The sequence below is a fragment of the Methanosarcina spelaei genome (assembly GCF_002287235.1).
GTDB classification, from domain to species: domain Archaea; phylum Halobacteriota; class Methanosarcinia; order Methanosarcinales; family Methanosarcinaceae; genus Methanosarcina; species Methanosarcina spelaei.
The window spans coordinates 1-57,671 of record NZ_LMVP01000001.1 but is presented as its reverse complement, the minus strand read 5'-3'; the positions used below and the strand labels follow the sequence as shown (position 1 = coordinate 57,671).

Here is a 57,671-nt window from a genome sequence, read left to right as displayed (position 1 = left end):
GGAAACTGCAGAGGTACTGGCAATAGAGACTGTCAGTTTCTTACCGTTCAGGAAAAGGTCATCTCCTTCTCGGGTTGTGTGCACTTCGAGATCTGAAAGGTACTCTCTGACAAGAGCTGTGAAAAAACGCTGCCGTGCATATATAAGTTTCAGGTCTGTAGAGTCAAAATGTTCGATAATGAAACTTACCATATCTTCAGACCAGATCGATTCATTTGCCCGTCGGTCTTCCAGGTCGATCATGTGCTCAATTTTTACGTCGCAGGCCCCTCTGAAAACTACAACCGAGTCTTCCTGAACTCCAAAACTATTGTAGGCCCAGAGAGAGGAAATCTGGCTTCCATCATAATCAAATTTTTCAGGTAAAACAATGCATTTCATAGAACTATCTCTGCAAGTTTTTCTGCAAGTTTTTCTGCAGGCTTCTTCTTAATTCTTTCTTAATGTACTTTGTCGGCCGACATCCCGTCTAATATTACTGATTCCGACATCCTGTCTAATATTACTGATTATTACTTATACTGATTCCAGGTGTCTCGGCTCAAATTCCAAGTCTCTCCAGAAGAGGATCTTTTACACCTGCATTTTTAAATGCACGTGCCCTGCGCACGCAGCTTTCGCATTCTCCACAGGGAATATCTCCTCCGTGATAACAGCTCCAGCTATACTCAAGAGGAGCTTTTGCTTCCAGAGCTCTTCTGACGATTTCGGTTTTTCCAAGTTCAATTAGAGGAGCGAGTATCTTTACCCCATTCTGGGTGGAGTAGGAAAAAGCCCTGTCCATTGCCTGTACGTATGCAAGGGAATTGTCAGGGAAAGTGCCTGCCTCTTCTCCGTTAAAGCCCACTACAATGTAATCACATTTCCTGCTTTCGGCAAAGCTCCCTGAGATATTGAGCATTACTCCGTTTCTATTAGGGACCCAGACAGCTTTTGCTGAAGCGGCTGTAATTTCTGCAGGAGCCGTTTCGCCAATGTCCTCAAACGATAAAGCTGGGACTTCAACATCCCTGTTAACGAGAGACGTAGATGTTATTTCTGAAAGCCAGTCCAGTTTTATAACCCTGTGCTCAATTTCGAAATATTCACATACCTTTCGTGAGTACTCAATTTCTCTCTCTCTGGCTCTCTGCCCATAATCAAAGGTAATAGCCATCTCAATGCCAAAATCTTCCGCTGCGATTGCGAGCGCCGCAACTGAATCAAGCCCGCTGCTCAGGAGGGTTATAGCTTTCATTTTCACTCACTAATTAACTTTATTTTAACTCAAGACTCTAAATATCTGATTAAACCCACTTTTTAAACTCAATAGGAAATTTAACTAATTATTTTAAACTCAATAGGAACTAAAATCATCTTTTAAACTTAAGAGGGAATTTCTTGAACTTGTAATTGCAAGATTATCCAGGTTCATTGAATCAGGAGTATAAAGAAGTATTCTTCCAGGGTTCCCAAGATATTCTTCAGGGATTATTTCAATAATATCAGTAACTCGTATTTAAAAGTAGCTGTCCTCTTGATGAGAGTTAAGACTCAACCTATGGATTTGTACTGATTCAGACCCATTCCAGGTGCAAGTGGGAAAGTGTTTTGAGTGCAGGTATAAAAGCAGTTTCCGTTAAAGTTTAATCTTAAGTTCCGTTCTCAACTTCGATAAAGAATCTTATTATAAATCCTATTTTAAAATTTAAACTCTTGAATAAGGCTCCAAAAAACCTTTTTTACCTAATTCTTTTTAGCAAACCGAACTATATATTGAATAAGGAAAGTTAATCGAAGAGGTGGGAATACTTGATTGGAATTATTTCGGACTCACACGATAACATAAACGCTATCCGGAAAGCGGTAGAGTTGTTCAATGGAAAAAATGTAAAAGCCGTGCTGCACGCTGGAGATCTCGTTTCTCCGTTTACTGCTAGAGCCTTTAAGGAACTGGAGTCAAAACTTTATTTTGTGTTCGGAAATAACGATGGCGATAAAGTAACACTTACTAAGCGGTTTGAAGAAATCGGAGCTACTTCCTGCGGGGATTTTGGAGATCTGACAATTGACGGACTGCATATTGCCCTTCTCCATGGGACAAATGAGACCCTTGTCAAAGCGCTTGCCAAATCAGGTGAGTTTGATGTGGTAGTCCGAGGCCATACCCATGAACCAGGTGTCAAAATCATTGAAGGAGTTCCTGTGATAAATCCAGGAGAAGCCTCAGGCGTGCTTTCAGAAAAATCAACGGTTGCCATTCTTGAGATATCAAACCTTAACATTGAAATAATGCAGCTTGAACTTGACTGATTTTGTTCCTCTCTTATTTTTTAGCATAATGAGTTTTATTGATATCATTTGGCATTTTTTTGGTGTTCTTTAGTATTTTCCAGGCAAACTGAAGACTCTGTTCCAAAATCCAGTGATTTTCGTATTTTTTAATTGAAGACCTGAGTTAGCAAGAAGAGTCCAGTTATCATCAAAATCAATATTCGACATCTAAAGACTTCAATTTTTAAGTTATGTCACAAGGATCATGACTAATTACAAAACCTAGTGATTTTGAACTTTAAATTCATCACTAGGTTTTGGTACTGAGTCAAACTGAACCCGATTCTTTGGAAATAATATCGGAAATTATATCAGCTTTCTTAACGTTTCCATTTCAACAAGTTTTGAAGCAGCTTCTCATTAAAAATTGTAAACTCATAAAGATTGTATCTCTTACTAATGATTAGATCTCTCATTTAAGGTTGTAATAGCCATGGAAGCAACAGGAAAGAAACCTACAAACTATTTATCCGGCAAGGCAGATAAAATGAAAAAAGCTTCCGGAAAGAGGAAAAGTACTCTCATTTTTGCCTGCTCTGGCCTTTCGAACACAGGAAAACTTACAATGCAAGCAGCGTCAGCTCTTGCTTTCAGGAGGCCTGACCTGTACAGGGCTGCAGCTGCTCACAAAGGGGTTGATGCAGTTGAAGATGCCTTATCAGACGGGGTTAATATTCTTGTCCTGGACGGCTGCTCGGACCGCTGCGCCACAAAAAAACTCGAAGAAGGCGGGTTGAAAGCCGATGTATATATGATGGTCACTGAACTCGGGATTGAAAAAACAATGCCTTCGGATGTGAAGCTAGAATATGTAGAGAAAATTGTCAGAGCTATAAAAGAAGCCTGACTCCAACCTCCCAATATTACTTTTAACTCCTTGTTTAGAGTATTAGTATCCACGCCTGAGAATTGCTATCAATTCCTCTGCATGAGGCATTCTTTCTTTAATTTTTGCGCAGACCGAATTGATATCGTAATCGAGGCGCAGGTACTTTACTTCTCCATTTTCGGTATCAAAAACTGCACAGCTTGTTCGGGGATCTCCGTCTCTAGGCTGTCCGACTGAACCCGGATTTATAATTGTCAGGTTTCCGAGCTTCCTGTTCATGGGGATATGAGAGTGCCCGACAACAAGAAATTCCGTTTCTACAGGCTCTGTTGCTTCATTTATCATATTTTGAATTTCGTCATCCGGGGTTTCAGGTTTTATGTATTCGAACATAGAGCGAGGGCTTGCATGAGTCAGGTAGAGACTTTTTCCATCAATTTCTTCTCTTATCAGAAGTGGCAATTTCTGAAGGTATTCTATTTCGGATCTGTTAAGGATTTTCCAGGTATATTCCCTGGTTGAAGTTGAGAGATGTTTATATTTGTACCCGCACTGGCAGTCTACCTTGAAAGCAACTGCATTATCGTGGTTTCCTCTTATTACAGGAATTCCTTTCATACGCATAAGGTCAATACATTTGTCTGGATCAGGTCCATAGTCAACAATATCTCCGAGACAGATGACTCTATCATGAGAAATTTCCAGAACAGTCTCTAAAGCTTCATAATTTGCATGGATGTCGGCAATCAGCAGAAGTCTCATACTTTTCCTTTTTTCCCTTCGATTTCCGTACTTATTTTCTTTGTTCCGTAGATTCCATACCTTTTTCCTTTATTCCCTTAAATTTCCGTACTTTTTTTCTTTTTTCCCTTAAATTTCCGTACTTGTTTCCTTTATTCCATTGTTTACTTTTATCTCCCTTTGTTTTTATTTCCCTTTGTTTTTATTTCCCTTTGTTTTTTATTTTGTCTATTTTTCTCTTTAGATTCTCCGTTTTATCCCTCAAACATGTAGTCCACGTATGCCTATTCCCATTACCAGTAAATTGGTTTCCATAGGCGGATGATTCCACCCATCAGGTAAAATCGTCCTTTTATCAATGGAAATCTCGACCTGATTTTCACTAAGGCCGCAGCCTTGCATGTAATCCGCAACAAGCTTTTTCCCAAGTGTGGTTGCAGTATCAAGGGCTTCCGAATATGTATCAAATTTCAGCCTGCTGCCAGGGGCAAAGACAAGGAAATCCTTATCAGGAGACATGAGACTAGCTGGCCGTATTAGAATTTCAACTCTTTTAATGCCTTTTCCCACAAGGGCTCCAACTGCATTTCCTACCTCTGCGTGTTCGGGAACGAGAATTTCCGCATCAATAATTTTCGTTAATTCTTCCCTATATGCCCGGACAGGTCCTCCAAGCAACACAACCGGAATGTCCAGTTTGAATTTGGCAAGATAGTTTCCATCCAGGATTTTTGCAATGGATGTGTATGGAACGCCTGCAAGAATATAAGACAACAGATGAAGTGCCATATTCCTTGCAACCCGCTTTTTTACGGCAGTGCAAAACTCTCCTAGAGTCATACGCATGAGTCTTGCAAGCCTTTCTGCACCTATCCTGGAAGCTTCGGCGTTCCAGGCTGTATACTCTCCCAGTACATGCAAAGCATCAGTAGGGGTAAAGCCAATTGCCTGTACGAGACGTTTTCTGGTAAGGGAATCTAATGTCTGAGGATAGACATCTTTTCGGATAAGTGCGTTGATTTCAGTTACCGAAACAGGCTCTTCTCCGATTACCTCCAGTACCTCGGCTTCAGCCCTGCTCAATTCTCCTGTAGGGTAGCCGGATCTTACAAAAAACTTTGTTGGCTGAATGTTTTCTCCAAGATCTTCTCTAGCATGCATAGGCGTTCTTTTGAGGTTATTTAAGAAATCAGGATACTTTACCGCAGCTACTGCCAGGGGAATGACTCGCCTGGGACCAAGGAAGAGTTCCCTGTTAACGGTCCAGATATGGCTGTCCCCACCTGTAGCTGTCGTCTCCATCCTTATTGCTCTGACACGGGTTTTCCAGCCTCCTACAACGGCTCCTTCGTCGCTCAGGTCGGGAACGCCCATACAGATTGAGGAGATGTCCGTGCTTGTGCCTCCTACGTCCACAACTGCACAGGTCTTGAGCCCTGAAAGGTAAGAAGCCCCTACAAGGCTTGCTGCAGGGCCTGAAAAGATAGTTTCAATGGGTTTTTTCAGGGCATCTTTTATTCCCACTACAGAACCATCGCATTTGAGCATAAGTAGCCGTGCGTTAATCCCACGCTTTGTGATATCTGAAATAATGGACTTCACAAACTGCCTTGTTATAGGGATGAGCTGGGCATTGAGAAAAGCCGTTACAGCCCTTTCGTAAGCTCCCAATTCCTGGGAAAGCTCATGGCCGCAGACCGCAGGCAACCCCGTAAGTTCAAGAATCAGGTCTCTTGCCCTTATTTCATGTTCAGGATTTCTTGTGCTAAAATAGGACGATATTGCAAAAGCTGAAACCTTATCCTTGACCTGCAGAGCAAACTTCTCGATAGCTTCAAGGTCAAGGGCAGCAACCTCTTCTCCGTTATGGTTATGCCCGCCTGCAGCAAAAAGCACGTGTTCTGCCGGCAATTCTTTTTCAACCGGATGGTCTCCTATAAGGATAAGGGCTACAGGAAAACCTGTGCCTTCAAGAATTGTATTGGTTGAAAGGGTCGTTGAGACCGAAACCAGCTTTACGTTTTCAAGATATTCAGGATTGAGTCCATCAATCACGTTTTTGATGCCTTCAAGGGGGTCGGGATAGGTAGTAAGCGCTTTATTTGAGTCTACAATTTCTCCATCCGAATCCCTTACAAGTGCTGCATCGGTATAAGTACCTCCGGCATCAATCCCAAGGCTGTAATGCATGTTGAAAATTGCTCCTTTTTTCTTTTTCTTGAAGTGTCTTAACAAATGTTTTATTATTTTTACGCTTGCTCGCAAAATAAAAGAGTTTAGAAATTAAAAATTGATATAATAAAGCAGTGTAATCTTAGAACAATAATATTTGAAATCAATGAATATATATAGTTATTTCAGGTTAATTTGAAATAACTAAAAATGAAAACTTTCTTTACAAACATAAAATGATAGCTTTTTAACTAGATAACAAATAAAAAGGACCCTGGTAATATGACTTCTGCAAAATCTACCAAAGGACCCTGGTAATATGACTTCTGCAAAATCTACCCAAAATGCTACTCCTCATCTTCCTGAGGACTATGATTCTCGGATTTCCGGAGTTCTTCCTTATTACTCCTTTTTTCACCAGGAAATTATGAATTTCATCAAGTCCCTGCCATACAGCCCAAAAATCTGGCTAGATACCGGATGCGGAACAGGATCTCTTGTTAATAAGGCAATTGAGGAATTTCCGGCAACAAAATTTCTTTTACTTGATCCCTCAGAAGGTATGCTAAATCAGGCAAGGAAAAAACTATCATCCTGCCCTGCTGACAGGCTGGAATTCCTGAAAGCTTCCTCTTCCCAGGAGTTTTCTCAAGAATTGGAAGAAAAGCCGGATATTATAACTGCAATACAGTGTCATCATTATCTTACCCGCGAAGGCAGGATCAGGGCGACTGGTGTGTGTTATAATCTTCTAAAAGAAGGTGGGATTTATATCACATTTGAAAATATCAGGCCGCTAACCGAAGAAGGCATTACTTTAGGAAAACGATACTGGCGTAATTTCCAGTTAGCCCACGGCAGGACTGAAGAAGAAATAAATGAACATCTGGAGCGTTTTGATACCGAATATTTTCCAATAACTGTTGAAGAACACCTTGAGCTTTTAAGAGAAACAGGATTCAGAACCGTAGAACTATTCTGGTATTCTTACATGCAGGCTGGTTTTTACTGCACCAAATAAGTTGGTGAGTTCTCATTGTCCTTATTTTGTTTCTTATTCTTTGATTACAGGATTTAAAATCACATAAATTAGCTGACAAATTCAATCTTACTTATAGACAGAATAATTTTTTTATTAATGAAATGATATTAATATTGATTCTACATCTGTTTTTCATCACAAAAATAGAATAAATGGAATATTCATATCAAACATATTTTGGCGGTAAATTATATGGAAGATTTAATAATATATTTACTGATTGGTGCTGCAGCAGGTATTTTAAGCGGATTATTTGGGATTGGTGGTGGGGTTATAATTATCCCTGCATTAGTTGTTTTACAGGGATTTTCTCAAATAAAAGCCCAGGGAACCTCTCTAGTCGCACTGCTTCCGCCTGTTGGCATACTTGCATTTCTTGAGTATTATAAAAGAGGAAACACCGATTTATATGCTGGTATAATTATTTGTGTTGCTATGGTTATTGGTGCTAAATTCGGAGCACAATTCGCAAATATGCTCCCAGTGGATGTACTAAGAAAAGCTTTTGGTATATTTGTTATTTTAATAGGAATAAAGACCTTTTTGGGAAAATAAGACTTTGATGTTAATGAAGAATATCAGAGAATATCAGTAACCACTCAGCCTGTGAAAAGTAGGTCTATTGATGTTAATTTTAACGCAAATCCAAACAGGAAGTAAAAGATCTAATAAAAAATTCAGGTAAATTATGATGCTCTCAGAATTTGCCGGAATCTCTGAAGCTTTGAAGCCCAGAACTCTATAAAAAAGAAATGAGATTAGTACGAAGAATCTTTTCTTTTCGTACTTCTAGTATTTCTCGTATAACCTGTGCTGCGAGAGCCGCTGCGAGAGTCACTTCGAGTGCCACCGCGAGAGTCACCAGTACTCTTTGAACTTCTCCCTTTTGATTTCTGGGCAAGTTCTACAAAGGGTTTTCGCCCTCTCATTCTGTTTTTGAAGATTTCAAGCAGGGCTTCAGCCTGGGCAAAAGGTACGGTTACGAAGGAGAAGTGGGGGAAAATTTCTGCGTCCCTTATTTTCAGTTCGCTATCTCCTGTTTCCTCCTGAATGAACTCACTCAACTTGTCAGGAGTCATGCCGTCAACTTTTCCCATAGCTATGAACAGCCTTGTTTTGCCTTTTCTATCGACATAAGAACTGCTGGAAATCTCTGCGTACATGCTTTCGTCGAACTGTTCTTTGAAAGCGTACTTAAGAAGTGCAGCCAGGATTTTTTCTGCCGGATATTCATTTAGGAGTTTTTCGCTCATCTCAAGGCAGTCGCCATATTCTTCCATCTTTATAGTAGAGTCAAGTTCGGCTTTTATTCTAGTCCTTTTGGCTTTGATCACATCTTTTATTTCAGGCAGTTTTCCTTTCTTCATCTCTGACTTTGAAGTCTTTTTTATGTAAGTGAGTCGCCTGTATTCATTGGATGTAACAAAGGTAATCGCAGTTCCCTGCTTTCCGGCCCTTCCTGTCCTTCCGATCCTGTGCACGTAGGATTCGGGATCCTGGGGAAGAGCATAGTTGATAACATGGGTCAGGTCCATGATATCAATACCTCGCGCTGCAACGTCAGTTGCTACGAGGATATTTATCTTCTGTTTCCTGAACTTATTCAGGATTTTTTCCCTTTCATTCTGGGAGAGGTCTCCATGCAGTGCATCGGCTGAGTAACCTCTGTCTCCAAGCTTCTGAGCAAGCTGGCCGGTATCTGTTTTTGTCCTGCAGAAAATAAGCCCGTAGAACTCGTCTTCGATATCTATAATCCTGCACAGAGCTTCGAACTTGTCGTTTTCCTGTACCTCAAAGTAGATCTGTTCCGTCAGTTCTGCGACAATTTCTTCTTTTTCTATAGCAATGTGCTCATAGTTTTTCATATACTTCTTGACGATTCCAAGGATTGCTTTTGGCATTGTAGCTGAAAAGAAAAGCATTCGCTTATGAGGCCCAGTTGCCTTTAGAATTTCCTTAATATCGTCAATGAAGCCCATATTGAGCATTTCATCGGCTTCGTCCAGCACAAAGTACATGATGTCCTCAAGGTTCAAGCTCTTCCGCTCAAGGTGATCGATGACCCTTCCTGGGGTTCCCACGACAATATCAACTCCACTTTTCAGCACTCTGAGCTGCTGGGTCATGGACTGTCCCCCATAAATCGGGACGATATGCAGCTTTTTGTCCCCTTTCAGGGAGTTGAGCTCTTCTGAGACCTGGATTGCCAGTTCTCGAGTAGGGGTCAGGACTATAGCCTGCACCTTTCCTGATTTTTCCGGAATTTTTTCTATAATGGGAGCTCCGAAAGCCGTTGTTTTCCCGGTTCCGGTCTGAGCCTGCCCTATGATATCACATTCTCCTTTCAAAAAAAGCGGGATAACCTTTTCCTGAATTGGGGTTGGTTCTTCAAACCCTTTCTTTTTAAGAGCTTTTAATGTACTGTCTGAAAGCCCTAATGCCTTAAATTTTGCTAATTTTTCCATGTACTCACTCTAATGTTAATATTTTTTTACAGATCGCTCAACTTGCAGGTCTGCTGCTGACATACTCTGCCGCATACCCGGCAGTATCCTTTGCGGAAGAGGCCATTTATTGAAACCAGTACATGATACCAGCTAAAAACAGGTAAACACGCCGAATAAATGGTTGATATTTCCCGGGAATGCGAGAAGGTGCCTAGGACCAGGGAAATTCACAACCGAGATACATAAAACTTATACAGCAAAAGTTCGATTTTCTTGGATAAGTTCCGGACGCTTTTTTGAGTTCTTCCCTGTGATACAGGCAGACGGAGTTATTAGATTAAATAATACCAGGTTAGATAACCTTTGACTTGAATAATTACAGTTACCCTGTAACCAATTCCTGTATATAACCCTTTGCAACTCCTCTAATGGAGTCTTTAATGATAAAGCTTTCTATCATCCGGAAAAGCCCTTAAGCCAGATGGCAGCGATTTCCAGGAAACCCAATTATAAGCCAATAATTACAATACAAGCATATGCAGCAATTAAAATGAGTATATGCAGCAATTAAAATGAGTATATGCAGCAATTACAATATAGGCATATGAAGCAATTACAATACAGGCATATGAAGCAATTACAATACAGGCATATGAAGCAATTGCAATATAGACAGGAGTTACAGACTCAATAGAGTGCTTAGAATCGCAATCAATGCTTGGAAATTATATCCGGTGCTTAGAGGTTATAAAATGAGGCTTTAGATAGGGCTTTTCAGATAGGACTAAGAAAACGTTGAGAAAATACCTGCCTGTTCAATAATACCGTCCATGAAAACAAATTTCATCGGTCAACATTTCTTTAAGGAGGTTCAGCCTGTCTATTGAGTTCCGGATCTGTTCGGGCTTGTCAAGTACTTCTTCACATCCGGTTTCCTCCTGTATTGTTGTGATCCTCAGAAGTTCGGCAAAATTAACGCACTCGTCCAGAAAGCTATTGAACAGCTTGCGGGCTTTTATAAGGTCATCCGAGGTTCTGAAGTCGGGCTGAACGGTTTTTTCGTACTCTGCCCTATGTTTCATCTCAGATACCAGAAAACGTGACTCAACATAATTTCTTGCATTTAGAAGATCACCGAGCTTCCTGAGATCAGTCCCTATATGCTGAGTAAAGTAAGCAATCTCAAAAGCCCACTGCTTATCAAAGTTAGTTTCCGGGCCTAGACTGGAAAACGGAATTTTACTGGTCAGCCAGTTCATCTCCTGTTCATTTTTGCCTTTTTTCATTATTAATTAAGAGGAAAGAATAAAAGCTTAACTAAATTCTCTGGCTCTACAATGTGTTTTCTGGACTTTTCTTTGGGAGTACTCCAGAGAGCACATATATTACTGAGTTTGTCCTCAGTAAGCTCAGGGCTTCTTTCTCAATCAACTTATCCGCTGCTCTCTCATTCTCTATTCTTTTTCCAGAAAAAGATTTCTTTTTTACTTTCTCGTAACATCTTTTGACAAGTTTGGTACTGCTTTCCATTCCCGAAATTTAGTTCCTGGCACATATAGGGATATGTTTTAATATTGTCATGTTGATTTTTTTCTTGAAAATGGGGATGGGTAAAATGCAACTGGAATACAGTGTAAGAGGAGCCGAACTTTCGGATCTTCATAAAATCATGGTGCTTTATAAGGCTGTTGCAGCCCGATCGGGTGGAATTGCAAGGCAAGCCGATGAGGTCACTGAAGCTTATGTCCGAAATTTCATCGAGAGATGCCATGAAACAGGAATTATTCTGACAATTGAAAATCCTTTAAATCCTGAAACCTTGATAGCTGAAGTTCATACCTGCAGCCCTGGTATAAAGGTTTTTTCACATCTTTTCAGCGACCTTACAATAGCTGTGCATCCGGACTATCAAGGTAAAGGGATAGGGTCATTGCTCTTTCGAGCCCTGTTTAAGGAAATAGAATCAAAATATCCTGAGATCATCAGAGTTGAACTCATCGCAAAGGAAAGCAATCAAAAAGCCATAAGGTTTTACAAGAAATTTAGTTTCAGGGCTGAAGGCAGGCTTGAAAAAAGGATTTCAGGCAAAACTGGAGAACTGGAAGCAGACATTCCTATGGCCTGGATCAGGCAGGAATGAGAACAGCTTAAAGGGAAACAAAAGAAACTAAGCTTTTATAAGAGTTGTTTATCATTTTTCTCTATTTAAAAACTAACTGGGATAACATTTTTGAGAATATCATCCTGACAGCAAGAGCAAGGAATTGGTTGCAGTCGCTTCTTCAGTCCTTATGAGCTGCAAGTTTTGTATCAATGTCCACTCGTAAAGAGGCCTTTTACCCACGGGGCCAGTAAACAGAAAATTGCCAAGTCCATTGACACAGCTCCATTCATAGCAGCTAGTTATCAGATGAAATAAAGAGAGAACAGAAAGCAAGAGAGAACAGAAAGCAAGAGAAAAATACCTTTTCTGCTAGAATGGCTTTTGGGGAATTCCTTGGAAGGATTCCCTTAACTGCCAAATTTAGACCGGAGAACATTCAGTATTGTTTTTCAGGTAAAAAGTTTAAAAAATTGAAAAGCAGTATCAAAAAAGAATTAATTTAAAAATTAAGTTCTCATTTTGAAGGCGCTGCTTTTGGAGCTTTTGTAGTGTCTGCTTTTGGAGTTTCTGCTTTTGGCTTGTCCACTATTGGAACCGCTACCTTAATGAACTCCTTAGCACCAGTCTTTGCTCTTTCGTTAGAGATTGATATACAATCTTTTGGGCATCCATTAACGCATTCAGTGCACATAATGCATCTAAATACATTGAGTTCCCATGTTTTGTCGGCCTTAATAACTGTTATTGCGTCAGGTGGACATTTCTTTTGGCATAGTCCGCATAAAATACAGTTATCAGGATTGAAAACGATTCTTCCTTTGAACTCCTTAAAAGGTGCCCTTACCTCGAAGGGGTAAAGTCTGGTAGCAGGTTTCCGAGAAATATTTCCTAGTACAAGGTTTAACATGCCCATTGATATCACCCTTCTTTTATCTTTCAGTGCAGCTAATGCAGGGATCTATAGTAAGTACAACTATAGGCACGTCAGCTAGTTTGACGCCTGGCAGCATAAGTAACAGTGAAGGTATGTTTGCAAAGGTTGGAGTCCTTACTTTAAGTCTCTCCAGATTTTTGGTACCATTACCTTTCACATAGTATACAACTTCACCTCTGGGCTGCTCTGCTCTTATAATCGCTTCGCCAGTAGGAAAGCCCTTTACACGCGTTGCAATTTCACCTTCAGGCAGCTTGGAGATCGCATTTCTTATCAGCTTAATAGCCTCGTATATCTCATCGATTCTTACTTTAGTTCTACCGTAACAATCTCCTTCTTTTGCGACGGCTGTCTTAAAACCAAGATCCTTATAGATATCATAGTCTGAGGTATTTCTCACATCAATGGCGTTCCCACTACCTCTAAGTGTAGGTCCAGCAGTTCCGGCCTCATATGCGAGTTGCTTTGACATTACACCTAATCCCACAAGTCTTTTCTTAACAGTGTAATTGTTTACAAACACCTTTTCTATATTTTTGACTTTGGGTTCCAGGTCATCAAGAGTTTTCAGAATCTGATCAATCTGTTCTTTAGTCAAATCTCTGGAAGCTCCTCCAACTTTGGACATTGAGTGTATAACTCTGTTTCCAGTAAATCTCTCCAATACATCCAGTACATCTTCTCTGTACTTCCAGCATTCATAAAAGAGACTTTCAAATCCGAAACCATCTGCGAACAGGCCGAGCCAGAGAAGGTGACTGTGAATTCTGCAGAGTTCACTATTTATCACTCTTAAATACTGAGCTCTTTCAGGGACTTCGATATCGAAGAGCTTTTCGACTGCCCGTGAATAAGTTATACCATGGATGCCACTGCAAATTCCACAGATTCTTTCACAAATATACATCGTTTGATTGAAGTCCTTTGTGTCTATGAATTTTTCAAGCCCTCTATGAACGTAGCCCAGTGAGGGAAGTACTCCAACAACGACATCATTGTCAATCTCGAGTTTTAACGATACCGGTTCAGGTAAAACGGGATGCTGAGGACCAAAAGGTATTACGGTTGTCATTTGATTCACCTCTCAAACTGCTTTAAGCCAAAGGAGTTTTTGGACTGTTTGGCGTTAAGTAAAGGTGGCCCTTATAGTCGATTGCTAAACCTTCGAAGGTCAATCCGAAAAGATCCTGGTACTCATTCTCGATTAAAAGTGCACATAGGTAAATGCCTGACATACTCTTGGGTTTTTCACCTGGCTTTACAAAGTACCTCAGGTTCTTTAGTTTATTATCTTTCTCGAAGATATATATCAACTCGTGGCCTTCGTTAGCCTTCAGACATATCATAGTAACGTATCGATAGCCATCACTTTTAAAACCTTCAACAGCTTTTAGCACTTCTGGCATGCTTTTAATTTCTGTTATATTTTGAATCACATTATCAAGCATTTGATGGCACCTCTTTTCCTTTCAGTTTTACTTCTTTTCCTTTGATGTTCCCTTTCTTCTTATTTTCAAGTATTGAAAGTGCTGCTACTACGCCGTCAAGTATGGCTTCAGGCCTTGGGCAGCATCCGGGAACATATGCGTCTACAGGTATAACCTGGTCTACTCCGCCTACTACATTATAGCAGTCGTGGAATATCCCACCTGTAGATGCACAGGCGCCTACAGCTAGAACAACTTTTGGATCAGGAATCTGGTTATAAATATTTTTAAGCACATTTACGTTCTTATAATTCACCGAGCCTGTAACCACCATTATATCAGCTTGCTTAGGAGTACCGATGTTCAAAACACCGAATCTTTCAGCATCATATAGAGGAGTAAGACAGGCCACTACTTCAATATCACAGCCATTGCAACTGTTCACGTTTACATGTATAATCCATGGGGATTTTGCCAAACTCATAAGTGTCCCTCTTTTAAGCTAATTGGACTCCGCTAACGTACAGGAATGCTATGTTCACGATCGAAATAATTAGCAGGACTGACCAACTCAGTTTGAGCATCCACTGCCAGTATACTCTTGCGGTAATATTGTCTATGACAATTATAAGCAAGTAAGCAATGATACCTAAAAGCACACCTATTATTGGGTTTGATGCCCAGAATAAGAATATGAGTCCTGTTAAAAACACGTATTCATAGAAGTGTGCAATCTCAATAGTGGCAAACCCTGGCCCTCCATATTCTGTCGTCATACCTTTAACCAGCTCCTGGTGACCATGGTGAGAGGTTGAATAGTCAAAGGGTGACTTTTTCAGTTTGATATTCAGAACAACTATCATTGCTATGAATATAAGAGGCGTATACATCAGCATAGGAGATGATGCATCTAACACCGCAGTTAATTTGAAAGTACCGGTAAGTAGGTAGATTGCAAGAGCATATAAAATCAAAACTGGCTCATAGGACAGTATAGCCATTATTTCCCTTGAACTTCCCACTCTAGCGTACGGAGAACCGGTGCTCATTCCTCCTACAATTAAAGCTAACGAAGCTACTGTGTAGACGAATATTATCATCAAGAAGTCTTGTTTGAAAACCAACATTAAGAGGCTCAGAACTATAAATACCAGGTACACGATTACATAAAAATTTTGAGTTGGATTTACAACCATGTTGTCCTTGCTGAGGAGTTTCTTAACATCGTAGTATGGCTGCAAAAGAGGAGGGCCTACTCTACCCTGCAATCTTGCAGTAATTTTTCGGTCAATTCCTGAAGCTATACAGCCGATAATAGGAGCACCAATTAAAACAAGAACAGCTAATAGAATGTCGTTCGTATTCATAATCCTACTCCCCCTGCTAATGCAATTACAATAAGAATTATGGATATTGCGTATCCGAGTGTTGTAAGTTTACTTTCTCCAAAAGTATTCTGGAGATAGATGTTGGAAACGCTGCTTTTTTCGTAACTGCAAAGTCCATTTCTGAACATTAATCTATCCTTTTCAAGGTTGTTTTCCCCACACATGTAATAGCTGGATGTACGAGGAGTAAACATATTTTTGGTAGCTAGATAGATCAGAACTGCCAGAGCAAGCACTACGAATATTGCTGCATAAGCAAATGCCCCTATTTCAGAGGTAAATTGTCCAGCCTGTCCTGAGATAACAGGAGCGGTTTTGAGCAGAATTTCGACCTGAGGTTTAATGAAGTAGTTGTATATTGAGAATACAAAAATACTTGTAACTACAATGGCTAATCCAAGGAAGGACAATGGGAAATAAGTCTCCGGTTTTTTATGCGGAACTGCATTTTTGTCCATGCTGGATGACAGAATTGTTCCAAGCCACTTAGCGTAATAAACTGTAGTGAGTGCACTTCCAAGGACAAGGAACACTATTACAACAGGGTTGCTTGAAGCAGCTTCCATTGACACCCACTTTGTGAGCAGTACTCCGAAAGGAGGCAAGAGCATGGAAACCATTCCCAGAGCTGCAAGAGTAGTGAGAAGAGGAGCCTTGTTTATTAATCCTGACATGTCCTCGATATCTCTACTTCCTATGGTGTGCTCAATTTCACCTGTGCACAGGAAGAGAAGAGCCTTTGATATGGCGTGGAACAGGATAAGCATAATCGCAGCAGCTACAGCTAGAGGTGTGCCTATTCCAGCGCTTGCGATAATTAGTCCCAGGTTTGCAATAGTTGAATACGCTAGCACTCTTTTAGCATTTCTTTGAGATAAGGCTAAAGCTGAACACATAACGAAAGTAAAGCTACCATAAACTGCAATAGCTGTTCCGAGGCTCGAACCCGCAAAAGCTGGTACAAGTTTGACAACTAAAAACACACCTGCATTCACCATTGTGCTTGAGTGCAGTAAGGCAGAAACCGGGGTTGGAGCTACCATTGCGCCTAAGAGCCAGCTCTGGAAAGGCATCTGAGCAGATTTTGCAAAGCCTCCTATACAGAGTAAAGCAACAGGAAGAGCTACAGTGGCCATTGCTGCTGCATCAGTTCCAGCATAAGTTCCAATCCCAGAAAGAGTACTTATTTCATATTTAGTAGCGAGAAGAATTATGCCTATGGATAAAGCAATTCCACCAACCAGGTTTAAAGCAAGAGCCCTGAAACCGTTATTTATTCCTTCCTCATCCATGTTATATGAAATCAACACGAATGAACACAGAGTTGTTAGCTCCCAGAAAAGGAACAGCCATCCCAGTGTGTCAGCCATTACCAGACCATTCATGGCTCCAAGGAAGAAGCTCATTGTAAAATAGAAAATTTTTTGTCTATTTAGGTGTCTGTGTTCTTCATATTCATCCATATAACCGGTTGCAAATAATATAATCGCAGTACCGACTATATTGACAATTAATATCATTATCTGAGAAAATTGGTCAATATTAAGAGAAGCACCTTCAACACCTGGAACGTTGGTAAAAGTGTAAGCAAATAAAGCTGCCGAAACAATTCCTAGTCCGAGTGTAGGCCAGTTTTTGTATTTTGCTGACACCGCAAGAATAAATAGTATTATCAGTACTTCAAGTATGAGAACAATATTTTCAAACATTGCGAAATTTGGTTCACCAATCTGAACTACTCCAGTACCATCCAATACTAAATTAACTGATAAAGCTACTCCTATTATGAAAAAAGCCCAAGCCAGGTACTTATATAGCGATTTAGGAAGGGCTACAAATAATAACGAAAACAGTATGGGTACTATAATTAATAGCATAACGGTGTTTTCTATCATACAGCGTATCCTCCGATCTATTAATCCTCCGATCTGTTTATTGTCTGACTATAATACTGGAATTTACGCAACTGAAAAAACAGAATCCAATATCAGGACGTTTTATAACCTGAATGTTATTGTAACCTGGTTTTTATACTGCCAAATGACTTATTATATTGATTTCCCAGTCCAACTGCGCAATTCCTGAGTGTATAAGAATATGGACTAATATTCCACAAATATTATAGTATTCTTATATCAAAATCACAAGAAATAATAATATGTGAATAATGTCGATATAAATTCGACATGTTGCCAATTCTTAATATTACAAAGGCATATTTAAAGATAGTGATTTTCTTTTTACTTTTATATTACTAACAAGAATAATGGACAAAATAGCCCCCAAGTATTGTTTATTCTTGTTTACATTTCTCGTTATGTAATACTACTGAGTAACAATAGGTACTATTAAATGATTTGAGTACTACTAAGTAGTACAAATTAGCATGAACAAAGCTATATTTAAACATACTGATTTTAGTTTACTTTTATATTGCTCCTGAAACTCATTTATTAAATAGCCTGTGAAAGTTACAGTTTTAAATAAAAATGTAAAAATAAATGGTAAATAATATTATTAAATTACTACAATAATTAATATAACAAGGTGGTATTTAAAGAAAGTGATTTTAACTTTATATTTATAATAATAGTGATGATATGAATATTATAGCAAATTTGTTATACATTTATAATATTTTGAATAGACCCGAAGATCATGAATTTCCCCAAGAAATAAAAAAATTGATTTTGGAATCGAAGCACTAGTTAACAAATAGAGTAAAAAGACAAGAAGAAGGAAAAGTTTCGGTTTTGTACAGCTTATCCCTACTTCTCTCAATGTTTGATTGGGGCTCATACTGGTTATAAAAGGATATTGAATAGATATCCTGTAAAGATTATCGAAATTGCCACAATTGAGACAAAAATCGCTATTAGCTCATTTTTAAGCACTTTTTTAAGGATGATCATTTCGGGCAGGGAAACAGCTGTAACGGACATAAGGAACGCAAGAGAAGTTCCTATAGGAAGCCCTTTCCCAATTAGGCTTTCTACGATAGGAATCATTGCCATAACATTTGAGTACAATGGAACTCCGATCAGGACGGCAATCGGAACTGCAAACAGGTTGTCCTTGCCTGCATATTTCTCTAAAATACCTTCAGGTGCATATCCGTGAAAAATGCCTCCTATGCTAACGCCTATAATTACATAGACCCATACCCTTCCCATAATGTCTTTTACGTTTTCAAATGCAATATTTACTCGTTCCTTTACAGTAAGCTCATCGGGTTTTGTAGTTTGCTGCCCTACTTTTATCTTATAAACAAAGTCCTCCACGTACCTTTCCAGCTTCATAATACCAATCAGATAACCCCCAATAACTCCCAGTATAACTCCTGATACAATATAGATCACTGTTGCTTTAAGGCCGAGAGTTGCCCAGAGAGCAGCAACTGCGGCTTCATTTACGAGAGGGGAAGTTATCAGAAAGGAAAAAGTAACTCCAAGAGGTACGCCTGCCTCTACAAACCCGATAAAAATCGGAACTGAAGAACACGAACAAAAAGGAGTTACTGTTCCGATCAGAGACGCAAGAAAGTAATACTTAATCCCTTTTTTGTTTCCAAGCACCTTCCGGGTTCTTTCAGGAGTAATATAGGTCCTGAGATAAGAAATGAAAAAAATCATCAATGCAAGCAGCAAGAAAATTTTCATCACATCGTAAATAACAAAGTTAACGCTAGCTGCAAGGCGCGTGTCAGGTGCAATCCCGAAAACCTCGTATGTTAGCTTGTCTGCAATCCATTGAAGAGGATAAAATATATCTACCATTTTGAGTTCCTTCTTCCAGTTATTTGCACTCTTTTTGTAATTTTTACTTCACGTTATATCAATATATATTTATATGATCCTTAAAAGATATAAAGTTGCCGCTCTAAGTAAATATGTATAATAATAGACTCTGTTCCAAAATCCAGTGATTTTTGCATTTTTGATAGAAAGTCTTAATTAGCAAGAAGAATCCAGTTTTTATCAAAATCGATATTCGCTATCTAAAGACTTGAATCACTAAGTTGTATTACATGGATGGGACTCAGTATCAAAATCCAGTGACGAACATAAAATAAAAAATCACTAGATTTTGTAATTGGTCACCATCCCTGAGATACAACTTTGGGATTGAAGTCTTTAGATGTCGAATATTGATTTTGATGAAAACGGGATTCTTCTTTCGAATTCAGATTTTCAATCAAGAAATGAAAAAATCACTAGATTTTGGAACAGAGTCATGGATGGTGACCATTTATAAAATCTAGTGATTTTGAGTTTTACATTCATCACTAGATTTTGGTACTGAGTCTAATAATAATAATAATAATAATAATAATAATAATAATAATACCTGAATTAGAGTGAAATTAGATTGAGACACTTTAACACCGATATTCAAAGCCAGTGTAATTAAAGGTTTAATTATACATCTAATAAACCAGCAAGGGAATCTTTATGAACATACTGTCACGAAAACACCAATAGAGAGTTCAAGTGTGCTTAAACAATGCTTTCTGAAACATGACTGAAGGCTCAAATCTCATCAAAGCTGAATTTAAATTCACTAATTGAGGGCTTCAAGTATGGTCAAATGCTCTATCTGTGGGAAGGATGAAAGTTCACTGCTTAGAGTAAAGCATAGGAAACTTGGCACTGTAAAGCTCTGTTTCGAATGCTGGGAAGTCGAAAACAGCAACAAGAATCTTCATCCTTCTTGTGGTAGATGCGATTGCTGAAAATGAATCTATTCTTACATCCTGTAGTTTACTCCCACTTTTCTTCACTCTATTTTTCCCTTCGGAGTCTTACTTGCTCTTTTCCTTCTATAAGAAGTCAGCCACTAAAACCGATTAAGAATTGACATCAAAAAGTTTTAGTGACAAAGTCAGCCGTAAAAAGCTAAAAACCCTGTAAACAAGCTTAAATATCTGTTAACGGTTTTGTGCAGAGCGGTTTTGTATAAATTTAAAGGGAAGAGATTCAAATTAAAAGATAAAAGACTAAAATGGAAGATCACTTTGATTGAAGGATCTCCATGACTTTCCTGAGAGTATCTGCTACTTCCTGGTCTTCAAGACCTCTTTCTTTGCTTTTCTTGATTCCAAATTCGGAAATTACGATCTGTCTATCAGGTTTAAACCCTGCAAGCTCAAGTGTCTTGCTGGCACAGTTCAAAGGACAACCGTCAATTGTAATAATACGATCAGAAGTTTCTGCAGACTTCATAAGTCCTGGCGCTCGTGCACCTATTCCGGCAGTACACATCAGGTTCCCTATACCCTGCTTTTCGAGTTTGATTGCGATTCTGTTTGAGAGCTGGCCTATATTGACTGCTCCAGCACACGTGAAAATTGCCACATTTGCCGAACCGCATGCACATTTTGGTTCTTCTGGCATATTTTTCACACTGACCTCGGATTTATCATAAAGTGACTGTAATCTTGAGTTTATCTTAAATTAACTATAATTTTGCTTTCTAGTTCCGAGCTAACACTTCAATCATTTTAACAGATTTATTTTTTAATCCACTTTTTGATTTCATCGACACTTGGAACTTTACCTGCGACTTTAACCTCTCCGTCAACCACAAGAGCAGGAGTGACCATGACTCCATATCCCAGAATTTTATCGAAATCTTCTACCTTGATGATTTCAGCATTTACACCTGTTTCCTTTACAGCTTTCTCAACAATTTCTTTTGTTTTGTTGCACTTTGAACATCCTGTACCAAGTATTTCGATTTTCATCGTATTCACCTCAACATTCTCTATTTAAAATAACATTCTCTATTTCAAACAACATTCTCTATTTCAAATATATTTGAAATAACCTATATAAAATTTCCTATTTCAAAATAATTTGAATCAAGTTTCAACCGGATCAACGTTTAAATTAAATCCAAGAAGAGTCAAAATCAATGTATTTATATATATATCTGGCAATCTTTGAAGAACATGGTTGAAACAGAACCCGAATGCATTTCCATGAAAAGGTGCTTTATGTATACTATCTTCCTGTTTATCTTTGCAGGTATTTTCGAGACAGGAGGAGGATACCTTATGTGGTTGTGGCTACGTGAAGACAGAAGACTGATTTTTGCATTTTCAGGGGCAATTGTCCTGTTTTGATATGGAATCGTGCCCACTTTTCAGCGCTCTTACTTCCGTAGAATATATACAACTTATGGTGGTATTTTTGTTGTTATATCCCTCTTATGGGGCTGGATTTTTGACAAAATCCCTCCCGATACCCATATTTATCCTCTATTTATCTTTATACTGACCTGTCAACGAGGAATGTAGAACATTATCAGCACACCTGCAAGTGCGATCAATGCCCCTATTATTTCATATTTGTCTGGGTTTTTCTTGTCTATCAGAGCTCCCCAGATCAGGGATGAAACAATAAAGATTCCTCCATAGGCAGCATAAACCCTACCGAAATGCGCCGGATGAAAAGTTGGAATTATCCCGTAAACTGCTAACGTCAGTCCTCCGAGAAGCCCGAGTACTGCTCCTTTCTTTTCCCTTAACCATAACCAAACAAGATAGCCTCCTCCTATTTCAAAAAGGGCAGCCAGAAAAAACAGAACAAGAGATACTACAGAGTCAATCATTTATATCATCCTCTCTTGGCCAGTAGTAAATGATTGATACTCCAATAAGAATAACCAGGGAGCCTATAAGATCAAGGAAAGAAGAGAATTATAGAAAGTTGCAGGAAAAGAAAAGGAATTTTAGGAAAAAAAATAGAGAAAAACAAAGAGAAGAAAGTTTAATAAATAATTAAACCTGGCAGAAATATTTGTTATGAAAATATATTTATAGATAAGCGTTCTGCTTGAAGCCCTGTATAATTCTATTCTCATTTTGAGTATGTAACTTCTATACTATATAGGGAGAGAAATATCCATGCTTCAAATATTCAAATCAACAGATTCCGGACTGGTAACTCTTGATCAGGTTGAAGACGGTACATGGATTAATCTTACAAATCCGATAGAGCAGGAAATTCTCTCTATATCAGAAAATCTGAATATTCCTGTTGAACACCTCAAAGCTGCACTCGATGAAGAAGAACGTTCCAGAATTGAAGTGGATGAAGGCTGTACTGTCGTATTAATAGATATACCCGTACCGAACGCGAACTTGCAAGATGGAGGAATTTATTATACAATCCCCCTTGGGATTATAATTACCGACAGAAACATCGTTACCGTTTCCCTTCAGGAAAATTATGTTATTAGTAGCTTTATTGAAAGGAGAATAAAATCCTTTTATACATTTAAAAAAACACGGTTTCTTTTACAGATCCTGTATAAAAACTCAAAGTTATATCTTCAGTATCTCAGGCGCATTGATAAAGCAAGCGATAAAATTGAGTCCAAATTGCATAAGTCCCTGAAGAACGAAGAATTAATTCAGCTTCTTGAACTGGAAAAAAGCCTGGTATATTTCTCTACATCTTTAAAAAGCAATGAAATAGTCCTTGAGAAAATTCTTAGGTCTACTCCTGTCAAAATGTATCCTGAAGATACGGATCTTCTTGAGGATGTTATTGTCGAAAACAAGCAAGCAATTGAAATGGCAAATATCTATAGCAATATCCTGACCGGAACAATGGATGCATATGCTTCGGTTATTTCCAATAACTTAAATATTGTTATGAAATTCCTTACTTCAGCTACAATCGTCTTATCAGTCCCAACAATGGTTGCCAGTTTCTTTGGAATGAACGTTGACGTCCCCTTCGAGTATAATCCTCATGCATTTGTAATTATTTTCATAATATCGTTAGTTTTCTCAACGATCCTAGCTTTCACAATGGTAAGAAAACAACTATTCTAAAGCAACTGCTTTAAGAAAACAACTATTCTAAGAAAAAAAGGTTCTAAAAAAACACTGAAAACAAACATGATATTCCTTGAATAACATGCACAACTATATGAAAATGAATGCTGATAGCAGCATTTTCATGTTAAATATCAATTTTAAAATAAATCTCGCCTAAGTACCCGAATTTTAAGATGTTTTCTTCAGAACTTTTTATTTGTTAATTTCGTACTTGAAAATCCCTGAGTGCAGCTTCCTGTGAAAGGAAGACAATCCGAAAAACTGAAATAGAAAAGATAAAAGAGTTAGGGAAGCTCCCTAACTTTTTAGGTTAATTGGATATCTAAGTTTTTAGGTTAACTGAAAGATATATTTTCTCAGTGAATTGTGTCGTAGGCACATTCTCCATGCATAGAGATATCCAGGCCTATAAGCTGATCTTCATCTGTAACCCTGACCGGAGTTACCAAGTTTATTAACATCAGCATAATGTAGGTAAACACAAATGCATAGACTGAAGTAGCTGCAACAACCACAACTTCTTTAATAAAGAATGCTGTGCCGTCGTAAAGCAGGCCATCCGCTCCTGCCGGGTTTATAGCCGTCGAGGCAAAGATTCCAAGTAGAATTGTTCCGGTAACGCCACCAATTCCATGGACACCCCATACATCAAGAGCATCGTCCCATTCCATCTTGTTTTTAAGATGTACGGCAAAATAACAGACAACTGATCCGAAGATTCCCATTAGTGCAGCTACAGGTAAAGAAACAAGACCTGCTGCCGGAGTAATTGTTGCAAGGCCTGCAACTGCTCCTGTCATAAGTCCTACGAACTTTGGTTTTCTTTCCTTATACCATTCTATTGTCATCCAGGTGATTGCTGCAAAAGAGGCTGCAATGTCGCTGTTCAGGAATGCAAGTGAGGTAATTCCATCTACATTGAGTTCGCTTCCAGCGTTAAAGCCGTACCATCCAAACCACAGAAGAGCAGTACCTATAGCCATTAACGGAATGTTGTTTGGCTTTGTTATTTTGTTGTACTTTCTTGAGCCTACATAAAAAACAGAAGCAAGAGCTGCAAAGCCGGCTGTAGCATGGACAACGATTCCGCCTGCAAAATCAAGAACTCCCATTTGTGCAAGCAGACCGCCTCCCCAGACCATATGGACAAAAGGATAGTAAACAAAAAGCTGCCAGAGAACAAGGAAAATAAAATAAGCCTTAAAAGTAACCCGGTTTGCAAATGCTCCCGTGATCAGAGCCGGAGTTATAATTGCAAACATCATCTGGTAAGCCACAAATACAATTTCCGGGAACCCCATATCTTTGAATAGTGTGGTTGGAGTAATTCCATGCAAAAACATTTTGTCCAGGTTTCCGATAATTGCACCTTCTCCCCCGCTAAAGCACAGGGAATAACCTATGAAAAACCATAAAATAGTTGTCAATCCCATCGAAACAAAGCTTTGCATCATAATTCCTAAAATATTCCGCTTACAGGAAAGTCCTCCGTAAAAGAATGCCAGACCAGGGGTCATTAGCATCACAAGACTTGTCGCAAGCAGCATAAAGCCTGTAGAACCGGTGTTTAACATCTTATCATCCCATCTATATTTATACGATAACTAGGAAATCTCAAACGTCTTACCTTTTTCCTATGTTATCATACATAACCATTTCTACCCTTCGTGTTATACGAAATATGTTTTAAGAGATTTCCGGGATAGATACTGTTAAGATGGGGTTTCTCGATAAGGAAACTTCAACGAAAATCGAAAATTAGAAAAGTACAGGTAAACTCTTACCTGTACTCAAATCTGTACTTAAACGTTGTACGCAATTTCACCATGCTGCGTTTTGTCAAGTCCGATGTTTTCTTCACTTTCGCTGACTTTAAGCCCTATAGTTCTGTTGAGTATGAATCCGATAAGGAGAGTACCAACAGCTGCATAAACAATCGTGATAACAACGCCTTGAAGCTGGATTAACATCTGGCTGGTGTTTCCAAGCAGGAGACCAGTTCCTCCTACGCTTGCAAATACACCTACCAGAAGTGCACCTACTATTCCTCCTACTCCATGTACTCCAAAGGCATCCAGCGAATCATCATATCCGAACCTTTCTTTGAGTCCTACAGCTTTGTAGCACACAAAACTTGTGATCATGCCTATAGGAATTGCTGCCATTGGCGTAACAAAACCCGCACACGGAGTTATTGCAACAAGTCCTGCTAGAACACCCGTTGCAAATCCCAGGGCAGTCGGATATCCAAAGTGACGCCATTCAAGTGCCATCCAGACAAAACCTGCAGCTGCTGGAGCTATAAGCGTCGTAATAAATGCAAGTGCTGCGATCTCATTTGCAGCAAGAGCTGAACCTGCGTTGAACCCGAACCATCCGAACCAGAGAAGGCCACCTCCAAGGAGCGTCAGAGTAACGTTGTGTGGCTTTAACGGGTCTACTCCAAAACCACGTCTCTTGCCGATGTAGGTCAGAATTGCAAGCGAAGAGACACCTGAAGTTATATGAACAACCGTACCACCTGCAAAGTCTAGAGCTTCTCCGGTAAGGAACCCCCCGCCCCAGACCCAGTGGCAGACAGGTGCATATACAATGAGACCCCAGAGGGCAATGAATGCAATATAAGATTTAAACTTAACACGTCCTACAATTGCACCTGAAATCAGAGCAGGTGTAATTATTGCAAACATTCCCTGAAATGCAATGAATGCATAAGTCGGAATTGTGCCAGTTACTGAATATGCATCAATTCCTCTCAGGAATGCATGCCCAAGGCCACCAACAAACCAGTTGCCATCTGCAAATGCAAGCGAGTAACCTATCAATACCCATTCCAGAGCCATGATGCCCATTGCAACAAATGAATGCATCATACTGCTAAGAACATTTTTACGCTGGACCAATCCGCCATAGAACAACGCAAGTCCAGGAAGCATTAGTAATACAAGTGCGGCTGAGATTAGTACCCATACCGTGTCTGCTCCTTCGATAGCCATATTATCCTCTCATAAAGCGCTATTTATCTATTCATAGAGCGTTAGGTCCAGTTTCGTTAGTGCGAATCCGTATTACATCCTCTAAAGGAAGCACAAATATCTTGCCGCTTCCGATATAACCATCGTTGCCTTTTGCTCCGGTGTTTATTGCTTCAATAACTGATTGCAGGAAATGATCTTCCACAGCAATTTCGATCTTGACTTTTTCAAGAAGATTTGCCTCATGTTCAGTTGCCCTGTAAATCTCCAGATGCCCTTTTTGCGCACCATAACCGGCGACCGATGATACGGTTAGTCTATTAACCTCAAGTTTCTGAAGTTCTCTTTTGACTGCATCGAGTCTTTCCGGCCTTATCATTGCGATTATGTACTTCATCACGACCACCAATAGGTATCTTGTATCCGATATCATTGTATTTAAAGTTGCCTATCGGGGTATTGGATATTTAAATAGTTCTTCCAAATAAAATTAAAATAAACGGAGTCATTCTTCAATTAGGGAGCCCAATATTGTTTTTCTGCTTTCGACGTTGTTACCGTATATTAAAAATAGGAGTCCTGAGTATCTGGTGTTAGTTTACTTCCCTGTTTTCAAATATTTTTGTCAGAGAGCTTTTATTCAGTGAAAGCAAATTTAGAGATATGTTCAAAGAAATCGGAAGTGTAAAAAACGAGGCTGATGAGATTGCCCTGCAAATTATTTCCCTATTCAGGGAAAGTATCAGTGAAATTTGCCTTAATGAACCTGAATCCGTATCAGATTATTTCAAACCGGAATATTCTCATTATATTGTAGTTCATACTCCCCTGAATATCCGTTTTTCCGAGAAAAGAGAAGAATGGAACATGCGCTTTTGCAGAGATGTCGGAGTTTCAGTTGTTGAGCATATCGTAACTGAAACTGACAGCGTTTACGTAAAAGGGCTCATGGCAGTTAATGGGTCAAAAATCTATGCTATCCTTCCTTTTATGACAATAGATGCAGAAAAATCAAAGATGGCAACATTTCCTAAAGACCGCATGGCACGTGTACGGATGAAGGTGATTCCTTCTGTGCTTCCGGACATAAAAGGAGAAACAATTCTCGATATAGGAAGCGGCTTTGGAAGCCTTACCATAGAACTTGCAAAAAACAACCCTGATTCAAAAGTTTACGGAATCGATCTTCATGATTCTCTTACAGGCCAGTCTCAGATGAATGCCGATATCCTTGGCGTGCCGAATGTAAAATTCAGGACAGGAAGTGCCTATTCCCTTCCTTTTGAAGCCGGTTCGGTGGATGTAGCTACCTGCTTTTTAATGCTTCACCACCTTGAAGACATCAAATTCGCCCTGTTCGAGATTAAGAGAGTGCTTAAAAACGGAGGCATGTTGGTAGCAGTTGAACCACTTGCAGATCACCATCACCACGGCCCTCAACTCTCGGAAGCTGGATGGCAAGGGCTTTTTGAAGATGTCGGCTTCGCAGTAGATGTTGAAAGTGCGGAAGGGGCAGCAATCCTGAAAGCTGTGAAAAGAGAATAAACCTCACAAAAAACAAAACTCGCAAAAAGAGAATAAGTCCAATAAAAAGAGAACAAATGCAGGCCCTGCTTAGAACTCCACAGTCAAACAAAAACTCAGTTACGTGATGAAGGTAGACGATGACCGGATTAACAAAAAAGCTATATGAAGCACAAAGAAACAGAAAAAAGTGACGCAAGAGGAAACCTGATCCAAATAGCTAACGGAATCTTCTTGCATCATAATATCCCAGGCCTTTTGTTGTCTGGAGAACTTATCTCCATTCTGGACTTATAGGCTGAAGCGTAAAACCCGTTAAATCTTTAGATTTGATGGGGCATATATCACCGGAGATTCCAGAATTAAAAATTTTCCTTTTTGAATAGAATATAGATTATGCATGAACAAGAGTCAACATTCAAAGCTTAATCCATAAAAAACAGCAGGTTAAACATTAAGCTGTTTCCTTAAGTTACAGAAGCGAAAAAGACAAAAAGGAAAATGATGAAGTTTTGGTAACTTCATTTTTTAATCTTTTAATAATAAATCTCACATTCCCAATTTTCAATTTTTTAATAATAAATCCCACACTCCCAAGCTTGATCTTTTACTTTTTCCAATTTAAGTATTGGCTTACCTAACTGCGATATAACTGGTCTTTTTTACTGTGTTACTACCAGCAGCATTCTTTACCGTTAAGCTCACAGTGTATTTTCCTGCTTTAATATACTTGTGTGTTGGATTATGGGCTGTTGAAGTGCTTTTATCACCAAAATTCCAGTACCAGGAAGTAGGTGATCCTGTGCTTTTATCAGTGAACTTCACATTCAAAGGATGTTTTCCAGTGGTCGGCAATGCAGAAAAAGAAGCAACAGGTTTTGTTACAGTTACAACACTTATATAACTGGATTTTGTTGCTGTACTACTGCCCACTGCATTCTTTACTGTTAAGCTGATAGTGTACTTTCCTGCTTTAGTATACTTGTGCGCTGGATTCTGAGATGTTGAATACGTTCCATCTCCGAAACTCCATTTCCAGGAAGTGGGACTATTTGCACTCTTATCAGTAAACTTTACTGTCAATGATACTTTTCCTGAAGTCGGGGATGCAAAAAAAACAGCAACAGGTTTTGTCAAAGTTACAATATTTATGTAATTGGATTTTGTTGCGGTATTACTGCCCACTGCATTCTTTACTGTTAAGCTCACAGTGTACTTTCCTGCTTTACTATACGCGTGTACAGGATTTTTAACTGTTGAAGTATTTCCATCTCCAAAGCTCCATTTCCATGAAGTTGGTGTGCCTGTACTCTTATCCTTAAAACTGACTTTCAGAGGAGCATTTCCTGAAGTTGGGGATGCAGAGAAGACAGCAGTCGGGGTTTTGAATAGCTTGTTTCCGCTAATTACAACGTTCTTAATATTTTTCACGAGGATTCCGGAAGAGGTCCTCGATGTATCCACGTTTATTAAAGTATTATTTTGTATATTTACAGCACCATTTTTGAAAGAATTTCCATCTACATAAATTCCTTCCAGTCCCAGATTTTCAAAAGTATTTTTGGAAATATCCGAGTTTAGCCCGTCTATCAGGAACTTCTGATTCACTCCTTGATAGGAGAGATTTTTAAAAGTGTTATTACTAATTATTATACTCCTAAAGCTTCCTTTATTTGGAAAATCAATTCCGTAAGTCCCTTTGTTTTGAATATTATTTCTAATTATAAGCTCGCTATCAATTCCATTTCCTCCCTTATACATGTCACCTGTCATACCATTAAACGTGTTGTTTTCGTAAATGTGTACTCCATCGTTTAAGCTGCCGCGTTTAAATATCCCTCCATATCCGCCATAGATATTATTATCAGAAAAAGTAGACTGTTGCGTACCATCTGCAAATGCATAATGTTTTAGAAGTTGTGGGTAGATCTTATTTCCAGTTACGACAAAATTAATAACAACGGCATGGGCATCAACTACATTAGCACCAGTGACCTCAGTACCTATCAGAGTATTATTGGAGATAAAAACGTCTCGATCTAAAGATTTGCGTTCATCTGAATTGCCTGTAATAGCATGCCTGCAGTTCTCTATGTGATTATTGGATATATTTATAAAAGCCGAACCGCTAGCCACATTTATACCATATCCGCAGTTAGCGTGTAGTGAATTGTAAATTTCATTGTTATTAACACTCACATTAAAACAGGAATATAAACAAAGATCACCAAATCCACTGTTATTGAGCCAGGAGTTTGTGACCGAACTATCCTTACAATATTGCAAAACAAGTCCGTGATGAATCGTTGAACTGCCTGTATCCTCTATCCTTATATTTTTTATATGTATTTGAATAGGCCTGTATACTTCAACCTGTACAGTCTCGGACAATTTGTAATCTCTAAGAAGTGGTTGATTTAAAGTGACAACATTTCCATTTACACCTTTAACAACATACATTTCACCTGTTATTTGATCAGGATAGTCCAGAGGACACCACTGAACGTTTTTCCAGATCTTAACCAGGTCATTCTTGCGAACCTGGGAAACATCGGTTAATACAATTTTAGATGAACCTTTTTTAGCATTAGCAGACAGAGTTGTATTTGCGACAATTGATCCATTGAAGAAAATCTCTCTATTCACTTCTTGAGCCATTCCTCTATCCGGAGTTTGAAGATGAAGGGTTACTTTCCCCTTGCCTACTATATTCAGACTTTTATTTGTTTGAGATATTTCTTCCGGGAGATAATAATCCTCTCCATAGATAGTTATCGTATCTCCGCTTTTTGAGTAATTCAGTGCTGCCTGAATGCAAGCTGAATCGTTTTCGTAATTAGGTGTATGAAAATAACTCGGTTCATCTGGGCCAGCCTCTTTGTCAATCACTATATTTGCTGCCAAAGCTGCAGAGCTACTTAACGCAAGAAAAAAAAGAGTTAAAATAAATATTGTTATAAAAGTCTTCAAGTTTTTCATTAGAGTTATCTCCTAACCTGTTTAACTTAGATCATATCTTATAACCAAATTTGGTTCTATAATTGGGATAAGACTTGCATACTTGAACTAAAAACAAAATAGCATTAAACCGCTAAATGTCCAAAGTGTAACTTAAACCATGATGCTTAATGTGTTTGATTTAACACATCGAGTACGTAACTCAAATAGATACCTTAAAGTCAATGCATACCTGAATTTCGGAAAAATTCATGGTCTGAATTTAACATTGCCCATTATCCAGCTGCAGGAATGATTTGAATTTTAAAACAGCCTCTGAGAGTGCGTTTTAAAAATAACTTGAGTCTACAATTGAATAAAGGGCAATGATTACCATAAATGCAAATAAATGCATGACTCTGTTCCAAAATCCAGTGATTTTTGCATTTTTGATAGAAAATCTGAATTAGCAAGAAGAATCCAGTTTTTATCAAAATCAATATTCGCTATCTAAAGACTTGAATCATTAAGTTGTATTACACGGATGGTGACCATTTACAAAATCTAGTGATTTTGAATTTTACATCCATCACTAGATTTTGGTACTGAGTCTAAATGCATATTACAAATATATAAATAGAAAATTTCCAAAATTCAGTTAATGTTGGCTTTCATAAGGGAAGTGCCCTACAAACTTATGTAAATATATAAAATCAGATAGATTAAGATTCTGATCTAAGATCATTGACGTCTAGGAAATTCAGGTATACGTCTCTGGAATTAAGGAAAGGACTACGGATGATGTACTACTAAGTGTTAATATCCAGTAATTATAGTTCTTACGTAGACTACTACATGTATTAGGTCTCATTATCCTTTGTTTTATATCCTTTTATAGTGGTGAAGGAACAAATTATCATTGATCGAAAGGTAACTCTTGATGAACTTAACTCCTTGATTACTCACGAAAAGAACTCTAGAATACTTAAAAAACTTTATTTTGTCAAATTCAGATATTAAGGAGATTCTATTGAAAAAGCTGCTATTAAACCTCGAGTTACTAAGAAAACAGGATATCATTGGCAGGAAGATTGGAACAAAGGCGGTTACACCTCTTTAATGCCACAATTTTGTGGAGGAAGAAAATCTAAACTTACCGATGAACAAATGATAGAATTAAGAAATTACTGAATGAGACGGATTATTGAACTACTAGAGAAATTTTGGAATTAATAAAGGAAAAACACGATGTAGAATATTCACAAAAACAAATAGGGGTAATATTACATAATTTTAATATGTATTATTATGAAATCTATTCTAAGTAGGGTTTACATACGTGAACTGAAAAACAGTAACAGTAAGTCGTTATGTGCCTAAAGCAATCTCATGCATTTGTGTAGTTGGTAGTTTCGTTTATAACGTGAGATGTTTTATTTTCATAATAATCAAAAGCATACTGACTACCCAATACATCAAGACTGTCGTTTTCACCTAGCTTCTGTCCCAGAATAGCCTTGACTTTTACGTAACCAGTGTCATTAACTTTTGCTGCTAGAAGATTATTATACCAACCAAAGTATTCTCTAGGCCACTCTGTTGGGTCGTTATTTGCGTTCAAATAGACAAAGAAAAATATGTTTTCTTCTTCTTTTAGATTGTCACTTAAATAGACATAGGTATCATATGTCGGATAAGAGGCATATTTAGTGTATTTTCCATAAGGCACCGAAGAAACATTAGAAACATTTTCAACAGGGAATATCATCGGGCTTCCATTATTAATGGGATCAAAAACATCGAAATTATCTGCAACAAAGCTAGTAATATAATCAATATCTTTGAGTCGGGTTTTGTTTGTTTTGAATCCGAGCATGTGGCCTTTCTCGGTTTCTGCAATGAAAGTTATCCAGTTCCCTGAATCTATCTCTTTGTTGTCAAAAATTTCAGTCATGTTTCTGAAATAAGGACCTTTGTGGTATTGTTCAGACCAATTAAAGGTTTTATGAATTAACTTCTGGGTAAAATAAGGATCTTTTTGTGCAGGAGGAGTAAAAAACTTGCCTTCCTTAGATGCAGGGATAGGAACCATTATTACGGTCATCCCCTGTACTTCTCTTCCAGAAAGGCCAGTCACTTTGACAGAATAAAGACATTGATATCTTTGACCATCATTTCTCCAATTTACCTCATTCATGTAAATGCCGTGGACAAATAGACCCATAACTAGAAGAATCAAAAATATGGGAATGAGTAGAAGATTTCTTTTTCTCAAGCTTATCCCACCTAGTATTTTTAAGTAGCTGGATGAAATGTGTTATTCACTAGAGTTCATATAGAGGGACTTGTTCGCGTTATTAAACCTGTCTCCGGACAACCTGTCTACTAGTTGATATTCGCTCTAGTAGTGTAACTGCTTATATTAAAGGTGCTTAAAAAATAGAATGAAAACTGATTTTTTCAGCTCATAAGTAGGATAGAACACATGTTTCAATTTCCAATATCTGCTTTTAACTCTTTATGTATTTCTGTTAGACCTGCATTATATTGTGCTGTCTCAAGCAAAACTTTAGCCGTTATGACTGTGTAGTAGTCGTGTTAAAGTTGTTTGGATGATTGTTAATGAAGGACGGGAACTTACAGTTATTGTGTACGCACCTGAGTAAAATTGTTTTACTTTGAGATATAAAAAACCTTAAATTTATTGTTTTGCTGAAGTTGACAGGGATTAGTCCTTCTTTTTTCCTCAAGAGGCTGAAAACAAACACACAAAAAGACATTATGCCGTTCAGCTGTCTGGCAATCCAAGCCCTGTATTACTTCTTGCTGAACTTCCATCCTCCATAAAGTGCGGGCGTGTTAATATGTATGCAGGCAAAGTTATGTGGAATATTTCTTAAAAATATGAATAAACGAGCTAATAACGGTAATCAAGATATATAGAGAAAATATTTTCGTTCTTTTCGAGCTCACTTTTTATTCTGATTGCATCTTTTTCCGGAATCCAATTCTTGGACTCATCTTCAAAACGAATATAACACCAGGTAGACTTTTTCACTTGAATATCATATTTATCGAGTATTTCAAGAAAATTTTCATCTTGAACAGCTTGTTCAGATACCGTAAATACGTGATAATCTCCTTTTCTGATAACTTGGGAAGGAGAAGATATAATCCAATCTTTTTTTTCCTCTTTCATTTTTTGACTTAGTTCACGTCTTATATCCCAATTGTCTTTGTCTAACATTATATAGTATTTGTCCGCCACATGATCAATATTGTACTTTATGCTATAGTTCATAGTAAGGTTGTAGCTTTCAAGAATAGTTTGAACTTCTGAATCGGAAATTCCATCTTCAAATTGAATATACATACCACCTACCTTAAGCTCATCGTTAACTTGCGTTTCCGTATCTACTGGTGTTTTTACAAATAGCCCTGCAATTATTACTAGAATCAGAAAAACAATAAAAAAAGCAACTTTCTTGTTAATTCTACTCATACCAATTACCCCAAAAAAGTGAAGAGTTTTAGCTCTTCACTTCACATATATATGACAAGTTTCAGCTCCCCAAGTTTCTATATATTGGTGCCCCGATCCAACAGGCAGTGGATCATTAATCTTCAAATAGTGTACTCCAACGCCAGAATCTGAGTATCCTCTACAGACTCGAGCATGCCCTGGAATCAGACTAACTACAGGTCTATTATTATTTATTTCGGAGGTGAGTTGACTAAAAATTGGAGTCCCATCGTCAAATGTACCAGTTTTCCCTAACCCTCCTTCAGATCTGCTTGTTTTATAATAATATTTCTGGTCGTCAATAACACCCCCTTCATGACGGGTTATATCTCGCCATTAAAATGATGGGGGGTTAGCCCTTCTTTTTTCCTCAAGAGACTGAAAACAAACACGCAAAAAGATATTATGTCATTTAGCTGTCTGACAATCCAAGCCCTGTATTACTTCTTCCTGAAATTCTACCCTCCATAAAGACAGATCATTAATGTAATATCTTGCCAACTTTGTGTTTCATTCATCAATGTGTGCAAGGAACACATCCAAAATTTTTTCATTTGTTTCAAGCTCATTTTTGATCCTAGTTGCATCCTTCTCATAAATCCAACTAGTTGATCCATCTCCAAGACGAATATAACACACAATGGCCTTTTTCAACGGAAGATTATTTTTTTCAGCATTGTAAAAAATTTTTCATCCGGAGTAAAGTCTTCAGGTAACAGAATTATGCTATAATTTTCTTTTTTGATTTCAACTTCATAAGTCCAATTTTCATCTTTCCTTAATTCGTTGATTATGTCTGTTTTTTTACCTTGGTCTATAGATATATAGTATCTTTTTAGCATATCGTCGGAATCATAATATATAGTATAGTCCATAGTCATGTTGTAATTTTCAAGGATAGTTTTAACTTCCGGCTCAGTAGTTCCATTTTCAAATTGGATATATAAACCACCGACTTTTGGTTCTTGATACATGGGAAGATGAATAAACACATAAATTACTACAAGAATCAGAAGAACAATAACAACAGCTATTCCCTTTTTAATTTTATTCATATCCTTCACATCTAAAAAATGAAGAGTTAAAACTCTTCACTTCACATATATGCGATCACTTTCAGAACCAAATGCTTCCCAATAAGAATGACCAATTGGCCACGGATTATTGAGACGCAAATAAGAAGTTAGAAGACCATTATATTGGTATCCAACGCAAGCTCTAGCATGTGTCGCAGTATTACGAAAGATATTTTTTGCAACGGAACCCTTTAATATTTAACATAATCAAAGTGTACGGACCAAACTTTCTTATTCGTTTCAAGCTTATTTTTTATTATAATTGCATCCTTTTCTGTGATTATAGCACTATTGCCGGATATATCGACAAACTGGATATAACAAAAAATGGTCTTTCCCACCAAATAGTGATCATCTTGAAAACTTGTTGTATTATAATCTATAGTATAGTTCACAGACATGTTGCAATTTTCAAGAATGGCTTTAACTTCCGGCTCAGTAGTTCCATTTTTAAAATCGATAATTAAACCGCTTACTTCTGGTTCTTGATACATGGGAAGATGAATAAACACATAAATTACTACAAGAATCAGAAGAACAATAACAACAGCTATTCCCTTTTTAATTTTATTCATATCCTTCACATCTAAAAAATGAAGAGTTAAAACTCTTCACTTCACATATATGCGATCACTTTCAGAACCAAATGCTTCCCAATAAGAATGACCAATTGGCCACGGATCATTGAGACGCAAATAAGAAGTTAGAAGACCATTATATTGGTATCCAACGCAAGCTCTAGCATGTGTCGCAGTATTACTCTGCAAGGGTCTATTATTGTCAATTTCATTACGAATATCAGCAAGATACCTAACATCAAACGAGGAAGATGAATTAGGCTTATTTAATCCGTTACTTGATTTATAATAGAGTAATGCGCGAGAGGCACTAACTCCGTGAGGGGCTACCCCATTCATCATTTGATATATAGAACTTTGGGAAGGACTACTTCCTTTATAGTAAGTAGTAATCATTGCTGCACTTGCTGGCACACAGTAGTAAGTGGTGGCTTGCGAATATACAGGAACACTGAGTAATTTTTGAGCAAAACCAAAATTTGCAGGACTAATGATTGTTTTTTGGACAGTTTTTGATGCTATAGTTGTATTGTCACGAAGTTTTTTAATATTTTCTTCAGTGACTGGCACATTTATATTAACTCCCTTATCAGTTGCTGCTTGTTCTATAGATTTAACAAGTTCATCACTATTTTGCCATTTTTTAAGATTCTCGTCTATTTTATTTTTCACTACCTTTTCATACATTGACCAAACTCCAGGTTCTGTTTTAGTTGCTGGTTGATCTGGTATCACATCAAGGGTGTAGGCATCTACAAATATCCGATGTTCATCACCTCGGATCTTGTCCTTTACTATCGTCATTGCCCCTATTTCAGGATAATCATATACAACCATCTTAGTTGACATGATTTCTCCAGTTGGGTATTTTGTTTTAGCGGTTTCTATTGACTTGTCCATTGCTTCAGCCGCGTTAAAGGTTTTAGGATCAAGTTCGACGAGTCGGACTGATTGTCCTATTGTTTTATTGGCACCGATGTCGATTCTACCCATTAGGTTACTATTTTTATATACTGAGAATTGATAATATAATTTTTGGCCATTTATATCATAGATTTCCAATGGTTTTGGATTAATAGATTATTCTGTCCAATTTCCAACACCTTCCATGTTAGTTGTTATGAACTGGATCATTTGCGCATTTGCGTGCTCAAAGGCTTTCTCTGCAGTTACAGAATAATTATCCTCTTTCTGTGCACTCACAGCTGGTATCAATGCCATACCAACCAGCAGTATTGCTAAAACTAGCGTTCCTACTCTAATTTTGTCCTTAATCATTTTATTACTCCTAGATTTTTCCCTAGGAGGCAGAATCAGGCAAGCTTAAATATTCGCACAGCTAATCATGATAACTGCCTCATAGGGCATGTTTTATGGGGTTCGGGTGGTATCGGGAAATACTTTTAAACTCCATAAATTCCTTTTTATTGATTCTTTAAATTTTTTCTGTGTAATCTCTCAAACAATTGATTTTTGAACTAATTTTGATATGAGCTTATTACGTGATCATTAACAGCTAGAGAATTTGGCCGGAAGTATTTTATATGGTCACGTGGATCCAGACTATATTCAAAGATATCGGTAAAAAAAGATGATAGTTATTTTATTAAAAATATATGCTTTAATAAGTTAACATTATTCTAAAATGTTAACGTGATGCGAAAATTTGGCATTAGAACTTTTAAGAGTTTAAAACTTCAGGGATTTTAGAAGTAGAAATTTTCACAAGCTCTTTTCTTCCAAGTAGTTCTTACCTCTTTAATAATATCGTGCGGGCGCGTATTGTATGCACGCATGACACGTATTAAATGCGCGTGCTTTGATCGGGGTTAAGCGGGCTGGAGTAGCTGCATTCTTTGATTTGCATCTTATCCAATTGTAAAAATTGCTTGGATTTTAAGACCGTCTCTGAGACAATCTACTGTAACGATTCGCAATATGTATAATGAGGATTATGATTAAATATACAATGAGAGTTTCAATCAAAGACATAAGAATTACTGCTATAGCAGTTGAGAAATTAAGTTGAAATAAACTCCTAAAATTCAAGATTAAAAAAACGGCAAAGCAAGTGATAAACAACGTTATATAATTTTTTTTCATCATAATATAATCCACACCCATACCAATAATTCTTAGCTTGGAGAATTTTATTTTTACATCTTATAGCTCTATTTAAACCTTGGAAGTTCTCTATAACAAGAATTTTGAACCATTTTTCATAGTCTAAGACTAGCATTTCGTCAATCATTAAAGATATAATGATTTGGAATAGTTGCAAATGATTTCATACGACATTTTGCTATTGACTTGACATTAGTGCTGTATCAACCAAGAATGTCGTATGAAATCTGCTTTATAGATATTGATTTAAAATTATTTCGTTAATGTATGGAGTAGAGAAACTGGTAGTTTCCATTTTTATCACATTGTGATTTAACTGTGCAAAGATAATCTTCAATAACCCAGCCTACACCTTGGTATTCAATTCCCCAATGGAAATTCCCTCTTCCATAAATTTCTGAAAGAGTATGCGTGTCATAATTATACCCACCTTCTTCCCAGTTACTAACTTGCCAGATTTGTGCAACACCTCTAGTGTACCATGAATCATAATAATAAGCTGTCACAGTAGCCCCATTATACTTATAATATCCTTTTGCATTGATAGTAAATAATAATGAGCCAAATGGATAACTATAGAATTTCTTGTATGCTGTTAGCATACCAGTATACGAATCACCCGCTGCTGTATTAATATTTTTAGCTACTATTTCATTATTTGCGTCTTCCTTCAAGCCACTAATGTAAAAAAAACTTTTATTGGTGAAAGTTATTGCTGATCCATCTTTTAGCTGATATGTCCTTAAATTATCTTTGCCTGGAACAGTATCGTTTTTTGGTATTGAAATTTTATCCTTGTTTGCTTTACAATAATTCGCAATCATAACGTCTTTGGACAGACCTTTTGTATTAGAATTCAGCGCATCTATTAGACCTTGTTCCAATTCAGAAGGCTTATCACTCGTTATTGAATTTTCTTTCTGCGCACTCACAGCTGGCACCAACACCATACCAATCAATAGCATTGCCAAAACCAATATTCTTATACTCTTCATTTTCATTATTTTTACCTCTGTTTATCACCCTAGGAGGCAGGATCAGGCAAGCTTAAATATTCGCACAGCTAATCATGATAACTGCCTCATAGGGCGTGTTTTATGGAGTTCTGGTGGCATTGGGAAGCACTTCAAAACTCCATAAACTTCTCTTTCTTAACTCCTTATAAGTTTTATGTCCACTCTCTCTAACAATGCAATTTTCAAGCGGATTTTGAGTCTGGATTACTTTCCAATATTTTTATTGTTTAATGATTTGGCCATAAATTATTTATTTGAGTATTATGCCTCAACTCATATTCAAAAATACATATAAAAAAAAGGGGTATCTAATTTTAGGATATATAAGTCTTATTTACGTCAATGAATGATATATATCGTCTTTTTTATTTATAAATTGTCCAATTTTGATTATATTGGTGTGATCAATTAAAGAGTTTGAAGAATGGGAACTTACTGTTAATTGTGCATGCGCCTGCGTAAAACTGTTTTGGCTAATTGAAATATAAAAATATTAGATTTGTCGTTTTGTTGAAGTTTACGGGCTGTATCTCGCCATTAAAATAAAGGGAAATAATCCTTCTTTTTTCCTCAAGAGGCTGAAAACAAACATGCAAAAAGATATTATGTCATTTAGCTGTCTGGTAATCCAAGCCCTGTATTACTTCTTCCTGAACTTCCACACTCCATAAAGACAGATCAAGCTTCCCAGTAAACTAAAGCCTGGAGTAGAGTTATTTTTGCTCGAATTATTTTCACTTGAGCTATTTATGTTTGAAATATTTCCATTGTTAGGTTCAGAATCATCATTAGAATTATTAAGTCTTCCAGTATTTTTTTCTCTAGGTATGGACAAGTTTGGCGTTTCAGTAGCAACGTTTGGCACAGGATTATCTTCATACACGAATACCACAGGGACTTCCTTAAGTCCCATCTGGCTTGCTTTTGAGTCAAAGATCTTATATATTTCATCCATAAAAGGCTTTTCAACTTTCTCACTCTTGTTGATCCCTACCTTTAGAACACCATCAATGGTTACACCACATCCTGTTACTGGACCATTTGGATAGGAATACTTTGACATTTCATTGTCAAAATTTGCATTGATTTCCTCCATTATTTTGCCAAGAGTATCAATCCATTGGTCTCTCTCTTCCGAAGTTTCGAAAGCTGGTATACTTCCATATGCAGCAATAAAATTCGTATCCTTTTTCAGTTTATCAAGAGTTTCCGGACCAAAGGTAAGTGGTAAACGTTGTGAAGTGTTATCTGCGTTCTCAGAATTATTGTTACTTGAATTTTCCATAATGCCATCTCCGTTTTGGGAACAAGAGCCTGAAACACAGTTCCCTAAAATATTTACTAAAAGAACACATAATAGAATATATGATATTTTTAAGCCCATGTAGCTTCCTCTTAATTCAATATTTCTTTGAATATGACTAGACTTTATTAAAAATAAAGGAATAGTTAGTATGGATCAACTTTGAATAACGCATATTATGTTATTATGTTGCATTTTTTCAAAAGTGAACGGTACTAACAAAGTTTTCTAACTGCACGTTTATGTTTTAAGAGGATATACACCTAAATCATTGTGTATACCAGAAACTGGGGAAAATATCGAAGTCGAGTAGCCATTTGAAGAACGTGTTCCCACTCCTCCCCAGTGGATTCCCACAATCTTAGCACCGGTAGGACCACTTAAAATATATACAGGGGAACCGCTATCTCCACCGTCGCACCTATATGCTGCAATACATTGATTATATAAAGTTCGTCCAACACCGGAATCGTACCTGTATGTTCCGATCTCAGTAACATATCCATTTGTTTTTCCTGTTGTTATACCCGATTTAAAAACCATGTTTCCTACCTCGGGATCTCCATATGATACTACATTTCTTGTATGATCAGTATCATAATCATATATCACTGGTTTAACATTAGAACAAGGAACCCATGAGGCGTCTGCACGAGTGTTACTATATTTGGCTACTCTTCCTACTAAATTGGCACTCGATGCAGTGGGTTGATATACACTACTCCCAATAAATGGTGCAGCATGCTCAGCAATAACAAAACCTTTGGTTCCACTATCGGTTCTTGCAGCGAAACCAAGAGTTGACGTCGCAGAATAACCATTACCGTCTGAAACTATTTTTATGCCTCCAATTAATCCATAGGAAACCCATGAGCTAGTACGACTGGTTGGTACAGGAAAATCTCCATATGAAATTACTAGTGGAATATTCTTTACGCCAATTTCTTGTCCATATTTAGAAAATAGATTATAGATTTCATTTTCTTTGGTTTTATCCAGTTCTTGTCCTTTTTCGATTACAACCTTAAGAGCGCCATCAATAGTATAACCATAACCTATAACAGAACCATTTGGATAGAAATGCTTTGATATTTCCTTATCATAATTTTTATTAGCTTTAGTATATGTTTTGTTAAGCTTATCAAGCCACTGTTGTCTCTCTTCCGAAGTTTCGAAAGCTGGTATACTTCCATATGCAGCAATAAAATTCGTATCCTTTTTCAGTTCATCAAGAGTTTCTGGACCAAAGGAAAGATCCTTTTTAGTCGCATTTTCTTGTGCACTTGCAGCTGGTATCAACGCAATACTAGCCAGTAGCATTACTAACAAAAATATGCCTGTTCCACTTTTATTACACTTCATATTTATCCTCCTTATTATCCCAGGAGGCAGAATCAGGCAAGCTTAAATATTCGCACAGCTAATCATGATAACTGCCTCATAGGGCGTGTTTTATGGAGTTCTGGTGGCATTGGGAAGCACTTCAAAACTCCATAAACTTCTCTTTCTTAACTCCTTATAAGTTTTATGTCCACTCTCTCTAACAATGCAATTTTCAAGCGGATTTTGAGTCGGGATTACTTTCCAATATTTTTATTGTTTAATGATTTGGCCATAAATTATTTATTTGAGTATTATGCCTCAACTCATATTCAAATATACATATAAAAGAAGAGATTACTTGATTTTAGGATACATAAGTCTTATTTACGTTAATGAAAAATAAATATAATCTTTTTTGTTTATAAATTATCCAATTTTGACTATATTGGTGTAATCAATTAAAGAGTTTGAAGAATGGGAACTTACTGTTAATTGTGCATGCGCCTGCGTAAAACTGTTTTGGCTAATTGAGATATAAAAATATTAGATTTATCATTTTGTTGAAGTTTACGGGCTGTATCTCGCCATTAAAATGAAGGAGATTTAGCTCTTCTTTTTTCCAAAAATACCGAACTTGCAGATGAAAAATATTCTGCAATTAAATTTAATATTGAGTCTATCCAAAAACCATCATAATGTCAAAATGGTAGTTTTAATGTTGCTGTCTATAGTGGATTAGATAATGTTTTTGGATAGGCTCATTTGACATCTTAAGACCTCAGTAATGAAAATATTTTCAAAGGATTGTAACAAATTTGAAAATCTGGTCTTATCCGAAGGTTATTGATTTAACCTAGAAAAAAGATGAAAAGCCATTAAGTGTTTAGCGTAGTAGTCGTTCACGCTTCAGAAAAAACTGCGAGAAAAGCAACCACAGGTAGAGAACCGCTGCAATAATTATAGTCCTTAAGTATTTGCATTTTACTTTTAACCGGAAAGCACGAAAGAACTGGGCCCCTGCCTCCCCTATTCCGTGTTTTCTGTGCTTCCTGTGATTAACTTTTTACATAAATTGATGAATAAATTTTGGAGAGCGATGGAGAAATTTTGGCCTGTGATTACAGAATCACCGTTTTTTCCACTCATCGCATTCCTTCCACACACTCCTCATTTCCCTTTCCGGCATATGCTGCCGATTCTGCCTGTACCGGTGCGGTGAAAGTATCGGTAGCTTCCAGAATTGCATTAGTGATTCTATCCAGGAATTCCATAGCTCCCCTATATCCTACAGTAAGAATGCGCTGTGCACCAACTCTGTCATGTATTGGCAGGCCGACCCTTACAAGAGGGATGTTCCGGGCTTTTGCAATATATCTCCCATTGGAATTTCCTATCAGGATTTCCGGGTTACATTGGCTGACTGCATCGTTAAGAGTGTCAAAATCAATTCCATTCAGAACCAGAGGTTCGAGTTCAGGGTTTATTTTTTCAACTATTTGCCTGATTTTTGCTTCAAAATCCCTGCTTTTACTTCCTGTAGCTATCAGAACCGGGTTCATTCCGAGTTCCAGCATGAAAGTTGTAAGGCTAAATACAAAATCAGGATCTCCGTAAATCGCAGCTTTTACCCCATACAGGTACTTGTGCACATCAACCATAGCATCAAGGAGCCTGCCCCTTTCTTGCAGGTATTTTACAGGAATCGGACAGCCTAGAATTTTGACCAGCTCAGTGAAGAAACTGTCAGTATTTGAAAGCCCAATTGGGATTGGAACACTAGAACCGGGCACATCGTGTGATTCTTCCAGATATTTAACTGCTAAGTTCTTACTAACTATACCCAGGCCCAAGCTTGCCTGACTGTTTGGCATGTCAGCAATTTCGGAAAGTGAGGTCCCACCCTGCGCAATTTTTGGTAGATCTTCCCTTAGCGGAGCATCAAAGGTTTCGGAAATATCAGGCAGGAAAATATAACCTCCGGCCATAAGCTCAAAGACCTCTTTAAGTTCGCGTACATCGGCAGGAGAGAGGCTCTCAACAGGGATGACGTTAAGTTTTTCATTCGGGAATTTTTCGGCGCTCTCGTCTCCAGGTTTTTCCGCAAATGTCCTGACAATCGCATCCAGGGCTTTTATATATCCGCTTACATGGCTTTCCCCATAGCTGGGAGTGGAAACCGGAACAATTATAATATCTTTCTCAAGGTCATCTCCGATTCCTTCCTCTTCTTTGAACTCACGGACTATGGCAGGCACATCGTCCCCAATTGTTTCGGCAAGGCAGGTCGTAGCAACTCCGATTACTTTCGGGTTATATCTGTTAATTACATTTCTCAGTCCTTTTTTCAGGTTTTCCCTGCCTCCGTATACTGCTCCTTTTTCACTGAGTGAACTTGATGCAATATCCACAGGTTCCCTGAAGTGGTGGGCAAGATGCAGACGCATATAGGTACTGCAGCCCTGAGAACCATGGTAGAGAACCATAGTATTCTCAATTCCCTTAAAAGCAAGGGCACTTCCCATGGGCTGGCACATAACACAGGGGTTCACAGTTGTATAGTTTCTTTTCGTCATCTCAATACCTCCTCATACCTGACTTTCAACTGCAGCCTCGGATTTCTGGTGCAAAAATTTAGGTTTCAGGTGTATACCTTTACATTCAGTTGCATGATTTTCCTCGGAAATCCTTTCTTTTACTACCGCTTTTTTGATTTTGACTGATTTCTTTTTCGATTCTGCTGCTACTGCCGCTTTTTCGATCTTACCTGATTTATTCTCCGGTTCCACTGCTTCGGGTATCAGTGCCCGCTGCCTGACAGCTTTCCATACAGGGCTGCTGATGGAAGCATCCACCTCCTGCACAAAGTTTACAAAGCCATCAAAACCTTCGAACTCCACCACCCTGTCGTGGTTGAAGTCACAGAAAGCAATGCCAAGCTTGTATGCAATGAATCTCTCCTTTACGCCTGCAACCATCAGGTCAGCTTTCTGTTTCACGAGCAGTTCGGCAAGTTCAAGGGGGTTTGCATCGTCAACAATAACCGTTCCATCCCTTACCGAATAACTGATCTGCTCGTAATCTTCTTTTTTCCCGGTCTGAGTCCCGATAATAACGACTTCCATGCCAAGTTCGGCAAAGCCTTTGATAAGCGTGAGAGCTTTTGCAGGCCCTCCCATGTAAATAGCAGCCTTTTTTCCTTTGACTCTTTCTCGAACCCTGGAAATCTCAGGCATTATACGGTTTATTTCGGTTTCCAGGATTTGTTCTGCATGTTGTTTCATCTTCTCAGAGCCAAAGTAATCCGCAGTTTTCCGTAGAGCCAGGGAAATATCTTCAATTCCGAAGAAACTCACATTTAAGTAGGGAATTCCATATTCTATCTGCATCCATTTTGCAAGATAGGTCATGGACCCACTACACTGGACGAGGTTAAGGTCAGCTTCTGCTGCTCTTGATATGGTTTTTGCGGTTGAGTCCCCTGTCATTGAGACTATGACCTCAATCCCCATCTGTTCAAAAAGAGGTTTTATGAGCCAGACATCTCCGGCCACATTGAAATCCCCTAAAATGTTAATCTTCGGCTTTATGGTTTCAGGGGACCTGGGTGCTTTTTTAGCAGTTGGATCTTCCGGAGGTTTTTTAATCAGCTTTTTTAAAGCATCACAAGCAGCCTTGTATCCGTCGGACTTGTTGCCTTTGAAACCTTCGGATTTTACAGGGATTACAGGAATGTTGTGCTTTTGGCTTGCAGTTTTGCATACGGACTCAAGGTCGTCACCTATAATTCCGACAATGCATGTGGAATATACAAAAACAACAGGAGGATGGTAGAGTCCAACCAGTTCGTCGATTGCGCTTGAGAGTTTCGTCTCTCCTCCGAAGACCACATCGAGTTCTTTCATATCCGTACTGAAGCTGGTGCGGTTAGTTTCAATCCCGCTGGATTTTGCACCTCTTATATCCCAGGTATAGCCTGCACAGCCAATTGGACCGTGGACCAGGTGAATGGCATCAGTTACAGGGTTTAAGACAACCCTGGCCCCCGAATAAACACAGGCTCGCTGGCTAATAGCTCCTGCAAGAGAGTTATTATCGCAGGCAAGAGGAATTTCCTGTCCGTTTTCCTGTTTTCTGGTAATATATGGCTTCCTTTCTTCTAGAGTATCCACTATTCCAATTTTCTCTTTCATTTCCTTCACTCCCCTCTGCTATGGTTTTTCAGGTTTGCAGCGGCAGTTTACCAGTTATTCTGCTAATTTTTTGAAAATATGATTTACTGGATGGTTTCAAGCAGCCAGTCCGGAGCATCCCTGTCTTTCCTATCAAGCAGGGTATTTCCTATACGCTCTACCAGTCTTGCAGCTCCCGCGTATCCCATGATCGGGAAGTAGTGCAGGTTTGCCCTGTCCATAATCGGGAAACCTACCCTGACCAGAGGCACATCCTCTGCCCTTGCTATGAATTTCCCGTAGGTATTGCCGATAAGGAGATCCACAGGCTTTCTCTTGATTATCTGGTGAAGGGTAAACAGGTCTCCTCCGGAAATTACATCAGCCTCAGGGTACTCAGGACCTATGAGTTCTTCGACCTCTTTTTCAAATTCCGAATTCTGAGTTCCTGTAAGTACTACAGCAGGTTCCATACCCATTTCCATCACAAGACTGGTCAGACCTGTAAGAATATCTGGATCCCCGTAAATGGCTACTCTTTTCCCATGGTAGTGGGGATGAGCATCAGTCATCATATCCACAAGCCTACCCCTCTCATCTTCAATTTCGGGAGGGATTGCCACATTAGCAAGTTTTGCCGCATTCATTACGAAACGGTCGGTGTTCTTGATTCCTATAGGAACGGGCCCTATTTTTGCAGGGACTTTGTAGCGGTTTTCAAGGATCTTTGCAGCCGAGCCTCCTGCCATCCTGCAGAGAGCAATTGTCCCAACTGAGTTTGCGGAATCCTCTATGTCTCCTACCGGAGTCCCACCTTTTGGATACATCTCGGGTTCTCCGGTAAGGGGAGCGTCAAATACGTCGGTTGTATCGGGAAACACAATGCTGGAAATTCCCATAATTGAGAGTATGCGTTTCATTTCCCGTATGTCCCCAGGTTCTACAAACCCTGGAATGAGGTTCAGTTTCCCGTTTGGTTTGCTCTTTTTGGCAAAGGTAGTTACAAAAGCCTTTACCATGTTGTCATAACCCGTAATATGGGTACCCACGTAACTGGGGGTAGATGCTGCACAGATCTTAATAGAAGGGTCAATGAGTTCTTGATCCTTTACATCTTCTAAGATAACCCCTACGTCGTCACCTATTGTTTCGGCTACGCAGGTAGTGTGAATAGCAATTACTTCGGGTTTGTATATTTCAGTCAGGTTTACGAGAGCTTCCTTAAGGTTTGCAGCTCCTCCAAAGACTGCAGTTCCTTCAGAAAAACTGCTGGTAGTTGCCAGTGCGGCTTCCCTGTAGTGCCTGCTTAAACACATACGCAGGTAAGAGAGGCATCCCTGGGACCCATGACTGTGCGGCATGCAGTTATGTACACCAAGAGCTGCATAGACTGCGCCTATTGGCTGGCAGATTTTTGCAGGGTTAATGGTTACTGCTTCTCTGGTTACTTCTTCACATGAAGTATAGTCAAGCATTTTTATCACCTCTTACTTTTTGCCCCTCAGTCCACTTCTGCAGCTTTCCAGGGAGGGCGTATGAACCTCCAGGTCGGGCTGTGCAGGGCCATATCAATGTCCCGTGCGAAGTTCAAAACTCCGGAAAAGCCTGTATACCTTCCACTGTAATCGTACGAATGGATCTGCCTTGACGGAACTCCAAGCTTCTGAGCCCAGTACTTATCCTTGATCCCGGAGCAGAAGATATCAGGTTTAAGGGTCTTTACAAGGACCTCAGTCTCGTGATGGTTAAGATCATCGATAACAATGGTGCCGTCTCCCGCATCCGGGAAAAGACCCTCATATTCCATAAGCCCGATTTTCGTTTTCAGCTCTTCAATCCTTTCCGGACTGACTGCAGGTTTGATATTTTCGTCCCTTTCGTAGTGCACGTCCTCAAGCATTGAGCCAAGAGCATTCTCCTTAATCTGGGGTATGATCTGCCTGCCTTCGTAGTCGTCTCTGTGGGCGAACTGATAACCTGCAACAATCACTTTCATGCCGAGTTCTTCGAAGAGGTTCTCATAGTGGTGACTCCTGGAGCCTCCGGAATAGATAAAGGCGGTTTTTCCCTGGAGTTTCTGTCTGTACCTCTCGATTTCATCTTTATACTTTGCTTTTTCTTCGGCAATGGTTTCTTCAGTTTTTCTTGTAAGTTCCGGATCGTCAAAATATTCTGCCATCTTTCTAAGGGATTTTTCAGTACCTTTGGTGCCTATGTAATTGACCTTCAACCACGGGATCCCGTACTTCTCTTCCATCATGCGGTTCGTGTAGTTTATAGAGCGGTGGCAGAGCAGTATGCTGAGCTTTGCTCTGTGAGCCTGTGAAATTTTATGGAATGAACCGTCTCCGGTCAAACTAGAGACAATTCTGTACCCGATTTTTTCAAAGATCGGCTGGATCTCCCAGAGGTCCCCTCCTATATTGTATTCTCCGAAGATGTTGATGTCAAAAGGTGTTGGATTTTCAAGTTCTTCGGTCCCAATCAGGTGTTCCATCAGGGCATTGCTCGCGATGTGGTGGCCTGCCGACTGGCTAACTCCCCTGTACCCTTCGCACCGGGCGGGGATTATCTTGATCCCGTGTTCGTTTTCAGCTTCTCTGGCAACAGCTTCGATGTCGTCTCCGATAAGCCCTACGGGGCAGGTTGCGCAGATGGTGATAGCTTCGGGGCTGAAAATTTTCACAACTTCGTCAATAGCTTTTTTGAGCTTCTTCTCTCCCCCAAAGACGATATCGGTTTCCTTCATATCAGTGCATACGCAGTAATTCATGAAGTTGTCTCCGCCTTCCTCTGCCTTTGCAAGGTTTCGCCTGGTCCCCCAGGTGAAGTAAGCACAGCCTATGGGGCCGTGAACCAGGTGGACCATGTCTTTGATCGGCCCGAAGACCACACCCTTGGTACCTGCAAAGGCACAACCGCGATTTGTGAGGATGCCGGGAATTACCTTATCGTCAGCTTCTATGTGCTGTTCGGTGGAACAGTCCCTGACAACTATGTGTTTTCTCCTGTTCCTTGCAGCTTTTTCCGGGAGCACCTTCAGCATGTTATCCACAAGGTTTTGTTTGTCTTCAATTCCAGAATCTATTTCTGCTCCCATTACATCAACTCCTTATTTACGGTCGCCTCTCCGCTTTCTCCAGTTCGGATGCGGATTGCTTCGGTAACGTTTGACACGAAAATCTTTCCATCTCCTGCATTTCCGGTCTGGTTAACCTCTATGATTTTCTGGACCACATCATTTACGTTTTCGTCATCCACAACGATGGTGAACATGCGTTTTGGAATGAAACGAATACAGGTCTCAGCTTCCTTTTCCGGGTCTGGCAGAGGTGGATTAAATTCAAAGCAGAGCCCTCTTTGTTTCCCGCGGCCCATAACCCTTCTTACAGTAAACGAAGGAAAGCCGCATTCAAGCAGGACATCCTTAGTTTTCTGGACTTTATTCATCCTGATAATTGCAGTAATCTCTTTCATTGGATTTTCCTCCGAAAATCCGGCTTTAGAGTCCTGGTTTTCCAGTCCTTATGGTATAGGCTTCTTCCACAGGGTTTACGAAGATTCTACCGTCTCCGAATTTTCCGGTTCTGGCGGACTCCATTATGGTCTTTATAGCCTTGTCCTTATGTTCGTCTTCTACCACAAGCATGAGCATGGTCTTCTGCAGTTCATCGTAGTTGATGTCTGCTATATGGATCCCTTTCTGCTTTCCTCTTCCGAAGACTTCCATTTTTGTAAGGGAAATGCAGCCCTCTTTTTCAAGGCTCTCGATAACTTTAGTTTCCATGCCTGGCCTGATGATTGCGCGTATCATTTGCATCTTTTCATCTCCTCTGCATCTCAGCAATCACAACTCAACAATTCCAAATTCTACCATCATGGCTTCTAACTCTTCCATGGGAAGCGGGGTTGGGATGGCGAGTTTGGTGTTGTTTTGGACGTTGTTGGCAAGGGCCAGGTACTCTTTTGCCTGGTCGGATTCGGGGTCGAAGTCGATTACAGTTTTCCTGTTGATTTCTGCTCTCTGGACAATATTGTCCCTGGGCACGAAGTGGATTAAGTGACTTCCTAGTTTCTGTGCGAAAGCTTCGAGGAGTTCACGCTCTCCATCCACCTTCCTGCTGTTACAGATGATACCCCCCAGACGGGCTCCACCCTTGGCAAACTTAGCAAGTCCTTTACAGATGTTATTTGCAGCATAGATAGCCATCAGTTCTCCACTGGCAACTATGTAAATCTCTTTGGCTTTTCCTTCTCGGATAGGCATTGCAAATCCACCGCATACGACGTCACCAAGTACGTCATAGAACACGTAGTCAAGGTCCTCGGTATATGCTCCAAGGTTTTCGAGCAGTCCTATTGAAGTGATAATTCCCCTGCCTGCACATCCTACACCCGGTTCAGGCCCTCCAGATTCCACACACTTTATACCGCCAAAGCCCGGCTGCAAGACAGTCTCAAGATCAACTCCTTCATCCCCTTCACTCCTCAGAGTATCAAGTACAGTCTTCTGGTTCAGACCACCAAGCAGCATTCTGGTTGAATCTGCTTTCGGGTCACATCCTACAAGTAAAATTTTGTTGCCCATGGTCGAAAGGGCCGCAGTAAGATTTTGCGTGGTGGTGGATTTTCCAATTCCACCTTTTCCGTAAATTGCTATCTGTCTCATCTTTTCCTTGCTCCTTAACTATTTCTTCGGCACAGGAAGCCGGTAACCGTTGTACCATGTAATTGTATATATAACTTTCTGTTCATTGAAAGATACGGTATCAATAATTGCCTTTGTTTGCGAGCTTTGGGAAAGGGTTAATAAACAATTTCCTGTAAATTGAGAGCTGAAACTAATAACAGGAAGACTATTTCATGATTCCCGAAGCTTCTTATGATGTACTCGTTGTTGGTGCAGGTCCTGCAGGTTCTACAGCCGCCATGTACGCCGCAGAGAATGGTGCCTCGGTGCTCCTTCTTGATAAAAAAAAAGAGATCGGCAGTCCTATTCAGTGTGCTGGCTTCCTTCCTGATGCTTCGGAAGTCCAGGCCCTGCTCCATGAAGCCAGGCTTCCGGATACACTGAAAACCTACCCTGAATCTTGTGTGCTGCAGAGGACTGATACTCAGCGTATTATCACTCCAAACTGCAATATAAAAGAGTTCGCTGTCAGGGGAACAGTCCTTGACCGACTCAGGTATGACCAGTTCCTTGCCGAGCAGGCAGCAAGAGCAGGAGCTGAACTGATGGTCAAAACCCGCGTAACGAAAATTGAGGGAACAACTGTTGAAACATCAGGAGCCTTTGGGAAACACAGAATTAAAGCAAAAGCGATTATCGGAGCTGACGGTCCCAACTCTTTTGTAGCAAAATCAAAAGGTCTTGCCCTTAAGCCAGAATCAAGGGAAATCTCGGTTGCTCTCGAATACCAGGTCAGGAATGTGGATATTGATCCCTCTTCCCTGGAAATGTATTTTGGAAAGGATTTTGTGCCTGGCGGCTATGCATGGATTTTTCCCGAAGGCCAGGACCGAGCAAATGTAGGAATCGGGATTCGAAGCGGTATGGCTGAGAAAGGGATCTCTGCAAAAGAATACCTGCACTGTTTTATGCTGAATCACCCGCTTGCAGGACCAAAATTGAAGAACTGCATAATTATGAACATTATTGCAGGCATTATCCCTGTAAATGGCGCTCCGGAAAAGACTGCAACTGAAAACACGCTGATTGTAGGGGATGCAGCAGGCCAGGTTTTTGCTACAAACGGAGGTGGGATTCCTCCTGCAATGATTGCCGGAAAAGTAGCAGGAGAAACTGCAGCCGAATTTGCAGCAGGAAAATGCAAGCTTGAAGAATACGACCACCGCTGGCGAGCCCAATTTGGAAAAGCACTTGAGACTTCGGTGCAGGCAAGACAGCTCATGGATGGGATTATGAGGTCTGATACTCTAATGAATGCAGCTTTTAAACTTATTTCTTCTGAACAGATGAAAGTCATGCAATGCGGGAAACTTCCGGGACCCGTAAAACTTGGACTCCAGGCATTGAACCGGGGAAAGAAGTAACTGGGATGTAAATACTGAGAAAAAATAAGCTATACGAAAAATTAAAGAAAGAAGATAGATGCACAAAAGAAAGAGAAAAATTGATGCGCAAAGTGGGAAAGAACGATAAGTACACAAAAGAAAGGAAAAGACAGTAGGTGCATAAAGTAGGAAAAAAGCAGGTGCATAAAGTAGGAAAAGAATCATAAGTGTACAAAAAATAGAAATTAATACCCTTTAAGGAAATAAAGGAAAAATATTAATATTTAGGGAGAAACACGTAAAAATTAGATTTATTTAGTAAACGGCAAGTTAGACTCAGTACCAAAACCTAGTGATGAATTTAAAGTTCAAAATCACTAGATTTTGTAATTAGTCATAATCCTTGTGACATAACATAAAAATTGAAGTCTTTAGATGTCGAATATTGATTTTGATGATAACTGGACTCTTCTTGCTAACTCAGGTCTTCAATTAAAAAATACGAAAATCACTGGATTTTGGAACAGAGTCGGCAAGTTAGGGAAAAGAATAATTAAAGTTTAAGTCTCCTACTTTACATTTCTGCTTCTTCTACAATGGATTTTTCTCTCTGATCTTCGGCTTTTGTTTTGGATACCCCCATCTTTCTTAGTTCGGTTTCTGCGTCTTCTTTATTGTACTTTGCTTCCGGATAGACAGGCCGGATCTCAAGGGCTTTGTCAAAAGAGGCAATGGCTTCTTCATACCGTCTGAGAATTACATATTCAAGCCCTCTGAGGTTCCATACTCCTGCAAAATCAGGTTTCAGCTTAAGGACCTTATCGAAATACTCAATCTTTTTTTCTGGATCGGTTTCACTGGTCGCAAGCCTATACCACTCCTCTGCAGTTTTACCCTCAATTTTCTTTTTGAATAAGCTGTCAAGAAATCCCAATAGTATCACTCCCATTTAGAAGATTGGCCTAGGATGTAGAAATAGATGATTCTTCTTTTAGCAGGAGTAGCAAAAAGGAAGGGAAAAAAAGGAAAGAAAAGGAAAAGAAAGGAAGAAAAGAAAGGAAGAAAAGAAAGGAAAGAAAAGGAAATCAAAACCGGGAACAAAAATAATATGACATACATAAGAATATCAAATCAAAATATCGGAATGTAAAATTGAGATAAAGATGTAAAATTGAGATAAAAATGTTAGATTAAAACAGAAACTGTTAAAACATTGAAAATAATATTTAGAATGCAGAATATTAATAAGTTAAAATAGGTTAAGCTGTTTAAAAAAGAAAAAATTAAGAAGCTTACTGTGAAAGCATCTGCGTTTCATTAAGTAAGCTTCCAAAGTCTGAAGTAATCATCACTTTGGTGATGTTTCCTGAGGTAGTTACATTGTAGGTTACTCCGCGTTCGGTGGAGTTTACCTGCATAGCATTGATCTTTTGAGTAAAGTTGGACTCAGGATTGAGGTAAAGTGAAGTCTGCCTGTAACTGCCGTCATCCAGTTTCCTGAGGTCCGTGTAAAACTGATCGGCCGGAATAGTGGAGTTATTTGTTTTCATGGCCAATTCCTGGTAGAGGCTTCCTTCAGGACTCACCTGGTTCACGAGATTATTGTATTCAGTTGAAGCAGTTGCATTTCCTTCCAGTATGTCAATTACGTCCTGTACGCTCTGGCGAGAGCCAAGGATTACAGGGTTACCGACAACATTCCAAATGTCATAAGTATTGTTTGTCCTTGCAAGGAGACTATAGTTATCGTACTGGACTGCTCCCCAGGGCATTAAGATTTTCTGCTCCGGAATCTGATGGAGTTCGAACCCGTTACCATCAGCATAACGCGCCCCATAACGTTTGGTTACGTCTGCCCCATATAGAGAGTACATCATTGTTTCGTTCCCAAAGACCTGTTCAAATGGAGTTCCTTTCGTTTTCTGCAGGTCTACATATGAGGCACTTACTACCCCTTCAGGGGACAGATTTAGTCCGTCGGCAATGGAGTTGAATTCATGGTGGACCTGCCTGCCAGGAATTTGAGAAAAAGCGATCGTATCATTTCCTTCTACATTTCCGGGAGAAGAAACATTATCACTCTTATCTTTGTTTGAGTTATTACCTGAAAAGAGGAGCGCACCGACTGACAGAAGCATTGTTAATGCTAAAAAAACAGCCAGATACTTCTGGTTTTTCTTTGCTGGGTCCTTTTGTTTCATCAATGAAACCTCATAACGTAAAGTTAATTTTTCTGACAGTAGAGATCATGCACTTGATATCTAAATATATTGGCTTAAACATTCTGACAGTAGAAATTATACATCTGATATCTAAACGTATCGGCTTAAACATACTGGTTTGAGATTTGTGGAGGTAAGAAGTTTTCCTGAGATTCTTCTCATAAAACCGAATACAGGATTTTAGATCGGTAATCTGGTTTAAACTGGAGTTGTTTACCGCGAATGGATATGCCGCTTTTTCACTCAAGAGTGAGGATTTTGAGCATGTTTGTGCCTCCGGGTTTTCCTGAAGAAGGTCCCTGAGTGAGAACAACAATGTCTCCACTTTTTACAAATCCCATTTCTTTGGCTTTCTCAGTAGTCTCTTTTTCCCAGCTTTCAATATTTTCATTTACAACAACGGGATAAACGCCATAGGATAAAGAGAGGAAGCTGCAAGTTCTCGGGACACGGGTAAAAGCAAGGATCCAGGTTTCAGGCTTGAAGCGCGAAATCCTGCGGGGAGTTGCTCCGCTTCGAGTCGGGGTCAGTACAGCTGCAACCGGCAATTTTTGCAGGGCTTCATGCACCTGAAGAGGTATTACCTCGTCAACTGACATTTCTTTTGCAGCTATGCCCTTAATAATAGTGTCAAGTCCCCATTTTGTCCTGGAACGCCATTCTTCTGTAGTTTTTGCAATCTTTGCCATCATTTCGACAGCTTCCACAGGATAATTGCCAACTGCCGTCTCTTCCGAAAGCATAACTGCATCCGTGCCATCGAGTATTGCGTTAGCAACATCAGTTGCCTCTGCGCGGGTAGGTCTTATATTGTCAGTCATTGAAGCCAGCATTTGAGTAGCTGTAATTACCGGAATTCCAAGAAGCTTTGCACTTTGGATAAGTTCCTTCTGGACTGAAGGAACTTCCTGGATAGGAATTTCTACCCCGAGGTCTCCTCTGGCAACCATGAGAGCATCGGTTTCTCTTAGAATTTCCTGAATATTCTCTACAGCCTGCCTGCGCTCAATTTTAGCAACAATATATACGGACTTTCCTCTAGCTGCAACAAAATTCCGAACCTTACGAATATCTTCCACACTTTCTATGAAAGAAATGCTGAAAGTGTCAACTCCCTCACTCAGGGCAAACTCAAGAATTTTAAGATCCTTTCCAGTTATAGGATCAACTAAGATCTTTGTCCCTGGTAGATTTAACCCTTTATGAGAATAGAGCTGCCCTCCGATAACAACTTCACAAAGAACATCTTTTCCCGAGATTTCCAGGCAGCGAAGCTGGATAAAACCATCACTTAAGTAAATAAGGCTCCCTGGAACCACACTTTCCGGAAGCTGCTTGTAGCTAACAGAAATGCGTGTCTCGTTTCCGAGAATCTCTTCAACAGTAAGGGTTACAGGATTTCCTTTATGGAGTAAGATAGGTTCTTTTTCCAGTTTGCCTATACGGATCTTCGGGCCTGGAAGGTCAGCGAGAATTGCAATTGTTCTGTCAAGCTCCTCTGCAACTTTACGAACTCTCCGAATTACTTCGCTATGGCTTTCAAAGCTCCCGTGGGAAAAATTGATCCTTGCAACATTCATGCCAGCAAGCACGAGTTCCCTGATAATTTCCTCGGAAGAGGAAGCAGGGCCTATGGTGCAGACAATCTTTGTTTTATGGTCCGGAATTTGCATATTTTCACGGCCTTTAATGCAACCTTTTCAATGCAGCCTTTAGAATTCTTATTGGATCTGCTGCAATCATTTCTAAAGGCTCTTTTACAGTCTTTATTATTTACCCTTATAGATCTTAAGGGCATCTTCGACGCTTGCGCCTTCAACCGTTATTGCATAGACAGCATTGCACATGCGGACAGCCTCATCAAGAGGCTTCTGGTGAATATTTCTTCCGGTTGCATTTCCCTGCGCTCCGGAAATATGAATCTGGTCATAGAGCTTTTTCAGGAAGGTTTCAGCTTCGTCGCTTGTACCACCTGCACAAACTACTCTTGTACGCCCTGCGGCTCTGATAGCTTCCTTAAAGATCTCGGCAGACTTTTCCCCTTCTTTTTTCGGATAATTGACCTTTACAAAGTCCGTACCAAGGCAGGCTCCGACTCCTGTTGCTCCTGCAATCAAATGTGGGTCCTTCTCGTCTTTCACAGCTTCACCGCGTGGGTAAATCCAGAGTACAGACAACATGCCATGCTGGTGAGCATCGTAAATTACCTGAGCAGCCTGAACAAGCATTTCAGCTTCGAATTCGCTGCCAAGATAGATTGTATATCCTACACCAACAATCTTAAGTCCGCTGTTTTCCTTAAACTCAACGACCTGGTCAACGTCATACCAGAGGTTGCTAAAAGGATCAGCCTGCGTTGTCTCGACAAGATTGGTTTTGGAGTTTACCTTTACAAGATACGGTACGTCCCTGTAGTCCATACCATAGCGGGAAATGAGCCCAAGCTGGGTTGCAAAAATTCCGATTTTTGCCTGGGATGCTATCCTGAAAAGGTGTTCTGGATCAGCATCGTCCTCAGGTACTCCTTCTCCGTAAAAATCATCGTTAAGATGCTCTACCTTCTGGTCGCCTGCAAAAAGCATTAGCCTGCCGGTTCCCCGGGTCATCTCTATATAATTGTTCACGTACGTTTCACGCATTGCTTTTGGGACATCCAGAGGTACGATTACATCCTCTTTATTAATCGAAATCATGTGTATAAACCTCAGTTTTATTGAATAGTAATTAGTTGGATGATAGTAATACTGTTAAACTGTATTTATGTATTATCTATAATTTTATTATCTATAATTCTTCTTACTACCTTATCCCGTTCTGGAAATTTATAAATTTTTCCACTGAGTGTTGGTAAATCATTCAGGAATCAAATTTGTTAACATTTCCCTGAAACTTCTGACTCGTCAGGTGATTTATAAAAATAAATGTAACTATTCAGGGTATAGTTAGCGGCGCTCCTTTGAGCGCCGCGAGAATACCCTCTAAAACAGGTAAACCATTCTTTCTTATTGTTGAAATATATGCTCTAATTCTGCAGAAAGCTTCCGCTCCTCGTGCAGTTCTGAAAGTTCCTGATATTTTCTGCTGTAGCTTCATCATCCTGACATCTCTTTCTGCTTGATTATTCTCAAACGGAACTTTCAAGTCTGTCAGGAATCTCAGAATCTTTTCTTTATGTTCTATAAACCTATCAAGCAGATTCCTTGCTTTGGTTTTTGGATTCTTACCACGTTTTCCTCGTTTTTCAGGATTTAAAGAAGGTGGATTTTCTTCAATTCCTTTCGCGACTACAGCATTGAACCTTTTTTCTAATGCCTTAACTTGTTCAAAATCTAGATTTTTGACCTGCTCTTTACACTCATCAGCATACTTTTTCATTTCAGACAACAGCTCATTCATATCTTTAGCCCATTGCTGTTTATAATTCTCTTCAATTCCAGTAAGTTCTCTCTGGAGATGAACATTGCAAAGAGCATGATCACAATTATAACTGTTGTAAGGTTTCCATCCATCGTGAACTGCTACCCCTTTAAACTCTGGAAGAATTCCCATAGCATCAATAGCTTCGGATCCTCTTTTTGCATGAGTAAAATAACAGGTGTATTTGTCAGTAGAAGCTACATGAAGCCAATGTCTTTTTCCT

General features: G+C 39.2%; 51 protein-coding genes and 4 pseudogenes (1 of these 55 running past the window's edge). 13 read left to right on the top strand and 42 right to left on the bottom strand.

Annotation, left to right across the window (positions count from 1 at the left end):
• A protein-coding gene (locus ASJ81_RS00270; protein ID WP_095642702.1) for a DUF366 family protein crosses the window boundary here: on the bottom strand, positions 1-381 show its 5' portion. Its footprint begins 180 nt before the window's first position; only the first 381 of its 561 coding nucleotides appear in the window; the start codon lies at positions 379-381; the stop codon falls past the left edge of the window.
• Between the two features lie 160 nt (positions 382-541).
• On the bottom strand, positions 542-1,237 hold the full coding sequence (gene queC, locus ASJ81_RS00265; protein ID WP_095642701.1) for a 7-cyano-7-deazaguanine synthase QueC: 696 nt from the start codon (positions 1,235-1,237) through the stop codon (positions 542-544).
• 554 nt (positions 1,238-1,791) lie between these two features.
• Between queC and ASJ81_RS00260 the strand changes: the two genes are divergently transcribed.
• On the top strand, positions 1,792-2,292 hold the full coding sequence (locus tag ASJ81_RS00260; protein ID WP_095642700.1) for a metallophosphoesterase: 501 nt from the start codon (positions 1,792-1,794) through the stop codon (positions 2,290-2,292).
• 454 nt (positions 2,293-2,746) lie between these two features.
• Positions 2,747-3,160, top strand: coding sequence for a putative zinc-binding protein (locus tag ASJ81_RS00255; protein WP_095642699.1), 414 nt, complete (start codon positions 2,747-2,749; stop codon positions 3,158-3,160).
• Between the two features lie 42 nt (positions 3,161-3,202).
• Here the strand turns inward: ASJ81_RS00255 and ASJ81_RS00250 are convergent, their stop codons facing one another.
• A complete protein-coding gene (locus ASJ81_RS00250; RefSeq protein ID WP_095642698.1) occupies positions 3,203-3,904 on the bottom strand; it encodes a metallophosphoesterase family protein in 702 nt (233 codons plus the stop codon).
• 240 nt (positions 3,905-4,144) lie between these two features.
• Complete coding sequence (locus ASJ81_RS00245; protein WP_095642697.1) at positions 4,145-6,073, bottom strand: hydantoinase/oxoprolinase family protein; 1,929 nt, start codon at positions 6,071-6,073, stop codon at positions 4,145-4,147.
• Between the two features lie 301 nt (positions 6,074-6,374).
• Between ASJ81_RS00245 and ASJ81_RS00240 the strand changes: the two genes are divergently transcribed.
• Together ASJ81_RS00240 and ASJ81_RS00235 are read left to right on the top strand one after the other, a co-directional pair.
• Positions 6,375-7,076, top strand: coding sequence for a class I SAM-dependent methyltransferase (locus ASJ81_RS00240; protein ID WP_095642696.1), 702 nt, complete (start codon positions 6,375-6,377; stop codon positions 7,074-7,076).
• A 213-nt stretch (positions 7,077-7,289) separates the two neighbouring features.
• The gene (locus ASJ81_RS00235; protein WP_095642695.1) at positions 7,290-7,652 is read left to right on the top strand and encodes a sulfite exporter TauE/SafE family protein; all 363 of its coding nucleotides are present in this window, start codon (positions 7,290-7,292) and stop codon (positions 7,650-7,652) included.
• Positions 7,653-7,855: 203 nt separating this feature from the next.
• On the opposite strand, the gene ASJ81_RS00230 is transcribed toward ASJ81_RS00235, so the two are convergent.
• The 3 genes from ASJ81_RS00230 to ASJ81_RS00220 all read right to left on the bottom strand — a co-directional run bounded on the left by ASJ81_RS00230 (position 7,856) and on the right by ASJ81_RS00220 (position 11,074).
• A complete protein-coding gene (locus ASJ81_RS00230) occupies positions 7,856-9,562 on the bottom strand; it encodes a DEAD/DEAH box helicase (protein ID WP_095642694.1) in 1,707 nt (568 codons plus the stop codon).
• A 797-nt stretch (positions 9,563-10,359) separates the two neighbouring features.
• Positions 10,360-10,830, bottom strand: coding sequence for a hypothetical protein (locus ASJ81_RS00225; RefSeq protein WP_245859640.1), 471 nt, complete (start codon positions 10,828-10,830; stop codon positions 10,360-10,362).
• A gap of 46 nt (positions 10,831-10,876) precedes the next feature.
• Positions 10,877-11,074 carry a hypothetical protein gene (locus tag ASJ81_RS00220; protein WP_095642693.1) on the bottom strand — a complete coding sequence of 66 codons (198 nt, stop codon included), beginning with the start codon at positions 11,072-11,074 and terminating at the stop codon, positions 10,877-10,879.
• 85 nt (positions 11,075-11,159) lie between these two features.
• Between ASJ81_RS00220 and ASJ81_RS00215 the strand changes: the two genes are divergently transcribed.
• Together ASJ81_RS00215 and ASJ81_RS24510 are read left to right on the top strand one after the other, a co-directional pair.
• On the top strand, positions 11,160-11,684 hold the full coding sequence (locus tag ASJ81_RS00215) for a GNAT family N-acetyltransferase (protein WP_245859638.1): 525 nt from the start codon (positions 11,160-11,162) through the stop codon (positions 11,682-11,684).
• A 115-nt stretch (positions 11,685-11,799) separates the two neighbouring features.
• Positions 11,800-11,871, top strand: a pseudogene (locus ASJ81_RS24510) (carboxymuconolactone decarboxylase family protein); the annotation flags it as partial.
• A 291-nt stretch (positions 11,872-12,162) separates the two neighbouring features.
• Here ASJ81_RS24510 and ASJ81_RS00210 read toward each other — a convergent pair.
• The 9 genes from ASJ81_RS00210 to ASJ81_RS00170 form a co-directional block, all read right to left on the bottom strand.
• A complete protein-coding gene (locus ASJ81_RS00210; RefSeq protein WP_095642692.1) occupies positions 12,163-12,561 on the bottom strand; it encodes a 4Fe-4S dicluster domain-containing protein in 399 nt (132 codons plus the stop codon).
• A gap of 16 nt (positions 12,562-12,577) precedes the next feature.
• Complete coding sequence (locus ASJ81_RS00205; RefSeq protein ID WP_095642691.1) at positions 12,578-13,654, bottom strand: hydrogenase large subunit; 1,077 nt, start codon at positions 13,652-13,654, stop codon at positions 12,578-12,580.
• A 22-nt stretch (positions 13,655-13,676) separates the two neighbouring features.
• Positions 13,677-14,030: an NADH-quinone oxidoreductase subunit C gene (locus ASJ81_RS00200; protein ID WP_245859637.1), complete on the bottom strand. Its 354-nt coding sequence runs from the start codon at positions 14,028-14,030 to the stop codon at positions 13,677-13,679.
• Positions 14,023-14,493 (bottom strand): NADH-quinone oxidoreductase subunit B family protein, encoded by a 471-nt coding sequence (locus ASJ81_RS00195; protein WP_095642690.1) that lies wholly within the window; start codon positions 14,491-14,493, stop codon positions 14,023-14,025. The genes ASJ81_RS00200 and ASJ81_RS00195 overlap by 8 nt, the downstream gene beginning before the upstream one ends.
• A 13-nt stretch (positions 14,494-14,506) precedes the next feature.
• Positions 14,507-15,376 (bottom strand): respiratory chain complex I subunit 1 family protein, encoded by an 870-nt coding sequence (locus ASJ81_RS00190; RefSeq protein ID WP_245859635.1) that lies wholly within the window; start codon positions 15,374-15,376, stop codon positions 14,507-14,509.
• Positions 15,373-17,292 (bottom strand): NADH-quinone oxidoreductase subunit 5 family protein, encoded by a 1,920-nt coding sequence (locus ASJ81_RS00185; RefSeq protein ID WP_095642688.1) that lies wholly within the window; start codon positions 17,290-17,292, stop codon positions 15,373-15,375. The genes ASJ81_RS00190 and ASJ81_RS00185 overlap by 4 nt, the downstream gene beginning before the upstream one ends.
• A gap of 909 nt (positions 17,293-18,201) precedes the next feature.
• Positions 18,202-19,173 (bottom strand): permease, encoded by a 972-nt coding sequence (locus ASJ81_RS00180; protein WP_095642687.1) that lies wholly within the window; start codon positions 19,171-19,173, stop codon positions 18,202-18,204.
• Between the two features lie 1,233 nt (positions 19,174-20,406).
• Positions 20,407-20,790, bottom strand: a complete 384-nt coding sequence (locus tag ASJ81_RS00175) for a putative zinc-binding protein (RefSeq protein WP_095642722.1) — start codon at positions 20,788-20,790, stop codon at positions 20,407-20,409.
• Positions 20,791-20,906: 116 nt separating this feature from the next.
• Complete coding sequence (locus ASJ81_RS00170) at positions 20,907-21,140, bottom strand: thioredoxin family protein (protein WP_095642686.1); 234 nt, start codon at positions 21,138-21,140, stop codon at positions 20,907-20,909.
• A gap of 207 nt (positions 21,141-21,347) precedes the next feature.
• Between ASJ81_RS00170 and ASJ81_RS23150 the strand changes: the two are divergent.
• A pseudogene (locus ASJ81_RS23150) lies at positions 21,348-21,695 on the top strand (YnfA family protein).
• Here the strand turns inward: ASJ81_RS23150 and ASJ81_RS00155 are convergent.
• The gene (locus ASJ81_RS00155) at positions 21,680-22,009 is read right to left on the bottom strand and encodes a YnfA family protein (protein WP_170943127.1); all 330 of its coding nucleotides are present in this window, start codon (positions 22,007-22,009) and stop codon (positions 21,680-21,682) included. The pseudogene ASJ81_RS23150 and the gene ASJ81_RS00155 sit on opposite strands and share 16 nt — an antisense overlap.
• Positions 22,010-22,038: 29 nt before the next feature.
• Between ASJ81_RS00155 and ASJ81_RS23145 the strand changes: the two genes are divergently transcribed.
• Together ASJ81_RS23145 and ASJ81_RS00150 are read left to right on the top strand one after the other, a co-directional pair.
• On the top strand, positions 22,039-22,182 hold the full coding sequence (locus tag ASJ81_RS23145) for a hypothetical protein (RefSeq protein WP_212556005.1): 144 nt from the start codon (positions 22,039-22,041) through the stop codon (positions 22,180-22,182).
• 122 nt (positions 22,183-22,304) lie between these two features.
• Positions 22,305-23,240 carry a magnesium transporter CorA family protein gene (locus ASJ81_RS00150; RefSeq protein ID WP_095642684.1) on the top strand — a complete coding sequence of 312 codons (936 nt, stop codon included), beginning with the start codon at positions 22,305-22,307 and terminating at the stop codon, positions 23,238-23,240.
• Between the two features lie 362 nt (positions 23,241-23,602).
• Here ASJ81_RS00150 and ASJ81_RS00145 read toward each other — a convergent pair whose 3' ends face one another.
• The 3 genes from ASJ81_RS00145 to ASJ81_RS00135 all read right to left on the bottom strand — a co-directional run bounded on the left by ASJ81_RS00145 (position 23,603) and on the right by ASJ81_RS00135 (position 26,618).
• Positions 23,603-24,820 carry an ammonium transporter gene (locus ASJ81_RS00145; protein WP_095642683.1) on the bottom strand — a complete coding sequence of 406 codons (1,218 nt, stop codon included), beginning with the start codon at positions 24,818-24,820 and terminating at the stop codon, positions 23,603-23,605.
• Positions 24,821-25,048: 228 nt separating this feature from the next.
• On the bottom strand, positions 25,049-26,242 hold the full coding sequence (locus tag ASJ81_RS00140) for an ammonium transporter (RefSeq protein WP_095642682.1): 1,194 nt from the start codon (positions 26,240-26,242) through the stop codon (positions 25,049-25,051).
• Positions 26,243-26,273: 31 nt separating this feature from the next.
• Positions 26,274-26,618 carry a P-II family nitrogen regulator gene (locus ASJ81_RS00135; RefSeq protein ID WP_048108903.1) on the bottom strand — a complete coding sequence of 115 codons (345 nt, stop codon included), beginning with the start codon at positions 26,616-26,618 and terminating at the stop codon, positions 26,274-26,276.
• Between the two features lie 266 nt (positions 26,619-26,884).
• Here ASJ81_RS00135 and ASJ81_RS00130 point away from each other — a divergent pair, with 266 nt between their 5' ends.
• Complete coding sequence (locus ASJ81_RS00130) at positions 26,885-27,766, top strand: class I SAM-dependent methyltransferase (protein ID WP_095642681.1); 882 nt, start codon at positions 26,885-26,887, stop codon at positions 27,764-27,766.
• A gap of 612 nt (positions 27,767-28,378) precedes the next feature.
• On the opposite strand, the gene ASJ81_RS00125 is transcribed toward ASJ81_RS00130, so the two are convergent.
• Positions 28,379-30,634, bottom strand: coding sequence for a PKD domain-containing protein (locus ASJ81_RS00125; RefSeq protein ID WP_245859633.1), 2,256 nt, complete (start codon positions 30,632-30,634; stop codon positions 28,379-28,381).
• A gap of 942 nt (positions 30,635-31,576) precedes the next feature.
• On the opposite strand from ASJ81_RS00125, the pseudogene ASJ81_RS00120 reads away from it, so the two are divergent.
• A pseudogene (locus ASJ81_RS00120) lies at positions 31,577-32,001 on the top strand (helix-turn-helix domain-containing protein); the annotation flags it as partial.
• A 68-nt stretch (positions 32,002-32,069) separates the two neighbouring features.
• Here ASJ81_RS00120 and ASJ81_RS00115 read toward each other — a convergent pair.
• From ASJ81_RS00115 to nifH, 16 genes and pseudogenes are all read right to left on the bottom strand, one after another.
• Positions 32,070-32,957, bottom strand: a complete 888-nt coding sequence (locus tag ASJ81_RS00115; RefSeq protein ID WP_170943126.1) for a hypothetical protein — start codon at positions 32,955-32,957, stop codon at positions 32,070-32,072.
• Positions 32,958-33,599: 642 nt separating this feature from the next.
• On the bottom strand, positions 33,600-34,184 hold the full coding sequence (locus ASJ81_RS00110) for a UPF0228 family protein (protein ID WP_095642679.1): 585 nt from the start codon (positions 34,182-34,184) through the stop codon (positions 33,600-33,602).
• A 531-nt stretch (positions 34,185-34,715) separates the two neighbouring features.
• Positions 34,716-35,260, bottom strand: a pseudogene (locus tag ASJ81_RS24360) (UPF0228 family protein).
• A 212-nt stretch (positions 35,261-35,472) separates the two neighbouring features.
• A complete protein-coding gene (locus ASJ81_RS00100) occupies positions 35,473-35,856 on the bottom strand; it encodes a UPF0228 family protein (RefSeq protein WP_141241543.1) in 384 nt (127 codons plus the stop codon).
• A gap of 36 nt (positions 35,857-35,892) precedes the next feature.
• Positions 35,893-36,852, bottom strand: coding sequence for a C39 family peptidase (locus ASJ81_RS00095; RefSeq protein WP_245859631.1), 960 nt, complete (start codon positions 36,850-36,852; stop codon positions 35,893-35,895).
• 87 nt (positions 36,853-36,939) lie between these two features.
• A complete protein-coding gene (locus tag ASJ81_RS23450; RefSeq protein WP_095642677.1) occupies positions 36,940-37,137 on the bottom strand; it encodes a hypothetical protein in 198 nt (65 codons plus the stop codon).
• 1,106 nt (positions 37,138-38,243) lie between these two features.
• Positions 38,244-38,984 carry a hypothetical protein gene (locus tag ASJ81_RS00080; protein ID WP_245859629.1) on the bottom strand — a complete coding sequence of 247 codons (741 nt, stop codon included), beginning with the start codon at positions 38,982-38,984 and terminating at the stop codon, positions 38,244-38,246.
• Between the two features lie 655 nt (positions 38,985-39,639).
• The gene (locus tag ASJ81_RS00075) at positions 39,640-40,284 is read right to left on the bottom strand and encodes a hypothetical protein (RefSeq protein ID WP_141241542.1); all 645 of its coding nucleotides are present in this window, start codon (positions 40,282-40,284) and stop codon (positions 39,640-39,642) included.
• 258 nt (positions 40,285-40,542) lie between these two features.
• Positions 40,543-41,664: a S1 family peptidase gene (locus ASJ81_RS00070; RefSeq protein WP_245859627.1), complete on the bottom strand. Its 1,122-nt coding sequence runs from the start codon at positions 41,662-41,664 to the stop codon at positions 40,543-40,545.
• A 1,103-nt stretch (positions 41,665-42,767) separates the two neighbouring features.
• The gene (locus ASJ81_RS00065; protein WP_095642674.1) at positions 42,768-44,198 is read right to left on the bottom strand and encodes a nitrogenase component 1; all 1,431 of its coding nucleotides are present in this window, start codon (positions 44,196-44,198) and stop codon (positions 42,768-42,770) included.
• A gap of 12 nt (positions 44,199-44,210) precedes the next feature.
• Positions 44,211-45,815, bottom strand: coding sequence for a nitrogenase iron-molybdenum cofactor biosynthesis protein NifE (gene nifE, locus ASJ81_RS00060; protein WP_095642673.1), 1,605 nt, complete (start codon positions 45,813-45,815; stop codon positions 44,211-44,213).
• Positions 45,816-45,898: 83 nt separating this feature from the next.
• Positions 45,899-47,269: a nitrogenase molybdenum-iron protein subunit beta gene (gene nifK, locus ASJ81_RS00055; protein ID WP_095642672.1), complete on the bottom strand. Its 1,371-nt coding sequence runs from the start codon at positions 47,267-47,269 to the stop codon at positions 45,899-45,901.
• 26 nt (positions 47,270-47,295) lie between these two features.
• Positions 47,296-48,894, bottom strand: a complete 1,599-nt coding sequence (gene nifD, locus ASJ81_RS00050) for a nitrogenase molybdenum-iron protein alpha chain (RefSeq protein ID WP_095642671.1) — start codon at positions 48,892-48,894, stop codon at positions 47,296-47,298.
• A complete protein-coding gene (locus ASJ81_RS00045; protein ID WP_095642670.1) occupies positions 48,894-49,271 on the bottom strand; it encodes a P-II family nitrogen regulator in 378 nt (125 codons plus the stop codon). Before ASJ81_RS00045 ends, nifD begins: the two co-directional genes overlap by 1 nt.
• 25 nt (positions 49,272-49,296) lie before the next feature.
• Positions 49,297-49,614, bottom strand: coding sequence for a P-II family nitrogen regulator (locus ASJ81_RS00040; RefSeq protein WP_095642669.1), 318 nt, complete (start codon positions 49,612-49,614; stop codon positions 49,297-49,299).
• Between the two features lie 27 nt (positions 49,615-49,641).
• On the bottom strand, positions 49,642-50,463 hold the full coding sequence (nifH, locus tag ASJ81_RS00035; RefSeq protein ID WP_095642668.1) for a nitrogenase iron protein: 822 nt from the start codon (positions 50,461-50,463) through the stop codon (positions 49,642-49,644).
• Between the two features lie 194 nt (positions 50,464-50,657).
• Here nifH and ASJ81_RS00030 point away from each other — a divergent pair, with 194 nt between their 5' ends.
• Complete coding sequence (locus ASJ81_RS00030; protein WP_095642667.1) at positions 50,658-51,848, top strand: geranylgeranyl reductase family protein; 1,191 nt, start codon at positions 50,658-50,660, stop codon at positions 51,846-51,848.
• 535 nt (positions 51,849-52,383) lie between these two features.
• On the opposite strand, the gene ASJ81_RS00025 is transcribed toward ASJ81_RS00030, so the two are convergent.
• A complete protein-coding gene (locus ASJ81_RS00025; protein ID WP_338037340.1) occupies positions 52,384-52,752 on the bottom strand; it encodes a tetratricopeptide repeat protein in 369 nt (122 codons plus the stop codon).
• Between the two features lie 36 nt (positions 52,753-52,788).
• On the opposite strand from ASJ81_RS00025, the gene ASJ81_RS22430 reads away from it, so the two are divergent.
• Positions 52,789-52,959, top strand: a complete 171-nt coding sequence (locus ASJ81_RS22430; RefSeq protein WP_170943125.1) for a hypothetical protein — start codon at positions 52,789-52,791, stop codon at positions 52,957-52,959.
• A 142-nt stretch (positions 52,960-53,101) separates the two neighbouring features.
• On the opposite strand, the gene ASJ81_RS00020 is transcribed toward ASJ81_RS22430, so the two are convergent.
• From ASJ81_RS00020 to tnpC, 4 genes are all read right to left on the bottom strand, one after another.
• Positions 53,102-54,010, bottom strand: coding sequence for a hypothetical protein (locus tag ASJ81_RS00020; protein ID WP_095642665.1), 909 nt, complete (start codon positions 54,008-54,010; stop codon positions 53,102-53,104).
• A gap of 260 nt (positions 54,011-54,270) precedes the next feature.
• Positions 54,271-55,704, bottom strand: a complete 1,434-nt coding sequence (gene pyk / locus ASJ81_RS00015; protein WP_095642664.1) for a pyruvate kinase — start codon at positions 55,702-55,704, stop codon at positions 54,271-54,273.
• A 96-nt stretch (positions 55,705-55,800) separates the two neighbouring features.
• Positions 55,801-56,724: an aldolase gene (locus tag ASJ81_RS00010; protein ID WP_095642663.1), complete on the bottom strand. Its 924-nt coding sequence runs from the start codon at positions 56,722-56,724 to the stop codon at positions 55,801-55,803.
• Positions 56,725-56,962: 238 nt separating this feature from the next.
• Positions 56,963-57,671, bottom strand: a 709-nt coding sequence (gene tnpC, locus ASJ81_RS00005) for an IS66 family transposase (RefSeq protein WP_141241541.1), incomplete at its 5' end; no start/stop codon positions are given.

What these genes read in the sequence shown, in the direction of transcription:
- queC (WP_095642701.1), bottom strand. Translation starts at nt 1,237, where the DNA reads ATGAAAGCTATAACCCTCCTGAGCAGCGGGCTTGATTCAGTTGCGGCG.
- ASJ81_RS00255 (WP_095642699.1), top strand. Translation starts at nt 2,747, where the DNA reads ATGGAAGCAACAGGAAAGAAACCTACAAACTATTTATCCGGCAAGGCA.
- ASJ81_RS00250 (WP_095642698.1), bottom strand. Translation starts at nt 3,904, where the DNA reads ATGAGACTTCTGCTGATTGCCGACATCCATGCAAATTATGAAGCTTTA.
- ASJ81_RS00245 (WP_095642697.1), bottom strand. Translation starts at nt 6,073, where the DNA reads ATGCATTACAGCCTTGGGATTGATGCCGGAGGTACTTATACCGATGCA.
- ASJ81_RS00240 (WP_095642696.1), top strand. Translation starts at nt 6,375, where the DNA reads ATGACTTCTGCAAAATCTACCCAAAATGCTACTCCTCATCTTCCTGAG.
- ASJ81_RS00235 (WP_095642695.1), top strand. Translation starts at nt 7,290, where the DNA reads ATGGAAGATTTAATAATATATTTACTGATTGGTGCTGCAGCAGGTATT.
- ASJ81_RS00230 (WP_095642694.1), bottom strand. Translation starts at nt 9,562, where the DNA reads ATGGAAAAATTAGCAAAATTTAAGGCATTAGGGCTTTCAGACAGTACA.
- ASJ81_RS00225 (WP_245859640.1), bottom strand. Translation starts at nt 10,830, where the DNA reads ATGAAAAAAGGCAAAAATGAACAGGAGATGAACTGGCTGACCAGTAAA.
- ASJ81_RS00220 (WP_095642693.1), bottom strand. Translation starts at nt 11,074, where the DNA reads ATGGAAAGCAGTACCAAACTTGTCAAAAGATGTTACGAGAAAGTAAAA.
- ASJ81_RS00215 (WP_245859638.1), top strand. Translation starts at nt 11,160, where the DNA reads ATGCAACTGGAATACAGTGTAAGAGGAGCCGAACTTTCGGATCTTCAT.
- ASJ81_RS00210 (WP_095642692.1), bottom strand. Translation starts at nt 12,561, where the DNA reads ATGGGCATGTTAAACCTTGTACTAGGAAATATTTCTCGGAAACCTGCT.
- ASJ81_RS00205 (WP_095642691.1), bottom strand. Translation starts at nt 13,654, where the DNA reads ATGACAACCGTAATACCTTTTGGTCCTCAGCATCCCGTTTTACCTGAA.
- ASJ81_RS00200 (WP_245859637.1), bottom strand. Translation starts at nt 14,030, where the DNA reads ATGCTTGATAATGTGATTCAAAATATAACAGAAATTAAAAGCATGCCA.
- ASJ81_RS00195 (WP_095642690.1), bottom strand. Translation starts at nt 14,493, where the DNA reads ATGAGTTTGGCAAAATCCCCATGGATTATACATGTAAACGTGAACAGT.
- ASJ81_RS00190 (WP_245859635.1), bottom strand. Translation starts at nt 15,376, where the DNA reads ATGAATACGAACGACATTCTATTAGCTGTTCTTGTTTTAATTGGTGCT.
- ASJ81_RS00185 (WP_095642688.1), bottom strand. Translation starts at nt 17,292, where the DNA reads ATGATAGAAAACACCGTTATGCTATTAATTATAGTACCCATACTGTTT.
- ASJ81_RS00180 (WP_095642687.1), bottom strand. Translation starts at nt 19,173, where the DNA reads ATGGTAGATATATTTTATCCTCTTCAATGGATTGCAGACAAGCTAACA.
- ASJ81_RS00175 (WP_095642722.1), bottom strand. Translation starts at nt 20,790, where the DNA reads ATGCCAGAAGAACCAAAATGTGCATGCGGTTCGGCAAATGTGGCAATT.
- ASJ81_RS00170 (WP_095642686.1), bottom strand. Translation starts at nt 21,140, where the DNA reads ATGAAAATCGAAATACTTGGTACAGGATGTTCAAAGTGCAACAAAACA.
- ASJ81_RS00155 (WP_170943127.1), bottom strand. Translation starts at nt 22,009, where the DNA reads ATGATTGACTCTGTAGTATCTCTTGTTCTGTTTTTTCTGGCTGCCCTT.
- ASJ81_RS23145 (WP_212556005.1), top strand. Translation starts at nt 22,039, where the DNA reads ATGATTGATACTCCAATAAGAATAACCAGGGAGCCTATAAGATCAAGG.
- ASJ81_RS00150 (WP_095642684.1), top strand. Translation starts at nt 22,305, where the DNA reads ATGCTTCAAATATTCAAATCAACAGATTCCGGACTGGTAACTCTTGAT.
- ASJ81_RS00145 (WP_095642683.1), bottom strand. Translation starts at nt 24,820, where the DNA reads ATGTTAAACACCGGTTCTACAGGCTTTATGCTGCTTGCGACAAGTCTT.
- ASJ81_RS00140 (WP_095642682.1), bottom strand. Translation starts at nt 26,242, where the DNA reads ATGGCTATCGAAGGAGCAGACACGGTATGGGTACTAATCTCAGCCGCA.
- ASJ81_RS00135 (WP_048108903.1), bottom strand. Translation starts at nt 26,618, where the DNA reads ATGAAGTACATAATCGCAATGATAAGGCCGGAAAGACTCGATGCAGTC.
- ASJ81_RS00130 (WP_095642681.1), top strand. Translation starts at nt 26,885, where the DNA reads ATGTTCAAAGAAATCGGAAGTGTAAAAAACGAGGCTGATGAGATTGCC.
- ASJ81_RS00110 (WP_095642679.1), bottom strand. Translation starts at nt 34,184, where the DNA reads ATGAGTAGAATTAACAAGAAAGTTGCTTTTTTTATTGTTTTTCTGATT.
- ASJ81_RS00100 (WP_141241543.1), bottom strand. Translation starts at nt 35,856, where the DNA reads ATGAATAAAATTAAAAAGGGAATAGCTGTTGTTATTGTTCTTCTGATT.
- ASJ81_RS00095 (WP_245859631.1), bottom strand. Translation starts at nt 36,852, where the DNA reads ATGGGTAGAATCGACATCGGTGCCAATAAAACAATAGGACAATCAGTC.
- ASJ81_RS23450 (WP_095642677.1), bottom strand. Translation starts at nt 37,137, where the DNA reads ATGATTAAGGACAAAATTAGAGTAGGAACGCTAGTTTTAGCAATACTG.
- ASJ81_RS00080 (WP_245859629.1), bottom strand. Translation starts at nt 38,984, where the DNA reads ATGAAAATGAAGAGTATAAGAATATTGGTTTTGGCAATGCTATTGATT.
- ASJ81_RS00075 (WP_141241542.1), bottom strand. Translation starts at nt 40,284, where the DNA reads ATGGAAAATTCAAGTAACAATAATTCTGAGAACGCAGATAACACTTCA.
- ASJ81_RS00070 (WP_245859627.1), bottom strand. Translation starts at nt 41,664, where the DNA reads ATGAAGTGTAATAAAAGTGGAACAGGCATATTTTTGTTAGTAATGCTA.
- ASJ81_RS00065 (WP_095642674.1), bottom strand. Translation starts at nt 44,198, where the DNA reads ATGACGAAAAGAAACTATACAACTGTGAACCCCTGTGTTATGTGCCAG.
- nifE (WP_095642673.1), bottom strand. Translation starts at nt 45,815, where the DNA reads ATGAAAGAGAAAATTGGAATAGTGGATACTCTAGAAGAAAGGAAGCCA.
- nifK (WP_095642672.1), bottom strand. Translation starts at nt 47,269, where the DNA reads ATGCTTGACTATACTTCATGTGAAGAAGTAACCAGAGAAGCAGTAACC.
- nifD (WP_095642671.1), bottom strand. Translation starts at nt 48,894, where the DNA reads ATGGGAGCAGAAATAGATTCTGGAATTGAAGACAAACAAAACCTTGTG.
- ASJ81_RS00045 (WP_095642670.1), bottom strand. Translation starts at nt 49,271, where the DNA reads ATGAAAGAGATTACTGCAATTATCAGGATGAATAAAGTCCAGAAAACT.
- ASJ81_RS00040 (WP_095642669.1), bottom strand. Translation starts at nt 49,614, where the DNA reads ATGCAAATGATACGCGCAATCATCAGGCCAGGCATGGAAACTAAAGTT.
- nifH (WP_095642668.1), bottom strand. Translation starts at nt 50,463, where the DNA reads ATGAGACAGATAGCAATTTACGGAAAAGGTGGAATTGGAAAATCCACC.
- ASJ81_RS00030 (WP_095642667.1), top strand. Translation starts at nt 50,658, where the DNA reads ATGATTCCCGAAGCTTCTTATGATGTACTCGTTGTTGGTGCAGGTCCT.
- ASJ81_RS22430 (WP_170943125.1), top strand. Translation starts at nt 52,789, where the DNA reads ATGATTCTTCTTTTAGCAGGAGTAGCAAAAAGGAAGGGAAAAAAAGGA.
- ASJ81_RS00020 (WP_095642665.1), bottom strand. Translation starts at nt 54,010, where the DNA reads ATGAAACAAAAGGACCCAGCAAAGAAAAACCAGAAGTATCTGGCTGTT.
- pyk (WP_095642664.1), bottom strand. Translation starts at nt 55,704, where the DNA reads ATGCAAATTCCGGACCATAAAACAAAGATTGTCTGCACCATAGGCCCT.
- ASJ81_RS00010 (WP_095642663.1), bottom strand. Translation starts at nt 56,724, where the DNA reads ATGATTTCGATTAATAAAGAGGATGTAATCGTACCTCTGGATGTCCCA.